At 71.4% G+C, this 57,671-nt stretch carries 51 protein-coding genes (1 of these 51 running past the window's edge); 44 read left to right on the forward strand and 7 right to left on the reverse strand.

Annotated features, from left to right (window positions below):
• Nucleotides 1-4: 4 nt before the first annotated feature.
• The 5 genes from DEJ30_RS07630 to DEJ30_RS07650 all read left to right on the forward strand — a co-directional run bounded on the left by DEJ30_RS07630 (nucleotide 5) and on the right by DEJ30_RS07650 (nucleotide 4,299).
• Nucleotides 5-949 carry an NUDIX domain-containing protein gene (locus DEJ30_RS07630; protein ID WP_110860461.1) on the forward strand — a complete coding sequence of 315 codons (945 nt, stop codon included), beginning with the start codon at nucleotides 5-7 and terminating at the stop codon, nucleotides 947-949.
• Between the two features lie 107 nt (nucleotides 950-1,056).
• Nucleotides 1,057-1,803, forward strand: coding sequence for a phosphotransferase enzyme family protein (locus tag DEJ30_RS07635; RefSeq protein ID WP_110860110.1), 747 nt, complete (start codon nucleotides 1,057-1,059; stop codon nucleotides 1,801-1,803).
• Nucleotides 1,800-2,876 carry a winged helix DNA-binding domain-containing protein gene (locus DEJ30_RS07640; protein WP_110860112.1) on the forward strand — a complete coding sequence of 359 codons (1,077 nt, stop codon included), beginning with the start codon at nucleotides 1,800-1,802 and terminating at the stop codon, nucleotides 2,874-2,876. Before DEJ30_RS07635 ends, DEJ30_RS07640 begins: the two co-directional genes overlap by 4 nt.
• Nucleotides 2,877-2,989: 113 nt before the next feature.
• Nucleotides 2,990-3,925, forward strand: coding sequence for a DnaJ domain-containing protein (locus DEJ30_RS07645; RefSeq protein WP_110860114.1), 936 nt, complete (start codon nucleotides 2,990-2,992; stop codon nucleotides 3,923-3,925).
• Nucleotides 3,925-4,299 (forward strand): hypothetical protein, encoded by a 375-nt coding sequence (locus DEJ30_RS07650; RefSeq protein WP_181420045.1) that lies wholly within the window; start codon nucleotides 3,925-3,927, stop codon nucleotides 4,297-4,299. The genes DEJ30_RS07645 and DEJ30_RS07650 overlap by 1 nt, the downstream gene beginning before the upstream one ends.
• Here the strand turns inward: DEJ30_RS07650 and DEJ30_RS07655 are convergent.
• Entirely contained in the window at nucleotides 4,293-4,655 is a 363-nt protein-coding gene (locus DEJ30_RS07655; protein ID WP_110860116.1) for an RNA-binding S4 domain-containing protein, read from the reverse strand. The two genes, DEJ30_RS07650 and DEJ30_RS07655, sit on opposite strands and share 7 nt — an antisense overlap.
• Before the next feature lie 33 nt (nucleotides 4,656-4,688).
• On the opposite strand from DEJ30_RS07655, the gene DEJ30_RS07660 reads away from it, so the two are divergent.
• Entirely contained in the window at nucleotides 4,689-4,946 is a 258-nt protein-coding gene (locus DEJ30_RS07660; RefSeq protein WP_258369864.1) for a hypothetical protein, read from the forward strand.
• Between the two features lie 114 nt (nucleotides 4,947-5,060).
• A complete protein-coding gene (locus DEJ30_RS07665; protein WP_110860118.1) occupies nucleotides 5,061-6,218 on the forward strand; it encodes a hypothetical protein in 1,158 nt (385 codons plus the stop codon).
• 19 nt (nucleotides 6,219-6,237) lie between these two features.
• Here the strand turns inward: DEJ30_RS07665 and DEJ30_RS07670 are convergent, their stop codons facing one another.
• On the reverse strand, nucleotides 6,238-7,713 hold the full coding sequence (locus tag DEJ30_RS07670) for a trypsin-like peptidase domain-containing protein (protein ID WP_258369865.1): 1,476 nt from the start codon (nucleotides 7,711-7,713) through the stop codon (nucleotides 6,238-6,240).
• 159 nt (nucleotides 7,714-7,872) lie between these two features.
• Here DEJ30_RS07670 and DEJ30_RS07675 point away from each other — a divergent pair, with 159 nt between their 5' ends.
• The 5 genes from DEJ30_RS07675 to DEJ30_RS07695 all read left to right on the forward strand — a co-directional run bounded on the left by DEJ30_RS07675 (nucleotide 7,873) and on the right by DEJ30_RS07695 (nucleotide 12,089).
• A complete protein-coding gene (locus tag DEJ30_RS07675) occupies nucleotides 7,873-8,907 on the forward strand; it encodes an iron ABC transporter permease (protein ID WP_110860120.1) in 1,035 nt (344 codons plus the stop codon).
• Nucleotides 8,904-10,025, forward strand: coding sequence for an iron chelate uptake ABC transporter family permease subunit (locus DEJ30_RS07680; protein ID WP_258369866.1), 1,122 nt, complete (start codon nucleotides 8,904-8,906; stop codon nucleotides 10,023-10,025). Before DEJ30_RS07675 ends, DEJ30_RS07680 begins: the two co-directional genes overlap by 4 nt.
• A 135-nt stretch (nucleotides 10,026-10,160) precedes the next feature.
• Nucleotides 10,161-10,640: an FHA domain-containing protein gene (locus tag DEJ30_RS07685; protein ID WP_051596676.1), complete on the forward strand. Its 480-nt coding sequence runs from the start codon at nucleotides 10,161-10,163 to the stop codon at nucleotides 10,638-10,640.
• Nucleotides 10,640-11,344, forward strand: a complete 705-nt coding sequence (locus DEJ30_RS07690; protein ID WP_110860123.1) for a MerR family transcriptional regulator — start codon at nucleotides 10,640-10,642, stop codon at nucleotides 11,342-11,344. The genes DEJ30_RS07685 and DEJ30_RS07690 overlap by 1 nt, the downstream gene beginning before the upstream one ends.
• 184 nt (nucleotides 11,345-11,528) lie before the next feature.
• The gene (locus tag DEJ30_RS07695; protein ID WP_027465231.1) at nucleotides 11,529-12,089 is read left to right on the forward strand and encodes a MerR family transcriptional regulator; all 561 of its coding nucleotides are present in this window, start codon (nucleotides 11,529-11,531) and stop codon (nucleotides 12,087-12,089) included.
• 1,060 nt (nucleotides 12,090-13,149) lie between these two features.
• Here DEJ30_RS07695 and DEJ30_RS07700 read toward each other — a convergent pair.
• Nucleotides 13,150-13,962 carry a ParA family protein gene (locus tag DEJ30_RS07700; protein WP_027465232.1) on the reverse strand — a complete coding sequence of 271 codons (813 nt, stop codon included), beginning with the start codon at nucleotides 13,960-13,962 and terminating at the stop codon, nucleotides 13,150-13,152.
• Nucleotides 13,963-14,022: 60 nt separating this feature from the next.
• On the opposite strand from DEJ30_RS07700, the gene DEJ30_RS07705 reads away from it, so the two are divergent.
• The 3 genes from DEJ30_RS07705 (at nucleotide 14,023) to DEJ30_RS18500 (ending at nucleotide 18,213) form a co-directional block, all read left to right on the forward strand.
• A complete protein-coding gene (locus DEJ30_RS07705; RefSeq protein ID WP_110860125.1) occupies nucleotides 14,023-17,433 on the forward strand; it encodes a pyruvate carboxylase in 3,411 nt (1,136 codons plus the stop codon).
• Between the two features lies 1 nt (nucleotide 17,434).
• Entirely contained in the window at nucleotides 17,435-17,938 is a 504-nt protein-coding gene (locus DEJ30_RS07710) for a peptide deformylase (protein ID WP_110860127.1), read from the forward strand.
• 143 nt (nucleotides 17,939-18,081) lie between these two features.
• Nucleotides 18,082-18,213 carry a hypothetical protein gene (locus DEJ30_RS18500; RefSeq protein ID WP_258369867.1) on the forward strand — a complete coding sequence of 44 codons (132 nt, stop codon included), beginning with the start codon at nucleotides 18,082-18,084 and terminating at the stop codon, nucleotides 18,211-18,213.
• A 187-nt stretch (nucleotides 18,214-18,400) separates the two neighbouring features.
• On the opposite strand, the gene DEJ30_RS07715 is transcribed toward DEJ30_RS18500, so the two are convergent.
• On the reverse strand, nucleotides 18,401-20,386 hold the full coding sequence (locus tag DEJ30_RS07715; RefSeq protein ID WP_110860129.1) for a long-chain fatty acid--CoA ligase: 1,986 nt from the start codon (nucleotides 20,384-20,386) through the stop codon (nucleotides 18,401-18,403).
• A 121-nt stretch (nucleotides 20,387-20,507) separates the two neighbouring features.
• On the opposite strand from DEJ30_RS07715, the gene DEJ30_RS07720 reads away from it, so the two are divergent.
• The 3 genes from DEJ30_RS07720 (at nucleotide 20,508) to DEJ30_RS07730 (ending at nucleotide 23,726) form a co-directional block, all read left to right on the forward strand.
• Nucleotides 20,508-21,461, forward strand: a complete 954-nt coding sequence (locus tag DEJ30_RS07720; protein ID WP_017886608.1) for an ROK family glucokinase — start codon at nucleotides 20,508-20,510, stop codon at nucleotides 21,459-21,461.
• A 50-nt stretch (nucleotides 21,462-21,511) separates the two neighbouring features.
• Nucleotides 21,512-22,237 carry a 1-acyl-sn-glycerol-3-phosphate acyltransferase gene (locus tag DEJ30_RS07725; protein ID WP_027465236.1) on the forward strand — a complete coding sequence of 242 codons (726 nt, stop codon included), beginning with the start codon at nucleotides 21,512-21,514 and terminating at the stop codon, nucleotides 22,235-22,237.
• Between the two features lie 103 nt (nucleotides 22,238-22,340).
• A complete protein-coding gene (locus DEJ30_RS07730) occupies nucleotides 22,341-23,726 on the forward strand; it encodes a class II 3-deoxy-7-phosphoheptulonate synthase (protein ID WP_110860131.1) in 1,386 nt (461 codons plus the stop codon).
• A 98-nt stretch (nucleotides 23,727-23,824) separates the two neighbouring features.
• Here the strand turns inward: DEJ30_RS07730 and pknB are convergent, their stop codons facing one another.
• Together pknB and DEJ30_RS07740 are read right to left on the reverse strand one after the other, a co-directional pair.
• Complete coding sequence (pknB, locus tag DEJ30_RS07735) at nucleotides 23,825-25,897, reverse strand: Stk1 family PASTA domain-containing Ser/Thr kinase (RefSeq protein ID WP_110860469.1); 2,073 nt, start codon at nucleotides 25,895-25,897, stop codon at nucleotides 23,825-23,827.
• Nucleotides 25,898-25,979: 82 nt separating this feature from the next.
• Nucleotides 25,980-27,266 carry a LysM peptidoglycan-binding domain-containing protein gene (locus tag DEJ30_RS07740; RefSeq protein WP_258369868.1) on the reverse strand — a complete coding sequence of 429 codons (1,287 nt, stop codon included), beginning with the start codon at nucleotides 27,264-27,266 and terminating at the stop codon, nucleotides 25,980-25,982.
• Between the two features lie 172 nt (nucleotides 27,267-27,438).
• On the opposite strand from DEJ30_RS07740, the gene DEJ30_RS07745 reads away from it, so the two are divergent.
• Nucleotides 27,439-27,795 (forward strand): Rv2175c family DNA-binding protein, encoded by a 357-nt coding sequence (locus DEJ30_RS07745; RefSeq protein WP_173033316.1) that lies wholly within the window; start codon nucleotides 27,439-27,441, stop codon nucleotides 27,793-27,795.
• Nucleotides 27,796-27,869: 74 nt separating this feature from the next.
• Here DEJ30_RS07745 and DEJ30_RS07750 read toward each other — a convergent pair whose 3' ends face one another.
• Nucleotides 27,870-28,988 carry a polyprenyl synthetase family protein gene (locus DEJ30_RS07750; RefSeq protein ID WP_110860133.1) on the reverse strand — a complete coding sequence of 373 codons (1,119 nt, stop codon included), beginning with the start codon at nucleotides 28,986-28,988 and terminating at the stop codon, nucleotides 27,870-27,872.
• A 96-nt stretch (nucleotides 28,989-29,084) separates the two neighbouring features.
• Between DEJ30_RS07750 and DEJ30_RS07755 the strand changes: the two genes are divergently transcribed.
• The 25 genes from DEJ30_RS07755 to nrdR form a co-directional block, all read left to right on the forward strand.
• Nucleotides 29,085-29,480, forward strand: a complete 396-nt coding sequence (locus DEJ30_RS07755) for a DUF3040 domain-containing protein (RefSeq protein ID WP_110860135.1) — start codon at nucleotides 29,085-29,087, stop codon at nucleotides 29,478-29,480.
• Nucleotides 29,481-30,235: 755 nt separating this feature from the next.
• A complete protein-coding gene (gene mraZ, locus DEJ30_RS07760) occupies nucleotides 30,236-30,667 on the forward strand; it encodes a division/cell wall cluster transcriptional repressor MraZ (RefSeq protein ID WP_017886616.1) in 432 nt (143 codons plus the stop codon).
• Between the two features lie 106 nt (nucleotides 30,668-30,773).
• A complete protein-coding gene (rsmH, locus tag DEJ30_RS07765; RefSeq protein WP_110860137.1) occupies nucleotides 30,774-31,739 on the forward strand; it encodes a 16S rRNA (cytosine(1402)-N(4))-methyltransferase RsmH in 966 nt (321 codons plus the stop codon).
• Between the two features lies 1 nt (nucleotide 31,740).
• Complete coding sequence (locus tag DEJ30_RS07770; RefSeq protein WP_110860139.1) at nucleotides 31,741-32,454, forward strand: hypothetical protein; 714 nt, start codon at nucleotides 31,741-31,743, stop codon at nucleotides 32,452-32,454.
• Between the two features lie 49 nt (nucleotides 32,455-32,503).
• On the forward strand, nucleotides 32,504-34,273 hold the full coding sequence (locus DEJ30_RS07775) for a penicillin-binding protein 2 (protein ID WP_110860141.1): 1,770 nt from the start codon (nucleotides 32,504-32,506) through the stop codon (nucleotides 34,271-34,273).
• A gap of 14 nt (nucleotides 34,274-34,287) precedes the next feature.
• Nucleotides 34,288-35,934 carry a Mur ligase family protein gene (locus tag DEJ30_RS07780; RefSeq protein WP_110860143.1) on the forward strand — a complete coding sequence of 549 codons (1,647 nt, stop codon included), beginning with the start codon at nucleotides 34,288-34,290 and terminating at the stop codon, nucleotides 35,932-35,934.
• Entirely contained in the window at nucleotides 35,931-37,439 is a 1,509-nt protein-coding gene (murF, locus tag DEJ30_RS07785) for a UDP-N-acetylmuramoyl-tripeptide--D-alanyl-D-alanine ligase (RefSeq protein WP_110860145.1), read from the forward strand. Before DEJ30_RS07780 ends, murF begins: the two co-directional genes overlap by 4 nt.
• Nucleotides 37,436-38,539: a phospho-N-acetylmuramoyl-pentapeptide-transferase gene (mraY, locus tag DEJ30_RS07790; RefSeq protein WP_110860147.1), complete on the forward strand. Its 1,104-nt coding sequence runs from the start codon at nucleotides 37,436-37,438 to the stop codon at nucleotides 38,537-38,539. The genes murF and mraY overlap by 4 nt, the downstream gene beginning before the upstream one ends.
• Nucleotides 38,540-38,543: 4 nt before the next feature.
• Nucleotides 38,544-40,079: a UDP-N-acetylmuramoyl-L-alanine--D-glutamate ligase gene (murD, locus tag DEJ30_RS07795; RefSeq protein WP_110860149.1), complete on the forward strand. Its 1,536-nt coding sequence runs from the start codon at nucleotides 38,544-38,546 to the stop codon at nucleotides 40,077-40,079.
• The gene (ftsW, locus tag DEJ30_RS07800) at nucleotides 40,042-41,307 is read left to right on the forward strand and encodes a putative lipid II flippase FtsW (RefSeq protein ID WP_027465248.1); all 1,266 of its coding nucleotides are present in this window, start codon (nucleotides 40,042-40,044) and stop codon (nucleotides 41,305-41,307) included. Before murD ends, ftsW begins: the two co-directional genes overlap by 38 nt.
• Nucleotides 41,304-42,401 (forward strand): undecaprenyldiphospho-muramoylpentapeptide beta-N-acetylglucosaminyltransferase, encoded by a 1,098-nt coding sequence (murG, locus tag DEJ30_RS07805; protein WP_110860151.1) that lies wholly within the window; start codon nucleotides 41,304-41,306, stop codon nucleotides 42,399-42,401. Before ftsW ends, murG begins: the two co-directional genes overlap by 4 nt.
• Nucleotides 42,398-43,819: a UDP-N-acetylmuramate--L-alanine ligase gene (gene murC, locus DEJ30_RS07810; protein WP_110860153.1), complete on the forward strand. Its 1,422-nt coding sequence runs from the start codon at nucleotides 42,398-42,400 to the stop codon at nucleotides 43,817-43,819. The genes murG and murC overlap by 4 nt, the downstream gene beginning before the upstream one ends.
• On the forward strand, nucleotides 43,816-45,090 hold the full coding sequence (locus tag DEJ30_RS07815; RefSeq protein WP_110860155.1) for an FtsQ-type POTRA domain-containing protein: 1,275 nt from the start codon (nucleotides 43,816-43,818) through the stop codon (nucleotides 45,088-45,090). The genes murC and DEJ30_RS07815 overlap by 4 nt, the downstream gene beginning before the upstream one ends.
• A 146-nt stretch (nucleotides 45,091-45,236) precedes the next feature.
• Nucleotides 45,237-46,397 carry a cell division protein FtsZ gene (gene ftsZ / locus DEJ30_RS07820; protein ID WP_027465251.1) on the forward strand — a complete coding sequence of 387 codons (1,161 nt, stop codon included), beginning with the start codon at nucleotides 45,237-45,239 and terminating at the stop codon, nucleotides 46,395-46,397.
• A 7-nt stretch (nucleotides 46,398-46,404) separates the two neighbouring features.
• Nucleotides 46,405-47,127: a YggS family pyridoxal phosphate-dependent enzyme gene (locus DEJ30_RS07825; protein WP_110860158.1), complete on the forward strand. Its 723-nt coding sequence runs from the start codon at nucleotides 46,405-46,407 to the stop codon at nucleotides 47,125-47,127.
• A gap of 41 nt (nucleotides 47,128-47,168) precedes the next feature.
• Nucleotides 47,169-47,753: a cell division protein SepF gene (locus DEJ30_RS07830; RefSeq protein WP_110860160.1), complete on the forward strand. Its 585-nt coding sequence runs from the start codon at nucleotides 47,169-47,171 to the stop codon at nucleotides 47,751-47,753.
• 68 nt (nucleotides 47,754-47,821) lie between these two features.
• Nucleotides 47,822-48,118 carry a YggT family protein gene (locus DEJ30_RS07835; RefSeq protein WP_017886631.1) on the forward strand — a complete coding sequence of 99 codons (297 nt, stop codon included), beginning with the start codon at nucleotides 47,822-47,824 and terminating at the stop codon, nucleotides 48,116-48,118.
• 185 nt (nucleotides 48,119-48,303) lie between these two features.
• Nucleotides 48,304-48,981: a DivIVA domain-containing protein gene (locus tag DEJ30_RS07840; RefSeq protein ID WP_181420046.1), complete on the forward strand. Its 678-nt coding sequence runs from the start codon at nucleotides 48,304-48,306 to the stop codon at nucleotides 48,979-48,981.
• Between the two features lie 2 nt (nucleotides 48,982-48,983).
• Nucleotides 48,984-49,670 carry a signal peptidase II gene (gene lspA / locus DEJ30_RS07845; RefSeq protein WP_258369873.1) on the forward strand — a complete coding sequence of 229 codons (687 nt, stop codon included), beginning with the start codon at nucleotides 48,984-48,986 and terminating at the stop codon, nucleotides 49,668-49,670.
• A complete protein-coding gene (locus tag DEJ30_RS07850) occupies nucleotides 49,667-50,596 on the forward strand; it encodes an RluA family pseudouridine synthase (RefSeq protein ID WP_110860164.1) in 930 nt (309 codons plus the stop codon). Before lspA ends, DEJ30_RS07850 begins: the two co-directional genes overlap by 4 nt.
• Nucleotides 50,597-51,656: 1,060 nt before the next feature.
• A complete protein-coding gene (gene dnaE, locus DEJ30_RS07855; RefSeq protein ID WP_375231872.1) occupies nucleotides 51,657-55,136 on the forward strand; it encodes a DNA polymerase III subunit alpha in 3,480 nt (1,159 codons plus the stop codon).
• Nucleotides 55,137-55,147: 11 nt separating this feature from the next.
• Nucleotides 55,148-55,498: a DUF2200 domain-containing protein gene (locus tag DEJ30_RS07860; protein ID WP_110860168.1), complete on the forward strand. Its 351-nt coding sequence runs from the start codon at nucleotides 55,148-55,150 to the stop codon at nucleotides 55,496-55,498.
• Nucleotides 55,495-56,349: a hypothetical protein gene (locus DEJ30_RS07865; protein WP_110860170.1), complete on the forward strand. Its 855-nt coding sequence runs from the start codon at nucleotides 55,495-55,497 to the stop codon at nucleotides 56,347-56,349. The genes DEJ30_RS07860 and DEJ30_RS07865 overlap by 4 nt, the downstream gene beginning before the upstream one ends.
• Nucleotides 56,346-57,653, forward strand: a complete 1,308-nt coding sequence (hisD, locus tag DEJ30_RS07870) for a histidinol dehydrogenase (RefSeq protein WP_110860173.1) — start codon at nucleotides 56,346-56,348, stop codon at nucleotides 57,651-57,653. The genes DEJ30_RS07865 and hisD overlap by 4 nt, the downstream gene beginning before the upstream one ends.
• Nucleotides 57,654-57,666: 13 nt before the next feature.
• On the forward strand, nucleotides 57,667-57,671 hold the 5' portion of the coding sequence (gene nrdR / locus DEJ30_RS07875; RefSeq protein ID WP_110860175.1) for a transcriptional regulator NrdR. The gene runs 496 nt beyond the window's last position; 5 of the gene's 501 nt are visible here — the first part of the coding sequence; it begins with the start codon at nucleotides 57,667-57,669; the stop codon falls past the right edge of the window.

Below are 57,671 nucleotides of genomic sequence, written 5' to 3' on the forward strand. Positions count from 1 at the left end.
AGATGTGTATAAGAGACAGCCACCCGGCCCCCGCGACCCCGGCGACGCCTGGGCGGTCGGCCCCGACGGCACCAAGGCATGGGGACGCTTCGGCGCCGCCGGCCTGCTCGTCGACGACGGCGCCGGCCGCGTGCTCCTGCAGCACCGCGTCGAGTGGAGCCACCACGGCGGCACCTGGGGCATCCCCGGCGGCGCACGGCACCAGGGCGAAGCAGCCGTGACCGCCGCCCTCCGCGAATCCGCCGAGGAAGCCGGTGTGCCCGACGACGCGATCGCCCTGCGCCACACGGCACTGCTCGACCTGGGGTTCTGGACCTACACGACCGTCGTGGGGCGCGCCTCCCGACCCTTCGAACCCGTCATCGCCGACCGCGAGAGCCTCGCCCTGTCGTGGATCCCGATCGACCAGGTCGACGACCTGCCCCTGCACCCCGGCTTCGGCAGGTCCTGGCCGGCGCTCCGTGCCACCGTCGCGACCACGCCGCACGTCGTCGTCGACGCGGCGAACGTCGTCGGCAGCGTGCCCGACGGCTGGTGGAAGGACCGAGCCGGCGCTGCGTCACGCCTGCTCGCACAGGTGTCGGCGCTCGCCGCGGGCGGGGTGTCCGCGTCGTTGCTCGACCTGCCGTTCGCGCGGTGGTGGCCGCGGTGGACCGTGGTGCTCGAGGGGGAGGCCCGGGCCGCTGCGGACGGTGGGGGCGCGAGCGTCGAGCGCGGTGCCGACGGAGACGCCGTAGCCGCCGCAGACCGCGGTGCCGCCACCGGCGCTGTCGACGTCGTCCGTGCTCCGGCCTCCGGCGACGACGCGATCGTCGAGTCCGTGCGGGCCGCGGTGCAGGCCGGCGACGGGCCGGTCGTCGTCGTGACGGCCGACCGCGAGCTCCGCGACCGCGTCGAGGCCCTCGGCGCGACCGTCTACGGGCCGTCCTGGTTGCGCGACCAGCTGTAGTCACCGCGCTGGGGCCGATCGTGTTCCGGATGGACTGGGACGCATGCCGGTCCTGATCGGTACGCTGGCCCTTCGTCAACGGAGACGCAACACGCAGGAGGTTCCCCTTGGAGCGCATCACCAGGGCCGACGACCGAGTCCACCGCCCCGCCGGGCCGTGGACCCCCACGGTGCACCGGCTGCTCGCCCACCTGCACGAGCAGGGGTTCGTCGCAGCCCCCGAACCGATCGCCCTCGGTGACACCCTCGAGACGGTCTCGTTCGTCCCGGGCGTCGCTGGGGAGTACCCCTGGACCGAGGACATCGCCAGCGAGGCAGCCCTCGTCACCAGCGCCCGCCTGCTCCGCCAGTTCCACGACGCCGGTGCCAGCTTCCCGCGCAGCGCCGCCGACGACCTCTGGTCGCAGGCCGAACGTGCTCCGGTCGAGACGATCGTGCACGGCGACTTCGCCCCGTACAACTGCGTCTACGACGGCATCGCCGCCGTCGGCCTGATCGACTTCGACACCGCACACCCCGGTCCCCGCGTCTGGGACGTCGCGAGTGCCGTCTACCGGTTCGCGCCGTTCACCACCGGCGCTGTCGAGGGATCGACCGCCCCCGACCTCGACGATCGGCTCGCACGTGCCGCCGAGTTCTGCCGCGCCTACGCGCTCGACGACCGCTCCCGCAGCGTCCTGGCCGAGACGATGATCGCGTCCCTCGTCGCGCTCGTCACGACGATCGAGCATGAGGCCGCCGCCGGCAACCCGAAGTTCGTCAGCGACCTGCAGCACGGCCACGCCGACCTGTACCGCGCCGACGTCGCCTACCTGGAGCAGCACGCCGACGCCGTCACCGCCGCCGTCGCGTGACCACCAGCCCCGCGCGGCTCCGCTCGGCGCGGTTCGCGGCGCAGGGCATCGCGGCGCCCGGGCTGCGCCCCACGGAGGTCGTCGAGCGGATGCTGGGGGTGCAGGGGCAGGACCTCGGCCAGGTGCTCTGGGCCATCGGGGTCCGCGCTCCCGGGTCGACGCGGGACGACGTCCGCGGGGCCTTCGACCGCGGGGAACTCGTCCGCTCGTGGTCGATGCGCGGCACCCTGCACGCCCTGCGCCCCGACGACCTGCGCCTGCTGCTCTCGCTCACCGCTGAGCGGACCCTCCGCACGATCGCCCGACGCGCCGCCGAGCTCGGCATCGACGACGCCCTGCTCGGCCGGGCCCGTGAGGCGACGATCGCGGCCCTCGAGGGCGGCCGTGCGCTGGTCCGGGACGACCTGTTCGCGGCGTACCGCGCTGCCGGCATCGACCCGGCCGGAGGTCGCGGCTACCACCTGGTCCTGCAGCTCGCGCAGGAACGCCTCGTCGCCTGGGGTCCCACCGCCCGCGTCGGGCAGGGGCTCGTGCTGCTCGACGAGTGGGCACCCGCCACCGCTGAGCCGCCGGACCGCGACGAGGCCCTCCGCCGGGTCCTGCTCGGGTACCTGCGCGGCCGTGGCCCCGCGACCGAGGCCGACGCCGCGAGCTGGACGAAGCTGCCGCTCAGTGACCTCCGCCGGGCCCGGGCCGTGGCGGGGGACGCGGTCGAGGACCTCGGCGACGGGCTCCTCGCCCTCGCCGACCGGCCGACGGCCGCGCGCGTCCCCACCGGGCACCTTCTCCCCGGCTTCGACGAGTACCTGCTCGGGTACGCCGACCGGTCCGCGCAGCTCGACCCCGCCCACGCCGACCGCGTCGTCCCCGGAGCCAACGGCGTGTTCCTGCCGATGGCCGTCGTGCGGGGTCGCGTCGTCGGCACCTGGAAGCGCACCGAGCGCCGGGCCGAGCACCTCGTCACCGTCGCACCCTTCGGCACCCTCGACGCGTCGTCCGTCCGTGCGCTCGAGGCTGCGGCCGCGCGGTACGCGGCGTTCCTCGGAGCGCCGGTCGTGACCACGGTGGTCTGACGCGACCACCTGCGGACCGTGTGCTGAGGCAGCCCGGCCGCACCGCTCCTCCAGAGTGCACCCAGCAACCATGCGGCGGACTCCGACACTGCCTCCGGTAATGTCGCAGGGCCATGACGGACAGCCCGGCCGACGCCACCCCCTACGAAGTCCTCGGCGTCCCCGCGACGGCTGACGACGACGCGCTCCGCCGCGCCTACCGGCGGGCGGCCCGCGAGACGCACCCCGACCTCGGCGGCGACGCCCAGCGCTTCCGCCAGGTCCAGATCGCATGGGAGCGCATCGGCACGCCGGAAGCCCGGCGCGCGTACGACGTCGGGTCCCGCGCGTCCGGTTCGTTCGGTGCTTCCGGCTCCACCGGCAGGGGTGGCACCGGTCGCGACGCCTACGCACCCCCGGCAGCGCGTCGCGACACCCGCCCCCGGGCGCGGTCCCACGGACACCCCGGTGGTCGGTCGCGCGAGGTCTTCCTGCAGGCCGAGCGCGAGTGGGTCGGCCTCGGCGACCCCATCGAGGACCCCTACGACCCCACGCTCATCCGCTCCGCGCCCCGGCACATCCGGCGGCTGCTCGCCGAGGCCTTGGCGGAAGAGGCGACCGCCCTGATCGTCTCCGACATGGGGATCGGCGTCACCGTCTGGCACGACCTCGACGCCGGGGCCGAGGGCAAGCTCGACCACGCCGTCCTGGCCCCGAGCGGACTCTGGGCCGTCGAGTCCATCGACTGGGGCGCTCCGGTCCGCGTCGAGCACGGCGAGATCGTCGGCGAGACGTTGGCGCCGGGGGAGCGACCCGTCAAGGAACTGGTCCGCGCCGCCCGTGCCGTGCAGAAGCAGACCCGGGTGCGGTTCTCCGGCCGGCTGCTCGTCGTGCCGGACGCCGCCGTCACCGAGGACGTGCAGCTCGTCGGCTCCCCGAAGAAGCCCACCGCGCTCGTCGTCCGCCGCAGTGCGCTCGCCCAGGTGCTGGGCGGAGTCTGGTCGCCGGCCGGTTCGGTCGACGTGTTCGAGATCCGCGACCGCCTGCAGCAGACCGTCCGTTTCGTCTGATGTCCGCGTCGCACGTCGTGGTCGAGATCGGGGGCTGGGAGCACGAGTGCTGCGGCCCGGCGGTGGAGATCGGCGACGTCGTCGAGTACTGGGTCGTCTCCGCGGACGGAGCACGGCGGTTCGGCGAAGTCCGACACGACTCGGCGCGGACGCAGGCGATCCGTGGACGGGTCGTCGAGCTGTACGCGGTCGGCCGTGACGGACGGGTGGCGATCGAGCGGGTGCCGAGCGGTTCGGCCCTGTGCGGCTCCGACGAGGACGACGACGGTCACCTCGAGACCCGCTGGACCGGGCAGCCGGTCACCGTCGAGTGGGACGGCGAGGCCGAGTTCGAAGTCGTCATCGACCCCTACGGCAAGCCGAAGCGTCAGTAGCCGCGGAGCTTCTCGAGGTCGCGGCGCTCCCGCTTGCTCGGCCGTCCGGCACCGCGCTCGCGCATCGGGACGAACCCGGCCTCTTCCTTCGACAGCCGCGGCGGGGTCTTGTCCTCGAAGTGCTTCGCGGCCTCGGGGGCGCTCGTCCGCTTCAGGATGATGCCGGTCACCACGACGATGCGGTCGAAGCCGTTCTGGCGCACCCGCACCTCGTCACCGGGGCCGATCGGTTGCGCCGGCTTCGCGCGCTCCCCGTTCACCCGGACGTGACCGGCCTTGCACGCGGCAGTCGCGGCCGACCGGGTCTTGGTGATCCGGACGGCCCAGATCCAGCTGTCGACCCGGGCCTTCTCCATGCCGACACTCTAGGCGGCCCGTACCCTGGGGTGGTGCATGCGGACGAACAGGCGGTGATCGCCCGGGCCCGTGCGCTCGGGGTGCTGCACGACGCCGCGCTCGGCGACCGCCTGGTGGTCCGGGCGCACCACGGGGACGGCGCGCAGGACGCCCTCGGCGACCTGGTCGCCCGGACGCACGACGCCGTGACGATCGCGACCCGCCGCGGCCCGGTCGAGGTCCGGCTCGACGACGTCGTCGCCGCGAAGCCCGTCCCGCCGCCCCCGCCCGCGCGGCCTGCTCGGCGCTGACGCACGGCGCGAGCTCAGCACCTCGCGCGGTGCGAACCCAGCACCTCGCACGGTGCGAGCCCAGCCCGGCGAGCCGCAGGCCCCGGCACCCCGCTCCCGACATACGCTCATCCCATGGCAGTCCCCGTCCCGCTCGGCACCGAGGACCGCACCGCCCGCCTCACCCTCCGCCGCCCGGACTCCTGGCGCCGCGAGGACTCAGCCCAGGCGGACCTGCGCGTCACCGGCGACGACGTCGTCCTCACCGTCCGATCCCGACCCAGCGACCGCGCGATCGGCGACGAGAACACCGGCCTGCTCGCGCGGCTGCCCGGCTCGGTCGAGGGCCTGCTGCTCGTCGGCTGCGACCCGTGGACCACCGCCGGCGCCCCGGCCCGGCTGGTCGAGTACGTCCGGCCCGACGAGCACGGCGACGTCGCCGGCACCCACCTGCTCTTCGTGACCGGTCGGCACCGCGTCGACCTGACGATCGAACGCCCGCTCGCCCGGCTGCTCGAGACCGACGACCTCGTGCTCGCCGTCCTCGAGAGCGTCCGCGCCACCGAGACGGTCCCGGTCCGCCCCGAGCGCGACCTCGAACCCCTGCCGGCCCCTGCCCCGACGGCACCGCTCGAGGGCCCCCGGCTGAGCACGGACGCGATCGGCACCCTGCAGAGCCTCGCCGGACGCCGGTGGAACCCCACGCTCCTCCGCACCGCGGCGGGTCGCGAACTCATCGAGGCGGGCCTCGTCGGTCGGCTCGGCACGCTGCCGGAGTCGACCCAGACCCTGCTCGAACCCTGGCAGGGCGATGCCCAGCCGGTCACGCTGGAACAGCACCTGCCCGACGGGGGCGAGTCGCGCCTCCAGGCCTGGTCGCAGACCGTCGTCGACGGGACCGACGCGACGGGCGCCGTGGTCGCGTCCGTCACGCCCGACCGGGCCGTCGCGTTGATGGCCGGGAGGCTCGGCATCGGTCCGACGTGGACCTTCCCGTTCCGCACGGGGTCGCTCCCAGGGCACCTGCTCGGCCGCAAGCTGGCCGGCGGTCCGGACGCACCGGACCTGCCGGAGGCCCTCGCCGAGGCGGACCCGCGCCTCGCGCGGTTCTGGGCTGCGCCGTGGACCGTCTCGTACCTGCGTCGACCGGGCAAGCCGAAGCCGATCACGATCGTGCAGGCCGAGGGACACGGATTCGCGCGCGTGGGCACGACGAAGGCCGGGGAGACCGCCTTCCGGACGGACTCCCCGGCCAATGTCTACCGGTCGGTGGTGCGGGCGCTGCTGGGCTGAGCGCGCCTGCGTTCTCCCGCTACGCGGCGGGGCCGGCGGTCAGGGTGACGGTGACGGTCTTCGCGGCGCCGGTGCTGTCGGTGTAGCGGACACTCACCTTGTCACCCACCGAGTGCGACTGGACGACCTGCGTCAGCTGGTCCGAGCTCGTCACGGCGGTGCCGTCGATGCTCGTGATCGTGTCCCCGGCGGCCAGGTCGGCGCTCGCGGCGCCGGAGCCCTCGACCGTGCCGGCGACGGCGACGCCGCCCGTGGTGCCGGTGGTGTTGCTGACCTGGACCCCGAGGAATGCGGGCAGCCCGATGGTGATCGTGCCCGACGACTCACCGTCGAGGATCTTCTCGGCGATGGTCTTCGCGGTGGTGATCGGGATGGCGTAGCCGGTGACGTCGGCCGTGCCCGAGGACGCTGCCGTGGCCATGCCGACGACCTCGCCCTCGCTGTCCAGCACCGGTCCGCCGGAGTCACCGGAGACGATGTCCGCCGAGATCTCGATCAGGCCGGTCAGGGACTCGGTGCCGGTGCCGGACTCGCTCTGCACCTGGATGTCCTGGTCGATCGCGGTGACGGTGCCCTCGGCGGCGACGAGGTTGCCGGTGCCCTCGGCGTTGCCGACGTCCTTGACGGTGTCACCGGTGCTCGGCTCACCGTCGTCGTCCAGTGTGACGGTGGACAGCCCCGAGGCGTTCTCGAGCTTCAGCACGGCGACGTCGTTGGTGGCGTCGGCCCCGACCACGTCGGCCTTGTACTCCTTGCCGGTGGTCTCGTCGGTGACGGTGATGCTCGTCGCGCCCTGGATCACGTGGTTGTTCGTCAGGATCGTGCCGTCGGAGGTCAGGACCATGCCGGTGCCGGCCGCCTGCGACGACTCGTCGTAGTTCAGGACGGTGTTGATCGTCACGACGCCCTTCTTGTCGGCAGCCGTCGCCGCGGTGGCGGGGGACTGGGTCGTCCCGGTGCCGCTGTCGCTGTCGCTGTCGCTGCCGCTGCCGGGCACCGTGAAGCCGTTCGTGCCGTCGCTGCTGCCGGTGCCGTCGGTGCCGGATCCGGTGCCGGGCAGCGTGGTGGTGCCCTGCGACTGGCTCGACGTCGTGGTCGTCCCCTGCGAGGACAGGCCGAGGGCGGTGCCGCCGGCCGCACCGACGATGGCGAGGGCGGCTATGCCGGAGCCGATCATCAGTCCCAGGCGACGCGGGCGCTTCGTCGTACCGGGGTGGTTCGCGGTCGCCGCCGAGGACGCCCAGGCGTGGTTCGCTCCGGCGAGGGCGGAGCTGCCGATCAGGTACGGGCCGCGGCCGTCCGGCGTGTAGGCGTAGGGGCCGGAGCCGTCAGGACCGTAGAGGTAGGGACCGGAGCCGTCGAACGCGTACGCCGGGCGCAGGGAGGCCGGGTCGGCGTGCGGCGCCTCCCAGTGCATGCCCGGAGCCTGCTGCTGCGCGGCGGGGGTGCCGTTCTCGTCGTGGTCGGCGGCTGCGGGGTTCGGGGTCTCGTTCATCGGTGCTCTCCGGTCGTCCCTCGACGGCCCGGTCGGGCGTCGATGGAGATCAGTACAGAGCGCTTCCCCATGACGAGCCTATGAACGAACCCTGCGCACGCTCCGGGCTTGCTCGGGGGACGCCGAGTGGGGCTCCGGCGTTAGGGTGGCCTTACTTCCATGTCTCCGTCGACGTCCACGCCCCCGGCTCCCAGCTCCGTCCCCCGACTCGTCGGTGCGACCGTGCTGGCGGTCGTCGTCCTCGCCGTGGCGTGTTCGCTGTCGATCGCGTACGGCTCGCGGCCGATCCCGCTCGGCACCGTCCTGGACACCGTCCTGCACCCCGGGCGGAGCGACGAGGTCGGGCTCATCGTGCTCGGCAACCGGGTGCCCCGCACCGTCGTCGGACTGCTCGCCGGGGCGGCGCTCGGGGTCGCCGGGGCGGTCATGCAGGGCGTGACACGGAACCCGCTCGCCGACCCGAGCGTCCTCGGCATCAACTCCGGTGCGACCCTGGCCGTGGTGGCCGGGATCGCGGTCTTCGGCGTGAGCGGCACGGCCGCCTACCTGCCCTTCGCGTTCGTCGGGGCCGCCCTCGCCGCACTGCTCGTGTACGGGATCGCGACCGTCGCCCGTCGCGGCCTCTCACCCGTCGGACTCGCCCTCGCCGGAGCCGTGGTCGCCGCAGCGCTGTCGTCGGTCACCACCGCGGTGCTCGTGACCGACCAGAGCCTGCTCGACCAGCTGCGGTTCTGGCAGGTCGGTGCCCTCGCCGGCAAGGACCTCGGCACGGCGGGGATCATCACGGCGCCGGTGCTCGTCGGGCTGGTGATCGCGTTCGGTCTCGGTCGGTCGCTGAACACCCTCGCGCTCGGGGACGAACTCGCGGCGTCGCTCGGGCAGCGGGTCGTGCTCGTCCGCGCCGTGGGCGGTCTGGTCGCGGTGCTGCTCGCCGGGTCCGCGGTGGCCGCCGCCGGGCCGATCGCCTTCGTCGGACTCGCCGTTCCGCACGCGGTCCGTCGGTTGAGCGGCCCCGACCACCGCTGGACCATCCTGCTGTCGGCGATCGTCGCCCCCGCGCTCCTGCTCGTCGCCGACGTCATCGGCCGCGTCGTGGCGTACCCGGGGGAGCTGCAGGTCGGCATCGTCACGGCGCTCATCGGAGCGCCGGTGTTCATCGCGCTCGTGCGCTCGAGGGTGGTGCGGGGACTGTGAGGCAGCTGTTCGGCTCCTCGCGTCCCCGGTCGGCCGGGCTGCGCCGGTCGGCCGGCATGCGCCGTTCGGCCGGGGTGCGCCGGTCGGCCGGGCTGGGCCGGTCGGCCGGGCTGGGCCGTTCGGCCGGGCTGGGCAGCTCGGCCGGGCTGCGCCGTGAGGTCGCGGTGCTCGTCGCCGTGGTCGTGGTCGTCGTGGTGCTCGTCCTGGTCGGGCTCGGCGCCGGTTCGATCCCGCTCACCCCGGGCCAGGTGCTCGCCTCCCTGTTCGGCCAGGGGGACCGGATCTCGGACTTCGTGATCGGGCAGCTCCGCGGGCCGCGGGTGCTCGGTGCCGTCCTCGTCGGCGCCAGCCTCGGCGTCGCCGGCGCGATCGTGCAGAGCGTCGTGCGGAACCCGATCGCGAGTCCCGACGTCATCGGGATCACCTCGGGGGCCAGTGCCGCCGGACTCACCGCCATCGTGCTGTTCGGTGCCAGCGGTGGCACGCTCTTCTCGGTCGTGCTCGTCGGCGCAGTGGTGGTCTCGCTCGTCATCGCCGGGCTCGCCTGGCGACGGGGGATCACCGGCAACCGGGTCGTCCTCGTCGGCATCGGTGTCGCGGCGATCTGCCTGAGCATCACCGGCTGGATGCTCACGAGCGGCACCGTCACCCAGGCCGGCGCCGCGCTGCTCTGGCTCTCCGGCAGCCTGAACGCCGTGGACCGCGACCTGGTCGGGGTGCTCGGCGTCGCGTTCGTCGTGCTCGGCGTGCTCGCGCTGCTGCAGTCCGCCCGCCTGCAGGTGCTGAGCCTCGGGGACGAGGTCGCCGCCGCACTCGGGCTCCGGCCGGACCGGGCGAAGGTGCTCCTGCTCCTCACCGCCGTGTGCCTGACCGCCGCAGCCGTCGCCACGGCGGGGCCGGTCTCGTTCGTGGCGCTGATGGCCGCGCCGATCGCCAGACGCCTGGTCGGCGGCGGACGGGTCGCGCTCGCGCCGGCCGCCGCCGTCGGTGCCGCGATCACGCTCGGCAGCGACCTGCTCGCCCAGTTCGCGATCCCCGGCAACGCGCTGCCGGTGGGGGTCGTGACGGGTGTCGTGGGGGCGCCGTACCTGCTCTGGTTGCTCGCGCGGGGTCGGTGACGCCGGGTCGCACGGGTCGCTGACGCCGCTCCCGCGTTCGCGGATCGCGGAAGTCCCTCCACAGTCCCAGATCGGGGCTGCCGCTCGGGCCTTCGTTTCCGATACGCTGATGGGCCAAGAGGAGGAGGTCCACCGATGCCAGATCCAGTGGTCCCGCAGCCGGGCGGTCAGAAGACCCCGGAGCAGCGGCTGGTCGACACCACGCTGACCTTCAGCATGGACATGGGCGCGGCGCTCACCGCCGAGTCCGGTGTCTCGACCGAAGAACGTGAAGCCGTCAACGCCCTGCCCTCCGGGTCGGCGTTGCTCGTGGTCCGTCGTGGCCCCAACGTGGGTGCGCGGTTCCTCCTCGACTCCGACGTCACGACGGCCGGTCGACACCCCGACGCCGACATCTTCCTCGACGACGTCACCGTGTCGCGCAAGCACGCGCAGTTCCTTCGCCACGGCACGAGCTTCAGCGTCAAGGACAACGGCTCCCTGAACGGCACGTACTTCGACGGTGTCCGCATCGACGAAGCGCTGCTCACCGACGGGGCCGAGGTCCAGGTCGGCAAGTTCCGCCTGACGTTCTACGCATCTCGGGTCGACCTGGCGCGCCTGGCGAACGCGTAGTGGCCGCACGGTCCGCTGCGGCCCGGGCGGGGTCCGCGGCACCGGACCTGCTCACCATCGGGCAGGTCCTCGCTCGCCTCAAGCCCGAGTTCCCGGACCTGTCGAGCTCCAAGCTACGGTTCCTCGAAGAGCGCGAGCTCGTCACCCCGATCCGCACGGCCAGTGGGTACCGCAAGTTCTCCGCGGCCGACGTCGAGCGGCTCCGTGTGATCCTCGGGCTGCAGCGTGACCACTACCTGCCGCTCAAGGTCATCAAGGACTACCTGGCCGACCTCGATGCCGGGCGCGAACCCGTCCTGCCCGGCGGCGGAGACGCACCGAAGCCGTCGATCCTCGGACGCGAGCGCCGGTACACCCGCGAAGAGACGGTCCGGGCAGCCGGCGCCTCACCGATGCTCCTCGCCGACGCGGTCTCGGCCTCGCTGCTGCCGGCCACCGACACCTACGGCGACGACGGCGTCTCCGTGCTGAAGGCCCTGGTCGAACTGCAGCGCACCGGTATCGAGCCGCGACACCTCCGCACGCTGCGCAGCACTGCCGAGCGCGAGGTCGGTCTCATCGAGTCCGCCCTCATGCCGGTCTCACGCCGGGGCGACGCGACCTCGCGGGCAAAGGCCACCGAGCTCGCGCGCGAGATCGCCGGGCACCTCGAGATCATCCGGTCGAACCTCATCCGCCAGGCCATCGGCCGTCTCGACGCATGACACCGTCCGGTGCTCCGACAGGGCTTGTGTGTCAGTGGCCGAGGCGTATCCTCGACACGCCGGACGCGCCGGGTCGGATGTCCCGCGCGGGAGCGGTCGGAGTCGCTACCGTGGACCTCGGAACAACTCTCAACCCGTCGTTGAAGCTTCGGGTGGGAGCTCGATCGTCGTGGAAGGCAAGCTGATGAGTGGGAACGACACCCCTGGCACCGAGTCTGATGTGACCCGGTACGACCTCGGGCTGCTCTTCACCGATGGTCTGCCCGAGCACGACGAGCAGAACGGCTACCGCGGCACCGTCGCCGCACGGGCAGCCGGGATCTCGTACCGACAGCTCGACTACTGGGCCCGCACCGAACTCGTGCAGCCGACGATCCGTGGGGCGGCCGGCTCCGGGTCGCAGCGCCTGTACGGGTTCCGCGACATCCTCGTGCTCAAGCTCGTGAAGCGGCTGCTCGACACCGGCATCTCGCTGCAGCAGATCCGCACCGCCGTCAACCAGCTCCGTGAGTCAGGCGTCTCCGACCTGGCGCAGACCACCCTGATGTCCGACGGCGCCTCGGTGTACCTCTGCACCTCCGACGACGAGGTCATCGACCTCGTGTCCCGCGGCCAGGGTGTCTTCGGCATCGCGGTCGGCAAGGTCCTGCGTGAGGTCGAGAGTTCCCTGGTCGAGCTCGACGCCACCGCGGCGGCCGACCCCTCCGACGAGCTCGCCGCTCGTCGCGCTTCCCGCGCTTCCTGACCATCCGGGTTCGGGTCCAGTGGTCGCGACCCGTCGCCTGCGCGTCGCCGAGTGGTCACGAACTGTTGCCTGCGACGTTGCCGGCCGACAGTTCGTGACCACTCAGCGGACGTGAGCGGCATGTTGTGACCGTTGGGCGAGCCGGAGCCGGGCGTGTCGAGCGGGGCGTGTCGAGCGGGGCCGGGATGAGCCTCCGGCCGGTCGCCGCGTGGTCGTGACCCGTCGCCTGCGCGTCGCCGAGTGGTCACGAACTGTTGCCTGCGACGTTGCCGGCCGACAGTTGGTGACCACTCGGCGGACGTGAGCGGCATGTTGTGACCGCTGGGCGAGCCGGAGCCGGGCGTGTCGAGCGGGGCCGGGATGAGCCTCCCGGCAGTCGCCGCGTGGTCGTGACCCGTCGCCTGCGTCTCGCCGTGTGGTCACGAACTGTCGGCTGCGACGTTGCCGGCAGACAGTTGGTGACCTCTCGGAGGACGTGAGCGGTGCGTTGTGACCGTTGGGCGGGCCGGAGCCGGGCGTGTCGAGCGGGGCCGGGATAAGCCTCCCGGCAGTCGCCGCGTGGTCACGACCTGCCGCCTGCGTCTCGCCGTGTGGTCACGAACTGTCGCATGCGACGCTGCCGGCTGACAGTTGGTGAGCACTCGGCGGATGCGCGCGGTGCGTTGTGACCGTTGGGCGAGCCGGAGCCGGGCGTGTCGAGCGAGGCCGGGGTGGGCCTCCCGGCAGTCGCCGCGTGGTCGTGACCCGTCGCCTGCGCGTCGCCGAGTGGTCACGAACTGTCGGCTGCGACGTTGTCGGCCGACAGTTGGTGAGCACTCGGCGGATGTGAGCGGTGCGTTGTGACCACTGGGCGAGCCGGAGCCGGGCGTATCGAGCGGGGCGTGTCGAGCGAGGCCGGGGTGGGCCTCTCGGCAGTCGCCGCGTAGTCACAAATCGCCGCCTGCGCGTCGCCGAGTGGTCACGAACTGTTGCCTGCGACGCTGCCGGCTGACAGTTGGCGACCTTCCGGCGACGTGAGCGGCATGTCATGCGACCGCGCCGCGACCGCACGAGCACCGACCTACGCGGCGCCACCCTCGGCGTACGGACCGATCTTGCCGGTGCGCATGATGCGCTCGAGCAGCTGGTCGAAGTTCTTCGCCATCTCCTGCGCGGACTCGCCGGGCCACACGTGCAGCGGCTTCGCCGCACCCTGCGCCTGCTGCAGCGACGTGCGCTCCGGCAGCTGTGGGGAGAGCACGAGCGGGCCGAACATGTCGCGGAGTTCCTTGATGCGGAACTGGTGCTCGAGCGACTGCACGCGGGCACGGTTGACGATGATGCCGAGGGGCTGCAGGCGCGGGGAGAGCCCGCGGCGGATCTCCTCGATGGCGCGCAGCGCACGGTCGGCGGCGGCGACGGAGAACAGGCCGGGCTCGGTGACGACGGTGACGCGATCGGACGCGGCCCACGCGGTGCGCGTCAGGGCGTTCAGCGACGGCGCACAGTCGATGAGGACGAGTTCGTAGTCCTGCTCGACGTTGGCCAGGGCCTCTTCGAGCTTCCAGATGTCGCGGATCGACGGGTGCGGCCCGTCGAAGTTGATGGCGGAGGGCGACCCGACCATGACGTCGATCTTGCCCTGCGACCCCTTCGTCCAGCCCGAGGGGGCGATCGCCTGACGGACGATCTTCTCCTTCGGGTTCTCGAGGACGTCGGCGACGTTGAGGTGGCCGGCGAGGTTGATGTCGAGGCCCGTGGAGACGTCGGACTGCGGGTCCAGATCCACCACCAGCGTGCGCAGTCCCTTGGCGAACGCGGCCGAGGTCAGGCCGAGCGTCACCGTCGTCTTGCCGACACCACCCTTGAGGGAGCTCACGCTGAGTACATGCACGTTGAGCAACGTTACCGCCACTAGGGTTGTCTCACCTCAACCCGGGCTGAAAGGGACGTCGTGTTCACGAAGATCCTCGTTGCGAACCGTGGCGAGATCGCCATCCGCGCGTTCCGTGCCGCGTACGAGTTGGGGGCCCGTACGGTCGCCGTCTACCCGTACGAAGACCGGAACTCCCTGCATCGTCTCAAGGCCGACGAGGCCTACCTGATCGGGGAGCGGGGCCATCCGGTCCGGGCGTACCTGGACGTCTCCGAGATCATCCGCGTCGCCCGCGAGTCGGGGGCCGACGCGATCTACCCGGGGTACGGGTTCCTGTCCGAGAACCCGGAGCTCGCCGCGGCAGCAGCCGCGAACGGCATCACCTTCATCGGTCCGGGCGAGCACGTGCTCGAGATGGCCGGCAACAAGGTCACCGCGAAGGAGCACGCGATCGCGGCCGGCGTCCCGGTCCTCGCGAGCACCCCGGCGAGCCGCGACATCGACGAACTGATCGCCGGCGCCGATGCGATCGGGTTCCCGGTCTTCGCCAAGGCCGTCGCCGGTGGTGGTGGCCGTGGCATGCGCCGTGTGGAGACGAAGCCCGAGCTGCGCGACGCCCTCGAAGCGGCCATGCGCGAGGCCGACAGTGCGTTCGGCGACCCGACGATGTTCCTCGAGCAGGCCGTCATCCGTCCGCGCCACATCGAGGTGCAGATCCTCGCCGACGCGACCGGCACCGACGCGGGCACGATCCACCTGTTCGAGCGGGACTGCTCGGTCCAGCGGCGCAACCAGAAGGTCGTCGAGATCGCGCCGGCGCCGAACCTCGACCCCGCGGTCGCGCAGGCACTGCACCGCGACGCCGTGGCCTTCGCCCGGTCGATCGGGTACGTCAACGCCGGCACCGTGGAGTTCCTGCTCGACACCGAGGGTGAGCGTGAGGGGCAGCACGTCTTCATCGAGATGAACCCGCGCATCCAGGTCGAGCACACGGTCACCGAAGAGGTCACCGACGTCGACCTGGTGCAGTCGCAGATGCGCATCGCCGCGGGGGAGACCCTCGCCGGCCTCGGCCTGTCGCAGGACACCGTCGCCGTGCACGGCGCCGCGCTGCAGACCCGCATCACGACCGAGGACCCGACGCAGGGCTTCCGTCCGGACACCGGCCGGATCAGCACCTACCGCAGCCCCGGCGGCGCGGGCGTCCGGCTCGACGGCGGCACGGTCGCCACCGGCGCGCAGATCAGCCCGCACTTCGACTCGATGCTCGCGAAGATGACGTGCCGCGGCCGCGACTTCCCGGCGGCGGTGTCCCGGGCCAAGCGTGCCCTCGCCGAGTTCCGCATCCGCGGCGTCAGCACGAACATCCCGTTCCTGCAGGCCGTGCTCGAGGACCCGGACTTCGCCCGCGGCGACGTCTCGACGAAGTTCATCGAGGAACGCCCGCAGCTCTTCGGCGGCCACGTCTCGAAGGACCGCGGCACGAAGGTGCTCACCTGGCTCGCCGACGTCACGGTGAACAAGCCGAACGGTGAGCGGTCGCCGCTGGTCACCGACCCGGCCGACAAGCTCCCGGCCACCGACCTGACTGCGCCGGTGCCCGAGGGGCAGCGCGACCGCCTGCTGGCGATGGGGCCGGCCGAGTGGTCGAAGGCCCTGCGCGCCCAGACGGCCCTCGCCGTGACCGAGACGACGATGCGGGACGCCCACCAGTCGCTCCTCGCCACCCGGGTCCGCACGAAGGACCTCGTCGCCGTCGCACCGCACGTCGCACGGCTCACTCCGCAGCTGCTCAGCGTCGAGGCCTGGGGTGGTGCCACCTACGACGTCGCACTCCGGTTCCTCGGTGAAGATCCTTGGGAGCGCCTGTCCTCGCTGCGCGAAGCCATGCCGAACATCCCGATCCAGATGCTGCTGCGCGGCCGTAACACCGTCGGGTACACGCCGTACCCGACCGAGGTCACCGACGCCTTCGTCGACGAGGCGGCTCGGTCGGGCGTCGACGTCTTCCGCGTGTTCGACGCGCTGAACGACGTCAGCCAGCTGCGTCCCGCCCTGGAGGCCGTGCTCGCGACCGGCACGGCCGTCGCCGAGGCGGCGCTCTGCTACACCGCCGACCTCCTCGACCCCGCCGAGGACCTCTACACGCTCGACTACTACCTCCGCCTGGCGGAGCAGATGGTCGAGGCCGGCGCGCACGTCATCGGCATCAAGGACATGGCGGGGCTGCTCCGTGCCGGTGCGGCCGAGAAGCTCGTCACCGCCCTGCGCGAGCGCTTCGACCAGCCGGTGCACGTGCACACCCACGACACCGCCGGCGGTCAGCTCGCGACCCTGCTCGCCGCCTCGCGCGCCGGGGCCGACGCCGTCGACGTGGCCGCCGCACCCATGGCCGGCACGACCAGCCAGCCGAGCATGTCCGCCCTGGTCGCAGCCCTGGCCCACACCGAGCGCGACACCGGCCTGTCCCTCGACGCCGTCGGGGACCTCGAGCCGTACTGGGAATCGGTCCGTCGCGTGTACGCCCCGTTCGAGTCCGGGCTCGCCGGGCCGACCGGGCGTGTCTACAAGCACGAGATCCCCGGTGGTCAGCTGTCGAACCTCCGGCAGCAGGCGATCGCCCTCGGGCTCGGCGACCGGTTCGAGCAGGTCGAGGACTGGTACGCCGAGGCGAACCGGATCCTCGGTCGGCCGACCAAGGTCACGCCGTCGTCGAAGGTCGTCGGCGACCTCGCGCTGCAGCTCGCCGCGGTCGGTGCCGACCCGGTCGACTTCGAGCAGAACCCCGACAAGTACGACATTCCGGACTCCGTGGTCGGGTTCATGGCCGGCGAGCTGGGCGACCTGCCCGGCGGCTGGCCCGAGCCGTTCCGCTCGAAGGTCCTGGCCGGTCGCGACGTCCGACTCGAGATCACCCCGGTGCCCGCGGACGAACGCGCGCACCTCGAGACCCCCGGACCCGAGCGCCAGCAGGCCCTCAACCGCCTGCTCTTCCCGCAGCCGACGCAGCAGTTCCAGCGCGTGCGGGAGCAGTACGGCGACCTGTCCGTCGTGCCGACCGTCGACTACCTGTACGGGCTGCGACCCGGGCAGGAGCACAGCGTCCCGCTCGGCAAGGGCGTCGACCTGTTCGTCGGGCTCGAGGCGATCGGCGAGGTGGACGCCAAGGGCATCCGCACGGTCATGGCGACGATGAACGGGCAACTCCGCCCGGTCGCCGTCCGCGACCGTTCGGTCGAGGTCGAGACGAAGGCGGCCGAGAAGGCCGACGCGTCCGACCCCAAGCACGTGGCCGCGCCGTTCTCCGGCGTGGTGACGCTCAAGGTCGCCGTCGGTGACGTCGTCGAGGCCGGTACGCCGGTGGCGAGCATCGAGGCGATGAAGATGGAAGCGGCCATCACGGCGCCCGTGGCGGGCACCGTCGGCCGACTCGCGATCCCGGTGACCCAGCAGGTGGACGCCGGCGACCTCCTGGTGGTGCTGCAGTAAATTGACCGTTCGTCCCATCCGCCTGTTCGGCGACCCCGTCCTCCGTTCGCCGGCCGACCCGATCCGCCCCGAACTGCTCGGGAGCGCCGGGGTCCGTGACCTCGTGCAGGACCTCATCGACACCGTCAAGGAACCCGGTCGTGCCGGAGTGGCCGCGCCCCAGATCGGCGTCGGGCTCCGTGCGTTCTCGTACAACGTGGACGGCGAGGTCGGCTACGTCCTCAACCCCGAGATCGTCGAGGTCTCCGGGCAGCCCGAGCTCATGGAGGAAGGGTGCCTCTCCGTCCCGGGGCTCGGCTACCCGACCCGTCGGTACCCGTACGCGAAGGTCCGCGGCGTCGACGTCGACGGCGACGAGGTCGTCCTGGAGGGCACCGGCCTGATGGCCGAGGCGCTCCAGCACGAGTGCGACCACCTCGACGGAACCGTCTACGTGATGACGCTCGACCCCGAGGTCCGCCGTCAGGCCCTGCGCGACATCCGTGCGCAGGCCTGGTTCCACTGAGCGCTTGCACAGGCCCGGGTTCGCGGGCTGTGAACAGTGGTGTGACACCCCCACGGGGGATTGTCGCTTTGTCCTGACGAGGAGGTACCGTGCTGCTGTCGGCCTCCCACCGACGACCATCCCATCCCCCCCAGGACTCCCGCATGACCAGTCAGAACGACGAGCTCAGCTCGCACCGCACCCGCACCAACCGTCGACCTGCCGAGACCACCGTCGCGACCGGTTCGACCGCCGTCCTCGACGCCCCCGCGACGGAGCAGTCGCAGGAGGCCTGAGCCCCGCAGGCGCCCCCGGCGCCCGCTGAACGGCCTGGAGGCCCGGATCGCGTCCGACGGACGTGATCCGGGCCTCCAGGCTGTTGCGTCCACACCCGCGCGCACCTGCCGGAATCGCGCGTACCTGGTCGGAAGAACCGACCCGGTACGCCCGAATCAACCCGGTACGCCCGGAACGACCAGGCGGCTACGAGCGGTTGCGCCGCCGACCCTCGATCACCGGGGTCGCCGTCGTCTGCACCTTCGACCCGGAGTAGATGTGGTCGATGTCCGCGGCGAAGTCCTTCAGGATGACCGACCGCTTGATCGTCAGCTTCGGCGTGAGGTGCCCGGAGGCCTCGGTCAGGTCGGTGTCGAGGATCGTGAACGACCGGACCGACTCGGCGCGGGAGACCCGGCCGTTGGCGGCGTCGATGGCCTCCTGGACGGCGGAGAGCACGCGCTCGTCGTACGCGGCCTCGTGCCCGCTCAGTGCCGGGGTGATCCCGCGGGACTCGCACCAGCCGGGCAGCATCTCGCGGTCGAGCGTCACGAGCGCGGCGACGAACGGCTTGCCCTCACCGACGACCACGACCTGGCCGATGAGCGGGTGCTCGCGGATGCCGTCCTCGAGCGGCGCCGGGGCGACGTTCTTGCCGCTCGCGGTGACGATGAGCTCCTTGGCGCGTCCAGTGACCGTGAGGACCCCGTCGGCGTCGAGCCGTCCGAGGTCACCGGTGCGGAACCAGCCGTCGTCGAAGGCGTGCTCGGTCGCCTCGTCGTTCCGCCAGTACCGGTCGAAGACGTCGACGCCGCGGATCAGGATCTCGCCGTCGTCGGCGATCCGGACCTCGATGCCGGGCAGCGCGCGGCCGACGGTCCCGATGCGGAGTTCGCGGGCGCGGTTGACCGTGGCGGGTGCCGTGGTCTCGGTCAGGCCGTAGCCCTCGAGGATGAGCACCCCGATCGAGCGGAAGAAGTGCGAGAGCCGCGGGGAGAGGGGCGCCGAACCACTGACGGCGTACCCGACCCGCCCGCCCAGGGCGTCCCGGAGCTTGGCGTACACGAGCCGGTCGAACAGCTTGAACTTCAGCCCGAGCAGGAACGGCACCCTGCCGGCCGCGAGGGCCTCGGAGTGGGCGACCGCGGTGTCGGCCGCCGCGCGGAAGATCCTGCCCTTGCCACCGAGGTCGGCTTTCTGCTCGGCGGAGTTGTAGATCTTCTCGAACACCCGGGGGACCGCGAGCAGGAACGTCGGCTTGAAGGTCGACACCGCGCGCATCAGGTCCTTGGTGTCCGGCTCGTGACCGACGAGGACGCCGGCGGACACCGACATCGCGGCGATGAACCGGGCGAAGACGTGGGCGAGCGGGATGAACAGCAGGGTCGAGGCGCCGTCGGCGACGACCTCGGGCATCGCCTCGCTCGCGCCCTCGACCGTGGCGGTGAAGTTGTCGTGGCGCAGGACGCAGCCCTTCGGCCGACCGGTGCTGCCCGAGGTGTAGATGATCGTGGCGTCGTCGTGGCCGTGCACGTTCGCGGTCCGGGCATCGAGTTCGTCGTCGGTGACGTCCTCGCCGAGCCGGGTCAGGTCGTCGAGGCCGCCGCCGTCGATCGTCCAGTGCTGGCCCAGGGAGGGCAGGTCGGGTGCGATGGAGGCGACGCGGCGCGCGTGCTCCTCTTGTTCGACGACGATCGCGACCGACTCGGAGTCGGACAGGATCCAGCGCACCTGGTCGGGGGAGCTCGTCTCGTACACGGGCACGGAAACCAGGCCGGCTGTCCACACGGCGAAGTCGACCAGGGTCCACTCGAGCCGCGTGCGCGACAGGATCGCGACGTGCGCGCCCGGTTCGAGCCCGGCGGCGACGAAGCCCTTCGCGATGCCGCGCACCCGGGCGAGCGTCTGGGCCGCGGTGAAGGTCGTCCAGGTGTCGCCGTGGCGCTGGGCCAGGATCGGACGGTCGGGCGTCAGCCGGACGCGGTCGCCGAGGAGCCGCGCCGCCGAGCCGTGGTCCGGGGCGACGGGACCGCCGTGGCCCGCGGAGACCGGGCGGCCCTGGGCCGGAGCGGCCGGGCCGGCGCCGGGCGGTGTGGCGTGCCTGCCGGCCGACGGCGTGGTCCCGGTGGCGGCGCTGCCAGCGGTGGACGTGTCGGTGGAGGCGCTGCTGCGTGCAGGACGCTGATCGTTCACGGTGACTCCCTTGTCTGCCGGTTCGACTCGAGTGCGCCTCAACACCGAGGCGACAGCGCCAGCATAGGACGCGTCACCGGGCGTTCCGTGACTTCGCGGCGAACCGGTAGGCTCGTTGCTCGTGCACGCCATCGGAATCGACATCGGGGGCACCAAGATCGCGGGTGCGGTCGTGACGGAACTCGGCGAGATCGTCGCCGAGGACCGCGTGGCCACCAACGCTGCGGACCCGAACGCCATGCTCGACGACGTCGTCTCGATGGTCGAGCGACTCAGCTCGCTCCACCAGGTCGGCGCCGTGGGGGTCGCCGCCCCCGGGTTCATCGACGCCTCGCAGTCGATCGTCTACTACACGCCGAACATCCGGTGGCGGAACGAACCGCTCCGGCAGAAGCTGCAGCAGCGCCTCGGCGACCTGCACATCACGGTGGACAACGACGCGAACGCCGCCGGCTGGGCCGAGTTCCGGTTCGGCGCCGGTCGGCTCGTGTCCGACATGACGATGCTCACCATCGGCACGGGCGTCGGCGGTGCCATCGTGACCGAGGACCGCCTGTTCCGCGGGGGCTTCGGAACGGGCGGCGAGATCGGCCACCTGCGCATCGTCCCGAACGGGCTGCCCTGTGGCTGCGGTGCCCGCGGCTGCATCGAGCAGTACGGCTCGGGTCGTGCCCTGCAGCGCATGGCGAACGACGTCGCCGACGCCGGTGGCATCGGCTCGGCCCTGGCCGACGCCCGCGCCGACAACGGCGGCCAGCTCGACGGCAAGATCGTCGGCGACCTGATCCTGGCCGACGACCCGGGTGCCCTCGCGGCCCTCCGTCGGCTCGGTCGGCACCTCGGCGAGGCGTGCGCGTCGCTGTCCGCGGTGCTCGACCCGCAGCTCTTCGTGTTCGGCGGCGGCGTCGCCAGTGCGGGAGACCGGCTGCTCGACCCGATCAAGCAGGCGTACCTCAACAACCTGCCGGCCCGCGGGTACCACCCCGAGCCGGACTTCGTGATCGCCGAACTCGTCAACGACGCCGGCGTCGTCGGTGCCGCCGACCTCGCCCGCATCCACGCCCGCACGGCGTAGGGTCGGGCCACCCACCCGGGCCACCACCTTCTCACCACCTGGAGTCGTCGATGACCTACTGGCTGCTGAAGAACTTCGTGCTCGGCCCGCTCATCCTCACCCTGTTCCGGCCGTGGGTCGTCGGCCGCGAGCACGTGCCCGCCAAGGGCCCGGTCATCTTCGCGTCGAATCACATCTCGTTCATCGACTCGGTGATCCTGCCGGCGGTGCTCGACCGTCGACTGTCGTTCCTGGCGAAGAGCGACTACTTCACCGGCCGCGGGCTGAAGGGCTGGGCGACGAAGACGTTCTTCAACGCCATCGGCCAGCTGCCGATCGACCGCTCCGGCGGCAAGGCGTCCGAGGCATCGCTGCGCACCGGCCTGCAGGTCCTGGCGCGCGGTGAGCAGCTCGGCATCTACCCCGAGGGCACCCGCAGCCCCGACGGCAAGCTCTACCGCGGCCGCACCGGCATCGCCCGGATGATCCTCGAGGGGCGCGTGCTCGTCGTCCCCGTCGCCATGGTCGGCACGCGCGAGGTGCAGCAGATCGGGCAGCGCTTCCCGAAGATCAAGCGCGTCGGGGTCGTGTTCGGCAAGCCGCTCGACTTCTCGCGGTTCCAGGGGTTCGAGACCGACCGCTTCATCCTGCGCAGCGTCACGGACGAGGTCATGCACGAGCTCGCCGGCCTGAGCCGACAGGAGTACGTGGACGTCTACGCCACCAGCGTGAAGGAGCGGGCGAGCTCCGCGCGCGAGGCCGTCATGCGGGAACGGAAGTCGACGCCTGCACGTTAGGCTCTGATGGTCCCGGCACCCCGCCAGGACGCCCATCGACGACGCGCGGCCTGGTGCCGGTGGCGTCGTCGGGCCGCCCGCACAGAACACCGAGGTAACGCCCTTGTTCGAGTCGACCGACTTCGTCGCCCTGCAGGATCCGGACGTCATCGAGGGGCTCGACTATTGGCGGACGCTCCCGATCAAGCAGCAGCCGACCTGGCCGGACGCCGCCGCTGCTGAGGCCGCGTCGGCCGAGATCGCCACGCTCCCGCCGCTCGTGTTCGCGGGCGAGGTGGACAAGCTGCGCGAGCGGCTCGCCGCGGCCGCCCAGGGCAAGGCCTTCCTGCTGCAGGGCGGTGACTGCGCCGAGACCTTCGCCGGTGCCACCGCCGACTCCATCCGCGACCGGGTCAAGACGATCCTGCAGATGGCCGTCGTGCTGACCTACGGCGCCTCGATGCCCGTCATCAAGATGGGGCGCATGGCCGGGCAGTTCGCCAAGCCCCGCTCGAGCGACTTCGAGACCCGGGGCGACGTCACGCTGCCCGCCTACCGCGGCGACATCGTGAACGGCTACGACTTCACGCCGGAGAGCCGGACGGCCGACCCGCGCCGCCTGGTGCAGGGGTACCACACCGCTGCTTCGACGCTGAACCTCGTCCGGGCCTTCACGCAGGGGGGCTTCGCCGACCTGCGGCAGGTGCACTCGTGGAACAAGGGCTTCGCCTCGAACCCCGCGAACGCCCGCTACGAGCACCTCGCCAAGGAGATCGACCGCGCGATCCGCTTCATGGACGCCTGCGGCGCCGACTTCGAGGCGCTCAAGCACGTCGAGTTCTACGCCTCGCACGAGGGGCTGCTCATGGACTACGAGCGCCCGATGACCCGCATCGACTCGCGCTCCGGCCTGGCGTACGACACGTCCGGTCACTTCATCTGGATCGGTGAGCGCACGCGCGACATCGACGGCGCCCACGTGGACTTCCTGTCGCGGGTGCGCAACCCGATCGGCGTGAAGCTCGGCCCGACGACGAGCGTCGACGACATGAAGGCGCTCGTCGACAAGCTCGACCCGAACCGTGAGCCGGGTCGCCTGACCTTCATCACGCGGATGGGCGCGGGCAAGATCCGCGACGAGCTGCCCAAGCTGCTCGAGGCGATCAAGGGCATGGACGCCAACCCGCTGTGGGTCACCGACCCGATGCACGGCAACGGCCTGACCACGCCGACGGGCTACAAGACCCGCCGGTTCGACGACGTCGTGGACGAGGTCCTCGGCTTCTTCGAGGCGCACCGCCAGGTCGGCACGTACCCGGGTGGCATGCACGTCGAGCTCACCGGTGACGACGTCACCGAGTGCCTCGGCGGCTCGGAGCACATCGACGAGGCCACGCTCGCCACCCGCTACGAGTCGCTGTGCGACCCGCGCCTCAACCACATGCAGTCCCTCGAGCTCGCCTTCCTGGTGGCCGAGGAACTCGGCGCGCACCAGCCCGACCGCTCGTAACGCAGGAACCCCCGGACAGGAGGCCCGGTGCCAGCTGGCACCGGGCCTCCTGTCCGTCGTGTCCACACGTTCCGGGCCGCGGGAACTGCCCGGCGGAGCTACTGGTCGTAGGACAGGGTGACCGTGTCGCCGCGGTGGACCGTGGCACCGACGCCCGGGTCGGTGCCGGTGACCGGCAGCTTCGACTTCCAGTCGTAGAAGCCGCAGAGGATGTTCGTGCAGTCGGGCACGGAGACCTTCAGCCCGAGGTCCTCGAGGGTCTTCGTCGCCTCGTTGATCGTCGCCCCGACGACGCCGTCCTCCGGCACGGTGATCGGCGTCGGACCCTTCGACACGACGACGTCCACCGCCGACCCGCGCACGGCGGGGGAGTCCTGCACGGCGGCGGAGACGATCTGGCCCGCGGGCACGCTCTCGCTGTACTCCTCGGTCCGGGCGCCGAGGATCAGTCCGACGTCGTCGAGTGCGGCGGAGGCCTCGTCGACCGTCTTGCCGACCACGTCGGGCACGGGGCCGAGCGAGACGGTCAGCGTGACCGGCCCGGTCTCGCCGTAGGCCTTCACCGTCGTGAGGTCGAGCGGCTTGCCGCCGGACACCCGACCGGTCGCCGCGACCACGGTGTCCTTCGGGGCGTCGGCGGAGAACTCGTACCGGTCGTCCTGCAGCTCGAAGTCGTCGTCGAGCGCGGCCGTCACGGTGGAGAGCGGCTGGCCGACGATCGCCGGCAGCGGGATCATCCGGGGGCCGTTCGACACGACGATCTGCACCGCCGTGCCCTTCTGCACCTCGCGCTCCGCGGCCGGCTTCGTCGTGGAGACCTGCCCCTTCGCGACGACGGCGTCGAACCGTGTCCCGGTCTTCGACGCCGCCTGCAGGCCCTGTGCTTCGAGCAGCTGCCGGGCCTGCGAGACCGACTTGCCCGTGACTTCCGGGATCCGCACGTTGCCACCCGGCCCCGGGCCGAAGTACCAGCCGAAGCCGGCTCCGATCAGCGCGAGCACGACGACCACGGACAGCAGGATCCAGCCGCGCTTCCGGCGCTTCGCCGACTGGTCGGCGAGCCGCTGTCCGGCGGGGGAGAGCACGCCCGGCTGTGCCCCGGTCCGACGGGGGCCCGGGGCATTGCCGCGCGCACGGGCGGGTGCTCGACCGCGGTCGCCGGTGTCCCGGTCGCCGGACCGGTCGATGATGGCGGTCTCGTCGGCGGCTCCTCCGGCGGCCCCGACGGATGCTGCGGCCGCTGCGGCGCCGAGCGTGCCCGCGCCACCGGAGGGCAGGATCGCGGTCCCGTTCTCGGGGCGCAGCACGGCGGTGCGGTACTGGCCGGTCGCACGCTGCTGGTTGCCCGACATGTGGTCGAGCATCTCGCGGGCGTCGCGGGGACGGTCCTCGGGATCCCGTGCGGTCGACCAGGCGACCAGCTCGTCGAGCTCCGGCGGCACCCCCGACACGGCGGCACTCGGTGCCGGCACGGAGTCGTTGGCGTGCTGGTAGGCGATCTGCATCGGCTGCTCGCCCTTGTAGGGCTGCTCGCCGGTGAGCATCTCGTAGAGCATGATGCCGAGTGCGTAGATGTCGCTGCGCGAGTCGGCGGCGCCGCGGGTCACGAGCTCGGGGGACAGGTAGGCGATCGTGCCGAGCAGGGCCGCGCCGGTCGCCGTGTTCGCGGTCGTGGCACGGGCCAGGCCGAAGTCGCCGAGCTTGATGCGGCCGTCGTCGGCGAGCAGGACGTTCTCGGGCTTCAGGTCGCGGTGCACGATGCCGGCGCGGTGGGCCGAGGCGAGTCCGGCGAGCACGGCGCGCAGGATGTCGGTCGCCTGCTCGGGCGTCAGGGCGTGGTGCTCCTGCAGCAGGTCCCGCAGCGTGATGCCGGGGATGTACTCCATGACGATGTAGGCGATCTCGCCCTCGGCACCCTGGTCGTAGACGCCCACCAGGTTCGGGTGCGACAGCCGGGCCGCCGACCGGGCCTCCTGGATGAAGCGCTCACGGAAGGCCTGGTCGTCGGCCAGGTGCCCGTGCATGATCTTGATCGCGACGCGTCGCTCGAGGCGCACGTCGGTCGCGAGGTAGACGGTCGCCATGCCCCCGCGCGCGATGCGGGAGCGGACGCGGTACCGCTGATCGATCATGCGACCGATCATCGGATCCGTGGCGGCGTTGGTGGTCATCGGCGGCATTCTACGAATCGGAACCGCACTCGGGCGCACCGGCGCACCGCCCGTGACCCAATCTCGATCTTCCGGATGAGGCTCAGAGGGTCGCCAGCCAGCCCTGGGCGGCGCTCGCCCAGTTGGCGTAGGCCTTCGGGTAGGCGGAGAGCTGCACGGCCTGGGCCGCGTCGGTGATGCTCATCGAGGACCAGCCGGGCACGTCGAGCAACCCGCGGGTCTTGCCGGCGTTCGGGTTGTTCCGCCCGCCGAAGAACAGCGCGGTGGCGTGCGCCGGGTCCTGCAGCTTCGCCGCGCTGCCCCAACCCTGGCTCGGACGCTGCTGGAACAGGCCGACCGAGTCGCGGTCGCCGTGCGGCAGGTTCCGGAGGCTCGACTCCTGCATCGCGGCGGCGAGGGCCACGACGATGCCGCGGTCGGGGACGCCCAGGGATCGACCGACGGAGACGATGGTCGCCGCGTTCTGGCGCTGCTCGGCGCTCAGGCCGACGGCACCGCTGACCGCCGCACGCGCGGGGACCGCAGGCGCGGCGGTGGCGTTCGACGACGGGATGACGAGCGTCTTGCCGGCGTAGATCGTGCTCGTGTACGACAGGCCGTTCGCCGACAGGAGCGACTTGACGGAGACGTGGTGGGCGGCGGCGATCGAGGCCACGGTGTCGCCGGCGCTGATCTTCACGCTCGTCTTCGTCGACGGGGCCGAGGCGATGGAGACCGACGGCGTCGAGGACGAGCCGTGCGGCACCCGCAGCGTCTGCCCCGGGTAGATGACGCTCCGCTGCGACAGCTTGTTCGCGCTGAGGAGCGCCGTGGTCGACACGCCGACGCGGGACGCGATGCCGGAGACGGTGTCGCCCTGCTTCACGTGGTAGCTCGAGGTGTCCGAGCCGGAGCCGCCGGTCGACCCGGAGGTCCGCACCGCGGCGGTGGTGACGGCGGGCGTCGATGCCAGGTGGAGCGTCTGCCCGGGGTGGATGATCGTGTTCCAGCCGAGGCCGTTGCGCACGAGGATCTCCTGCGCCGACAGGCCGAAGCGGGCGGCGATGCCCGAGACCGTGTCGCCATGGTGGACGGTGTAGTTCGTGGGCACAGCCGTGGTGGTGGCCGTCGTGGTGGCGGCGACCGTCCGCACGACGGTCTGCGTCGGCCGCGCGACGGCGGTGCCGAACACCGGACGGTCGGTCACGGCGCGGTCCTGGTCGACGTGGCGCTTGTGGTTCGCGTCGGCGTCGTCGTGCCGCGGCTCGGCGTGGGCGATCGGGCCGGTGAGCCCGGCGGTCACGGCGATCGTGCCCGCGAGGACGATGGGCATGGTGGCGAACCGGGCGGATCGTGCGCGCCGGGCGACTTCGTCTGCAGCGTGGTCCACGGGTTTCTCCTGATCTCGACTGAGCCGTGCGCACGCATGCGCGCACTCACAGGTGCCACAACGCTGGCACGGCCTGATTCCCAAGTCAACCAGAGAGTCGGATGGGGTGGATGTGACGAATGTGACGAACGAGGCGCATTCACTCCGGCGGTCACTCTGGCACCATGGGCGTGTGAGTGCCGCACCCGCCGACGACCTGTCCCTCTCCGAACGCTGGCTGACCGTCCCCGAGCTGGTGGACATGTTCAGCACGAGCCCCGGACGGATCCACCGACTCTTCGAGCAGAAGACCCTGCTGGCAGCCCGCGTCGGCGGTGTGCTGCGCGTGCCGGTCGAGTTCCTCGAGGACGGGGAGCCGATGCCCGAACTGCGTGGCACGCTGATCGTGCTCGGCGACAACGGCTTCACCGACGACGAGGCGGTGCGCTGGATGCTCACCGTCGACGACGCGATGGGCACCACGCCGATCGCGGCGCTGCGCGCCGGTCGCAAGGCCGAGGTGCGTCGCGTCGCCCAGTCGCTGCTCTAGACGCGTTCCGGACGGACAGGAGGCCCGTGGCGGTGTCGCCACGGGCCTCCTGTCGCGCCCCGTGTGGAACGCGTCTAGGACGACCGGCGGCTGACCGTGTCGGCCAGCGACGCGAGCTGCTCGCGGGCCGACGGTGTCAGCGGCGAGGCGTCGAGCGCCGCCTTGGCGCGCTGGACGTGCCGCTCGATCGACCGCTCCACGGCGGCCACGGCGCCCGACTCGGTGAGGGTCGCGCGGAGCATCTGCACCTGCTCCTCGTCGAGGTCGGGGTCTCCGAGGAGCTCGTCCAGGAGCTGCCGCGGGCCGCTCGCCAGCGTCTTGCGCGCCGAGGCGATGAGGACGGTCCGCTTGCCCTCGCGCAGGTCGTCGCCGGCCGGCTTGCCGGTGACCTCGGGATCGCCGAAGACCCCGAGCATGTCGTCGCGCAGCTGGTACGCCACGCCGAGGGGGAGTCCGAAGGCGCGGAGGCCCTCGAGCTGGGAGTCGCTCGCGCCGGCGACGAGGGCACCGATGACCAGCGGGGCCTCGATCGAGTACTTCGCCGACTTGAAGACGATGACGCGCTGGGCACGGAGCAGGTGCTCGGACTCGTCGATGACCGGCCAGGCGGTCTCCTCGTGCACGTCGAGGTACTGCCCCGCCGTGACGTCGAGGCGCATCGCGTGGAACTCCTGACGGACGATGCGGGCCCGCACCGGGTCGAGGAGCGCGAGGCCCTCGTCGAAGACCGAGTCGCTCAGCGAGAGCAGCAGGTCGCCGAGGAGCAGCGCGGAGTTCGTGCCGTACTGCCCGCGGTCGCCGACGAAGCCGGACTCCTCGTGCAGGGACTCGAAGCGGCGGTGCGCGGCCGGACGCCCACGGCGGGTGTCCGAGCGGTCCATGATGTCGTCGTGCACCAGGGCGGCGGCGTGGAAGACCTCGAGCGCGGCGGCGACCGTGACGATCGCCTCGGCGGTGGTCTGCCGGGACCCCTCGGCCAGCGGGTCGAACGAGCCCGAACGGCCCGCCACCGACTGCCATCCCCAGTAGCAGAACAGTGCCCGGAAGCGCTTGCCGCCGGACAGCAGGTCTCGGGCGTACCGGTCGAACGGCGCGAGGTCGGGGCTGATCGCGAGGAGTCGTTCACGCTGCTCGTCGAGTGCCCGGTCGATACGCGCCGATACGAGGTCCACTAATCGCGTACTCTCAGCCACGATCCCTACCCTAGTGGAGTGGTCGAGGCATAGAATCGGTCCACTCAACCCGCGTTTTTCAACCCCGCGTCGATCCCAGGAACAGAGGGAACCAAGATGCCGCTCTCGGAACAGGAGCAGCGCCTTCTCGAAGAGATGGAGCGCAGCCTCTACCAGAACGATTCCGATTTCGTGGCTCGTGTCACACGTCGACAGGGTCGTCCGACGTACACAGCCATCACACTCGGGGTCCTCGGCGCACTCGCCGGGGTCGCCATCGTCATCGTCGGCCTCGTCATCAAGGCGCCGCTGTTGGGCATCCTCGGCTTCGTCGTGATGCTCGCCGGTGTCCTGTTCGCGCTGCGCCCGGGTATGCGTGCCCCGAAGGCGAAGCCCGCTCGGCCGGGCAAGCCCGCATCCGGTGGGTCGGCGCGTCCGTCCACCGGTGGCGGCGGGTCCTTCATGGACCGGATGAACGAGCGCTGGGACAAGCGCAACGACCAGAGTCACTAGCTGACGGGAGTCATCAGGACTCCCTCCACACTCCTCCACGGGGTCGACCTTCGGGTCGGCCCCGTTTCGTGTTTCCGGGGGCGGGGGCTCTTGTTGCGGCGTCCGGGCGTGGTCGTGCCCGCGCGAGTGGTCACGACATGCCGCGTGCGGGTCGCCGAGGGTGCAGGAGCTGTCGGCTGGGGCCCGCGCGAGCGACGGTTCGTGACCACTCGGCGTCGCGGCGGCGGCACGTCGTCACCGTGCGCTGACGGCGGCCGGGCGTGGTGGAGCCGGCCATGCGCCCGCGTGAGGGCCGCGGCGGCGGTGGGGCGGGCCTCCAGGCCGGGGTGGCCGTCGCCGGTCGTGCCCGCGCGAGTGGTCACGACATGCCGTGCGGTTGATGCCGAGGGTGCAGGAACTGTCGGCTGGGGCCCGCGCGAGCGACGGTTCGTGACCACTCGGCGTCGCGGCGGCGGCACGTCTTGACCGTGCGCTGACCGGCGGCCGGGCGTGGTGGAGCCGACCGTGAGCCCGCGGCGCGCCCTGACGTGCTCCACCGGCTGCGAAAGTCCTCCACTTTCCTCCACGCAGCCCTCGGCGCTGTCGAACCGCATGATTCCGGGCCTGCGAGGTCATCGCTGCGCAGTGCATTCCAGTCTGCATGCCCCCAGTAGGGGTGTCGCGGGCCGAAAAGGGAGTGGAATCCTGGGCGCGGGGAGGGGAGTGGAGTAAAGTGGGGCTCGCAACGGTCCGGTGGAGCGGAGGGGAGGCCCGACGTGCTGCTCGGTACTCATGCCCCGAAGCTCGACGAGAAGGGTCGCGTGATCCTCCCCGCCAAGTTCCGGGACGAACTGTCCGGCGGGCTCGTGATGACCCGCGGCCAGGAACGCTGCGTCGTGGTCTTCAGCGCCCGGACGTTCGAGGAACTCCACGAGCGCATCCGGACCGCCCCGATGACGTCGAAGCGCACCAGGGACTACATGCGTCTGTTCCTCTCGGGGGCCAGCGCCGAACAGCCCGACAAGCAGAACCGCGTGACGATCCCGCAGAACCTCCGCGAGTACGCGGGGCTCGAGCGGGACCTCACGGTCATCGGCAGCGGTGACCGTGCCGAGATCTGGTCCACCCCCGCGTGGGAGGCCTACTACGCCGAAGCCGAAGAGGCATTCGCCGACAACGACGAGGAGGTGATCCCGGGGATCTTCTGATCCGCGGATCGGGACTCCCAGCCGTGAAGCCCTGACGCCACTTCCCCGGTGTCAGGTCGCATGGATGGGGATCCGGACCCACGGCCCAGGAGACGAGGGGCTGCACATGGCCGACAACGACAACGAGACGCCACGCTTCCCGCACACGCCGGTGATGCTCCAGCGCATCGTCGACCTGTTCACGCCGACGCTCGAGGGCCCGGGCAAGGTCGTCGTCGACGCCACGCTCGGCATGGGCGGCCACTCCGAGGGCCTGCTCGAGCGCTTCCCGGAGCTCACGCTCATCGGGCTCGACCGCGACACCGACGCACTCGGCATCGCGGGGGAGCGCCTGGCCCGCTTCGGCGACCGAGTCCGGCTCGTGCACACCGTGTACGACGGCATCGTCGACGCGATCGAGGGCGAGGGCTTCACGAAGGTCGACGGCGTGCTCTTCGACCTCGGCGTGAGCTCGCTGCAGCTCGACCGGGCCGAGCGCGGGTTCGCGTACAGCCAGGACGCCCCGCTCGACATGCGGATGGACCGGACCGAGGGGCAGACCGCCGCCGACGTCCTGGCCACCTACGACGAGGGCGAACTCCGCCGCATCTTCCAGCGCTACGGCGAGGAGAAGCTCGCCGGCCGCTACGCCCGAGCGATCGTCGAGCGGCGGGAAACGAAGCCGTTCGAGATGTCCGGCGACCTGGTCCAGGTGCTGCACGACGCGACCCCGGTCGCCATCCAGCGCCAGGGGCACCCTGCCAAGCGCGTCTTCCAGGCACTCCGCATCGAGGTCAACGCCGAACTGAGCGTGCTCGAGCGAGCCATCCCGGCGGCGCTCGACGCCATCGCGGTCGGCGGTCGGATCGTCGTCGAGTCGTACCAGTCCCTCGAGGACCGCATCGTCAAGCGGGCACTGGTGGAGCGCACGAAGTCGAGCGCTCCCGCCGGCCTGCCGGTGGAGCTGCCCGAGCACGCCCCCACCTTCTCCCTGATCGTCAAGGGCGCCGAGCTGGCCGACGAGGCCGAACGCGCCGCCAACCCCCGAGCAACCCCCGTGCGCCTGCGCGCGGCCGAGCGGATCCGGAACTGACATGAGCACGAACCTCGCACTCGTCGACCCCGCGGTCGTCCCGTCGCGGGCCCCGCGCCCCGACCGTCAGCGCCGCCCCGAGCTGGTCGAGGTCACCCCGACCGCGGCCCAGCGTCGGGCACGCCCCCGCATCGGGTACGCCGTCGTGGCCGTCGCCGCGCTCGGGATCCTGCTGCTGGCCCAGCTCGGCATCAGCATGGTGCTCAGCCAGGGCGCCTACACGCTCAACTCGCTGTCCGCCGAGCAGACGAACCTGTCCCGCACGCAGCAGTCCCTGTCCGAGCAGCTCCGGGTCCTCGACTCGCCGCAGAACCTGGCACGCAACGCCCAGTCGCTCGGCATGATCGCCAACTCGACGCCGGTGTACCTCGACCCGAAGACCGGTCGGGTGTACGGCACGCCGACCCCGGCGAAGCCCGACGAGGCCACGGCGTCCACCGAGAACCAGGTGCCGAACTCACTGCTGAACGACGTGCCGCTGGCCACGAAGCCGGGCGACACGTCGACGAGCAAGGAGACGGGCACGACGGGCACGTCGAGCGCGAAGGACACGTCGAGCACGAAGGACACGTCGGACGCCGCGGGCACCACGGGATCCACCGACGGCACGGCCACGTCTGAGAAGACGAGCGGCGCCAGCGCGTCGGACCAGGGGACGGCGAAGTCGTCCGTAGAGTCCGACGCGAACCCGCTCCAGGCGCCCTCCACCCGGTGACCGGCGGGTCCGCCGCACCCTCAGCACCGCCCGGGAAGGACCGCACCGCGTGACGAAGACGATCCGCAACCGACGCCTGCGCTACAGCATCGTGATGCTCGCCGTGATCGCCCTCGTCGGGGTGTTCGTGGTGCGGCTCGTCGACATCCAGGTCGTCCAGGCGTCGGAGCTGAACAAGGCGTCGGCCCAGAAGCGCAGCATCCCCGTGACCATCTACGGCACCCGCGGGTCGATCGTGGACCGCAACGGCACCGAACTCGCCGACAGCGTCACGCGCTACAACATCACGACCTCCCCGCGCCTGGTGAAGGGCTTCAAGGGCAAGCTCGGCGGCACCCGCATCAAGGACGTCAGTGTCGGCACCGCCCTGAGTGCGCTGGCGAAGGCGTCCGGCGGTGACGTCGCGACCATGCGGAAGAACATCGCCGCGAACCCGAAGTCCGACTTCGCGTACCTGGTCAAGGGCCTCGACGTGCAGCACTACGAGGCCGTGCGTGCACTCGGCATCCCCTGGCTGTACCCGGAGCCACAGGCGGCGCGGGTGTACCCGACGGGTGCGACGACGGGCAACCTGACCGGCTTCATGGGCACCGACGGCGCCCAGGCCGGCCTGGAGTACTCCTACAACCAGTGCCTGGCGGGCACCAACGGCTCGGAGACCTACGAGCGCGGCGAGGACGGCGTGCAGCTCCCGGGCAGCACCGTGACGACGAAGAAGGCCAAGGACGGCGGCACGCTCGAGACGACCATCGACAGCGACCTGCAGTACATGGCGCAGCAGACCATCGCGTCCGCCTCCAAGACCCTGCAGGCGGAGTCCGCGACGGCGACGGTCACGAGCGTCAAGACGGGTGAGCTGCTGGCGGTCGCCGACTACCCGACGGTCGACCCGAACGACGTCGACGCCACGACCGACAAGGGCGCCTTCGGTTCCCGTGCCCTGACGGCGTCGTACGAGCCGGGCTCCACGATCAAGGCCGCCATCGCCGCCGCGCTGCTCGACCAGGGCAAGTCGAGCCCCACCGACCAGGCCGTCGTGCCGTACTCGCGCACGTTCCCCTGGGGCGGCACGATCCACGACTCCGAGTTCCACGCCACCGAGAACCTCACGCTCACCGGCATCCTGCAGAACTCGTCGAACGTCGGCATCACCGAGCTCGGCGCGCGGCTGACATCCCAGCAGCGCTTCGACTACATGAAGAAGTTCGGGCTGTTCGAGCCGGAGACGGCCATCGACTACCCGGGCCAGCCCTCGATGGACTACGGCACCAGCCCGAACTGGGACCAGCAGACGAACATCAACTCGATGTTCGGTCAGGGCATCTCGACGACAGCGGTGCAGGTCGCGAGCGTCTTCCAGACGATCGCGAACGACGGTGTCCGGATCCCGCTGCACTTCGTCAAGGGCTGCACCACGGCGGACGGCAAGACGATCGACGCGCCCGACGTGCAGAAGCAGCGGGTCGTCTCCGCAGCCGCCGCCACGCAGGTCACCGGCATGCTGCAGAGCGTCGTCACGGGTGGCACGCTGGTGGGCATGAAGCCGATCTCCGGCTACAACATCGCCGCGAAGACGGGGACCGCCGAGGTGGCCGAGGGGTCGCAGGGATACGGCGGTCAGCGCATCACGTCGGTGGCCGGAATGGCACCCGCCGAAGACCCCCAGTATGTTGTCACGGTGACGTTCACGAAGCCGCAGACCAACAAGTGGTCCAGCGGAGCGGCTCCGGCGTTCCGCACACTCATGTCCCAGGTGCTCGAGAAGTACCGAGTAGCCCCCTCCGCGTCCGAGGCGAAGCTCTACCCGTCCACGTGGTGAGGAAGAAGGAACACTTGTCCGCACGGATCCCCCCGGTCCTCCGACCCGAACACCCGACCCCGAGGGCCGTCTCCGAACTCGCCAACGCGTTCGGTCTGCGAGTCGTCGGCTCGGTCGACAGCATCGAGACCACCGGGGTCACCCTGAGCGCCACCGAGGTGCAGCCGGGTGACCTGTTCGTCGGCGTGCACGGTGCGAACCGGCACGGCGCACAGTTCGCGACGGAGGCCGCCGAGCGCGGCGCCGTCGCCGTCCTGACCGACCAGGACGGCGTCGCACTGGTCGAGCCGTCCGGGCTGCCGGTGCTCGTGGTCGACGACCCCCGCGCCGCCCTCGGCGACGTCGCGGCGTGGGTCTACCGCACCCACCCCGACGAGGCCACCGACCTGCCGCAGCTGTTCGCCGTCACCGGCACGAACGGCAAGACGAGCACGTCGTACATCCTCGAGGGCATCCTCAAGCAGCTCGGTCTGGTCACCGGCCTGAGCTCGACCGCGGAGCGCCACATCGGTTCGCTCAGCGTGACGAGCCGCCTGACCACGCCCGAGGCCAGCGAGATGCACGCGCTCCTCGCTCGCATGCGCGAGAGCGAGGTCCGCGCGGTCGCCGTCGAGGTCAGCGCCCAGGCCCTCAGCCGGCACCGCGTCGACGGCATCGTCTTCGACGTCGCAGCCTTCACGAACCTGTCGCACGACCACCTCGACGACTACGCCGACATGGAGGAGTACTACCAGGCGAAGCTCCCGCTGTTCCAGCCCGAGCACGCCCGTCGTGGCGTCGTCTCGCTGGACACCGACTGGGGCCACCGCGTGGTGCAGGACTCCCGCATCCCGGTCACCACGATCACGGTGCACCCCGACGTCGAGGCCGAGTGGCACGTCGACATCGTCGAGGCGCACGCCGCGTACACCGAGTTCCGCCTGACCGGCCCCGAGGGCCGCGAGCTGACCACCCGTGTGCCGCTGATCGGCTGGCACATGGCGGCGAACGCGGCACTCGCGATCGTCATGCTCGTCGAGGGCGGGTTCGAGCTCGGTGCCATCGCGCACGCGCTGGAGAGCAACCACCGCCGCTACCCCGACGAGGACGACGCGAGCGAGCGCGACGGCGAGACGCACCGCGTCTCCGCCATCGAGTGCTACCTGCCCGGCCGCACCGAGCGGGTCTCCGGCGAGCAGGGCCCGAGCGTCTACGTCGACTTCGGCCACAGCGCCGACGCCTTCGAGAACACCCTCGCGGCGGTCCGGCAGTTCACCTCCGGCAAGGTCCTCATGCTGTTCGGCGCCGACGGCGACCGGGACACCACGAAGCGCGGCGACATGGCCCGTGTGGCCGCGGCGGGCAGCGACATCCTCGTCGTCACCGACCACCACCCGCGCTTCGAGGACGCCGCGTCGATCCGGAAGACCCTGGTCGACGCCGCACGTGCCGCCCACCCCGACCACGAGATCCACGAGGTCAGCCCGCCCGAGGCCGCGATCCGCACGGCCGTGGGCCTGGTCGGCGAGGGGGACTCGATCCTCTGGGCCGGTCCGGGGCACCAGGACTACCGCGACATCCAGGGCGTCCGCACCCCGTACTCCGCCCGCGACGAGGCCCGTGCGGCCCTGCGCGAGGCCGGCTGGGAGCCGAACTCCGGTCCGGCGGAGGACGTCCGATGATCGCCATGACCCTCGCCGAGATCGCCGCCGCGATCGGCGGCGAGCTGATCGGCGGCGCCCAGGCCACCGACGTCTCCGAGCCCGGCGACCTGGTCGTCGACGGCTCGGTCGAGACCGACTCGCGCCTGGTCCGCCCCGGCAGCGTCTTCTTCGCCCTGCCCGGCGAGGTCACCGACGGCCGACGCTTCGTGCCCGCGGCCGTCGACGCCGGGGCTGCCCTGGTCATCACGCCCGAGCGTGTGGACACCACCGCGCCGCAGATCGTCGTCACCGACGGGTACGAGGCCCTCGCCGCGCTCGCGCACGAGGTGGTCACGCGCGTCCGGATGAGCACCGCGGACCGCGTCGACGCCGACGGGCGCCCGGCACCCCTGCGGGTCGTCGGCATCACCGGCTCGAACGGCAAGACGAGCACGAAGAACATGCTCCGCACGATCCTCGAGCAGCACGGCGCGACCGTCGCGCCCGAGGGCTCGTTCAACAACCACGTCGGCGCACCGATCTCGATGCTCCGCGTGACGTACGACACCCGGTACCTGGTGGTCGAGATGGGCGCGAGCGGCGTCGGCCACATCGCCAAGCTCGTCTCGATCGCCGAGCCCGACGTCGGCGTCGTCCTCAAGGTGGGCCTCGCGCACGCCGGCGAGTTCGGCGGCATCGAGGCGACGCAGCGCGCGAAGTCCGAGATGGTCACCGACCTCCCCGCCTCCGCGACCGCCCTCCTCAACGTCGACGACGACCGGGTCGCGTCGATGCGCGACCTGACGGCCGCCCACGTGGTCGGCTTCGGCACGTCGGCGGACGCCGACTACCGCATCACCGGCATCGAGACGGACCGCAGCGGCACCCGCTTCACCCTCACCGCGCCTCCCGTCCGCACCGAAGGCGAGCGTCCGACGGACGCGACCCTGTCTGGAGGCCCGGATCACGTCGACGTCCGCCTCGCGATCCTGGGTGAGCACCACGCCATGAACGCGTCCGCCGCGCTCACGGTGGCCCACTTGTGGGGCGTCCCGCTCGCCGACGGCGCCGCGGCGCTCGCGTCGATGACGCGCGCCGAGCGCTGGCGCATGGAGCTGCTCCAGGGCGGCCCCGAGGGCGTCACCGTCATCAACGACGCGTACAACGCGTCGCCCGACTCCACCGCGGCGGCGCTGCGGACCCTGGCGCAGATCGTGCGCCCGGGGGAGCGGACCGTCGCGGTGCTCGGTGAGATGGCCGAGCTCGGTGAGTTCTCCGTCGAGGAGCACGACCGCATCGGTCGGCTCGTCGTCCGCCTCGGCATCGGACAGCTCGTGGTCGTCGGCCGCGGCGCGATGCCCATCCACCAGGCCGCCACCCTCGAGGGATCGTGGGACGGCGAGTCCGTGTACATCGAGGACGTCGACGACGCCGTCCGTGCCATGCAGGAGATGCTCCGCCCCGGCGACGTCGTCCTCGTCAAGTCCTCGAAGTCTGCCGAACTGCGATTCCTCGGCGACCGCCTCGGAGGTGTCACCGAATGATCGCGCTCCTCGTCGCCGGCGCCACGTCGCTGGTGTTCACGTTGCTGCTCACCCCGTTCTTCATCAAGCTGTTCCACCGTCTCGGGTGGGGGCAGTTCATCCGCGACGACGGTCCGCAGTCCCACCACACCAAGCGCGGGACCGCCACCATGGGCGGCATCGTCCTGATCATCGGTGCGGTGATCGGGTACTTCGTCGGCCACCTGGTCGGGCGTGACTCGATCACGCTGTCCGGGCTGCTCGTGCTGTTCCTGATGGTCGGACTCGGGTTCGTCGGCTTCATCGACGACTTCCTCAAGGTGCGGCGTCAGCGGAGCCTCGGGCTCGGCGGCTGGGCCAAGGTCCTCGGTCAGGTCATCGTCGGCGTCATCTTCGCCACGATCGCCCTGGTCGTGCCGACGTCGAACGGCAAGCCGCCGGCATCGACGATGATCTCGGCGATCCGCGACGTGCCGTGGCTCGACTTCATGGCGCTCGGCACGGTCATCGGCACCGTGCTGTTCCTCGCCTGGATCGTCCTGCTGACGGTGTCCACGTCGAACGGTGTGAACGTGGCCGACGGGCTCGACGGCCTGGCCACGGGGTCGAGCATCCTGGCGATCGGCTCGTACGTCATCATCGGGTTCTGGCAGTCGAACCAGATCTGCGGCGGCGCCCGGCTCGACTCGAGCACCGCACACGCCTGCTACACCGTGTCGAACCCGCTCGACCTCGCCGTGGTCGCGGCCGCGGTCTGCGGTGGACTCATCGGGTTCCTCTGGTACAACACCTCGCCCGCGCAGATCTTCCTCGGTGACACCGGTTCGCTCGGCCTCGGCGGTGCCCTGGCCGGCCTCGCGATCCTCAGCCGCACCGAGCTGCTGCTCATCCTCATCGGTGGCCTGTTCTTCATCGTCACCGGCTCCGTCATCCTGCAGCGTGCGTACTTCAAGATCACCCACGGCAAGCGCATCTTCCTGATGAGTCCGCTGCACCACCACTTCGAACTGAAGGGGTGGGCCGAGGTGACCGTCGTCGTCCGCTTCTGGATCATCGCCGGGCTCTTCGTCGCGGCGGGGGTCGGACTCTTCTACCTCGAATGGATCGCACGCGTTGGTTGACCCGGTGTCCTCGCCGTCCCGCCTGAACTCCCTCGACAGCTGGTACTCCGAGGGGTGGAAGGGGCTCAACGTCGCCGTCCTCGGCCTCGGTGCCACCGGCTTCTCGGTCGCCGACACGCTCGTGGAGCTCGGCAGCGAGGTGACGGTCTACTCGACCGACGCCCCCGCCGACAGCGTCGAGCTGCTCGACGTGATCGGTGCCCGGTTCCTGCAGACGCCGCTCGACACCGTCCCGGACGCACTCGTCCAGCAGGCACCCGACGTCGTCATCGTGTCGCCGGGGCTGCCCCCGCACAACGCCACCGTGCGGTGGTCGGCGACGAACAGCACCGTCTGGGGCGACATCGAGCTCGCCTGGCGCGTGCGCGACAAGGTCGTCCGCGGCCCGGTCGCGGCCCCCTGGATCACGATCACGGGCACGAACGGCAAGACCACGACGACACAGCTCACGACCGCGATGTACGAGGCCGGCGGCCTGCGTGCCGTCGCGTGCGGGAACATCGGCGTGCCGGTGCTCGACGTCGTCCGCGACCCGGTCGGCTACGACGTGCTCGTCGTCGAGCTCTCGAGCCACCAGCTGCACTACGCGGCGACGTCCGGCGACGGTGCCGTGGTGCCGCTCGCGAGCGCCTGCCTGAACATCGCCGACGACCACCTGGAGTGGCACGGCTCGGCCGAGGCGTACCGCGCGGCGAAGGCCAAGGTCTACGAGCGCACCGTGATGGCGTGCGTCTACAACACCTCGGACGAGGCCACTCGGCGGATGGTGCAGGAGGCCGACGTGGTGGAGGGCTGCCGTGCGGTCGGCTTCACCCCCGGCGTCCCCGCTCCCGGTGACGTCGGCATCGTCGAGGACGTCCTGTGCGACCGGGCGTTCAACGACGACCGCCGCAACAGCGCGCTCGAGCTGTCGACGCTCGCCGACCTCGAGGCCGCCGGGCTCGCCAGCCCGCACATGACCATGAACGTCCTGGCCGCCGCCGCGCTGGCCCGTGCCGGCACCGTCCAGCCGAGCGCCATCCGGTCGGCCGTCCGGGCGTTCCGCGCCGACCACCACCGCACCGAGCTCGTGGCCCGGGCGGACGGCATCACGTGGGTCGACGACTCCAAGGCCACGAACCCGCATGCCGCCACCGCGTCGCTCGCGTCGTTCGACACCGTCGTGTGGATCGTCGGCGGCCTGTTCAAGGGCGTCGACGTCGACGGTCTGGTCGAGCGCTTCGGCCCCGGCGTCCGCGCCGTCGTGGTGATCGGCACCGACCGGACACCCGTCCTCGAGGCATTCGCGCGACACGCGTCCACGGTCCCGGTGCTCCAGGTGGAGACGACGGACACTGATCAGGTCATGCGCGAGGCGGTCCGGCATGCCGCATCGGTCGCGAGGCCGGGCGACACCGTCCTCCTCGCCCCGGCGGCGGCGTCGTTCGACCAGTTCGGCTCCTACGCCGACCGGGGGCAGCGTTTCGCGGCCGCGGTCAACGAGCACCTGGGAGGAGAAGTCGATGGCGACGACACCGACGGATCTTCCGAACAGCCGTAACGGCCGGACCGCGTCGACCCCACGACGGACGAACGGCGCGATCGTCGCCGTCAAGAACGTCTTCGTCGCGGAGTCCAGCACCTTCTACACGATCCTCGGCGTCACGCTGTTCCTCGTCGTCTTCGGCGTCGTGATGGTGCTGTCCTCGTCGAGCGTCGAGGAGTACGCGGCGACCCACGACTTCTTCGGGGCGGCGTCCCGCCAGGGCCTGTACGCCGTGCTCGGTGTGCCGCTCATGCTCATCGCCAGCCGGGTCCCGACCCGGATCTGGCGGAAGTGGGCGATGCGGCTGCTCGGTGCTGCGCTCGTGCTGCAGCTGCTCGTGTTCACCCCGCTCGGCATCGACATCCAGGGCAACCGGAACTGGATCGAACTCGGGTCGTTCACCGCGCAGCCGTCCGAGGTCGTGAAGCTCGGGCTGGTGCTCGGCATCGGCGCCATCATCTACGTCAAGCGGGACAAGCTCGACGACTGGAAAGAGGTGTTCATCCCGATCGGGATCGCCTCGATGCTCTCGCTCGGGCTCGTCGTCCTCGGTGGTGACCAGGGCACCGCGATGGTCATGCTCATCCTGGTGTTCGGCGCGCTGTACATCGGCGGCGTCCGCGCTCGGCACCTGCTCGTCGGCCTCGGTGCGTTCGCCGTGATGCTGCCCTTCGTGACGATGGCCTCGGCCTCGCGCTCGACCCGCATCAGCGCCTGGCTGTCCGGGTGCACCGACACCAGCCAGTACCAGGACATCTGCTGGCAGCCCGTGCACGGCATGTGGGCGCTCGCGTCCGGCGGCGTGTTCGGCGTCGGCCTCGGCAACTCGAAGGCGAAGTGGTCGTGGCTGCCTGAGGCGGACAACGACTACATCTTCGCGATCATCGGCGAGGAGCTCGGCCTGATCGGCGCCGTCGTGGTGCTCAGCCTGTTCGTGGTGCTCGCCGTCGGCATGATCAAGATCATCCGGCAGTCCCGCGACCCCTTCGTGAAGACGGTCACCGGTGGCATCCTCGCGTGGATCATCGGCCAGGCGCTCATCAACATCGCCGTCGTGCTCGGCCTGCTGCCCGTGCTCGGTGTGCCCCTGCCGCTCATCTCGGCCGGTGGTTCTGCCCTCATCATGACCCTGGTGGCGATCGGCGTCGTGCTCTCCTTCGCGCGTGACCTGCCCGGCAAGAACGACCCCGGCCTGACGAACGCCCCACTCGGCCGGACCTCCACGAACGGATCACTGCGGTGAGCAAGTACCTCTTCGCCGGCGGCGGCACCGCCGGCCACGTCAACCCCCTGCTCGCGGTCGCCGACCGGTTGACCGAGCGGGAGCCGGGCGCCGAGGTGCTCGTGCTGGGCACCGCCGAGGGGCTGGAGTCCCGCCTCGTCCCGATGCGCGGCTACGAGCTGCTGACGATCCCGCGCCTGCCGTTCCCCCGGAAGCTCAACGGCGCGGCCCTGCGCTTCCCGCAGCGCTTCGCGGCGGCGGTCAAGCGGACCGAGCAGATCATCCGCGACCACGAGATCGAGGTGGTCCTCGGCGTTGGTGGCTACGCGGCCGCTCCGGCGTACATCGCCGCGCGCCGCACCGGCACCCCGATCGTCGTGCACGAGCAGAACGCCAAGCCCGGGCTGGCGAACCGCCTCGCCGCCTTCCTGACCGAGCACGTCGGCCTGACCTTCTCGAACACGCGCCTGCGCCACGGCCGCGTCGTCGGCATGCCGCTCCGTCGCGAGATCGAGTCACTCGACCGCCGCGCTGTCCGGGCCGAGGGGCTCACCGAGTTCGGGCTCGACCCGGACCGACCCGTGCTGCTCGTGACCGGCGGCTCCTCGGGTGCGCGGAGCATCAACCGGACGATCAACGAGTCCGCCGCCGCCATCGTGGGTGCCGGCTGGCAGGTCCTGCACGTCGTGGGTGCCGCGTCGGACATCGGCCCCAGCGACCTGGACGGCTACCACGTGCTGCCCTACTGCGACCGGATGGACCTGGCCTACGCGGCGAGTGACTTCGTCGTGTCACGCTCCGGTGCCGGCATGGTGTGCGAGCTGACCGCCGTCGGGCTGCCGAGCGTGCTCGTGCCCTACCCGGTGGGCAACGGTGAGCAGCGCCACAACGCGAAGGACGTCGTCGACGCCGGGGGAGCCGTCCTGGTGGCCGACGGGGAATTCGACCAGGACTGGGTGACGTTCCAGCTGCTGAGCATCCTGCAGGACCGCTCCCGCATCGCGGACATGACCGTGCGGGCGGGCAGCGTCGGCCACCGCGACGGCGCCGACCGGATGACCGACCTGGTCCTCGACGCCGCGAAGCAGGCCCCCAGCACCACGGAGGAACGATGACCATCAAGCCGGACCTGACCCAGCCGATCCCGGACGACCTGGGCACGGTGCACTTCGTCGGCATCGGCGGCGCGGGCATGAGCGGGATCGCCCGGATGTTCCTCGCCGCCGGGCACCGCGTGACGGGCAGCGACTCCCGCGAGACGGAGACGACCGGCACGATGCGCGACCTCGGCGCGACCGTGCAGATCGGTCACGACGCGGCAAACGTCGGCCGGGCCGACACCATCGTCGTCACGAGCGCCCTCTGGCCCGACAACCCCGAGCTCCTCGAGGCGCAGCGCCGCGGTCTGCCGGTGCTCCACCGCTCGCAGGCCCTCGCCGCCCTGATCGCCGAGCACCGCCTCGTCGCGGTCGCCGGTGCGCACGGCAAGACCACCTCGACCGGCATGATCGTCACCGCGATGGTCGAGCTCGGCCTCGACCCGAGCTTCGTCAACGGCGGCGTCATCCAGTCCCTCGGCACGAGTTCGGCCCCGGGGTCGAGCGACCTGTTCGTGGTCGAGGCCGACGAGTCCGACGGCTCGTTCCTGCTCTACGACGTCGCCGTGGCCCTGGTCACCAACGTCGACGCCGACCACCTGGACCACTACGGCAGCGAGGAGGCCTTCACCGAGGCCTTCGTCGAGTTCGCCGCGAAGGCGAGCGAGCGCGTCGTGATCTCGAGCGACGACGCCGGTGCGAAGACGGTCACGGCCGGCATCCGCCAGCGCCCGGACGCGCCCGAGATCGTCACGTTCGGCGAGGCGGTCGACGCGGACGTCCGCATCGAGGGCATCACCGAGTCGGCCGGCGTCGAGGTCGACTTCCGTGCCGATGGTGAGGCGTACCACCTGACCCTCCGCGTGCCCGGCCGGCACAACGCGATCAACGCCGTCGGCGCCTTCGCGGTCCTCACCGGTCTCGGCGTCGCCCCGGCCGACGCGATCCGCGGGCTCGAGGCGTTCGGCGGCACCCAGCGCCGCTTCGAGCTGCACGGTGTCGAGCGGGGGGTCTCGGTCTACGACGACTACGCCCACCACCCGACCGAGGTCGCCGCGGCGCTCAAGGCCGCCCGCAACGTCGTCGGCGACGGCCGCATCATCGCGATCCACCAGCCGCACCTGTACTCACGCACCCGTCTGATGGCCGGCGACTTCGCCGAGGTGTACGAGGAACTCGCCGACCACACGGTCGTGCTCGACGTCTACGGCGCCCGCGAGGACCCGGAGCCCGGCGTGACCGGCGCCCTGGTGCAGGAGCGCTTCGCCGACCAGTCGCGCGTCGAGTTCCTGCCCGACTGGGACGAGGCCGCGGCACGCGCGGCCGCGGTCGCCCGTGACGGCGACATCATCATGACGCTCAGCTGCGGCGACGTGTACCGGATCATCCCGCAGGTGCTCGGGGCCCTGGGGGCCGACGGAGCGTCGTCCCGGTGAAGCGCCCCGAGGGGTTCGACGAAGGGGATGCCCGCAGGGACGCCCCGGCCGAGGCCGCGGAAGCGCCCCGGCAGCGTCGTGGTCCCTCGAAGCCGCGGCTGCCGTTCCGCGGACGCGTCGCCGACGCCCGGGAGGCCCGTCCCACGTCCGCCTCGGAAGCCCCGGTCGACGGAACGGTCGACCCCACCCTCGCGGACCAGCCCGACGCCGACGCCTCCGGTCCCCAGCGGGACCGCGTCGGCGCCTTCGCCGGTGCGGCCGGACGCCGGTTCGGCGCCGGACTCTCCACCGTGGCTGACCGCCTGCGCGAGTACACGCCGAACGAGGACCACCGGGACCCGGAGGCCGACCACCGCGACGCGGAACGCCGAGCCGCCACGAGCGGTGGAGCCGACCACGACGCGACCGTGACCGACGTGCTCGACGCGACCGGTGCCTCCCGGACCGACCAGCACGCCGAGGCGCCCATCGGGGCGCGGGTGCGCGCTGCCGAGACCGCGCGTGAGGCACGCATCGCGAAGCGTCGACGCCGGTTGCTCGAGCGTGCCGAGGTCCGCCGGTTCACACGGCGCAGCCGGCACCGTCGCGCCGCGTGGATCACGGCGGCGAGCGTCGTCCTCGTGCTCGGGGTCTCGATCCTCGTCGCGGTGTTCTCACCGTTGATGGCGCTCCGCACGATCGAGATCAAGGGCACCAACCGCGTCGACGAGTCCGCGCTGCGCCAGGCGCTGTCCGACCAGATCGGCACGCCCCTGGCCCGGCTCGACTTCGACGCGATCAAGCGGGACGTCGCCGGCTTCCCGCTCATCGAGAGCTACGTGACCGAGGAGGCTCCGCCGCACACGCTCGTCGTCACGGTGACCGAGCGCACGCCGGTGGTCGCGGTGCAGTCCGGCAGCACGTTCGACCTCGTCGACCCCGCGGGCATCGTCGTGCAGTCGTCGCCGAAGCGTCCCGCCACGATGCCGCTCGCCGACATCGGCCGGGCGCGCCTCGGTTCGGCGAGCTTCCGCACCATGACCGAGGTCGTGCTGGCGCTGCCGTCGACCGTGCGGTCCCAGGTGACACGTGTCGCCGGGTCGACGGCCGACGACGTCACCCTGACCCTCAAGGACGGCTCGACCGTCGTGTGGGGGAGCCCGGACGACTCGGAGGCGAAGGCCGAACTGCTCGCCGCGCTGGTCAAGGACCACGCGGCGCGGAACCCCGGCGTCGTCGTCGAGTACGACGTCTCGGCACCGGACAACGGCGTGATCCGCGCCAAGGACTGAATTGCCGGACCTGATCGGCGACACGCGGCGTGGCGGGGCGACAGTGCGCCGAACGCACCCGTAGCGTCGAAGGCAGCACCACATCTACCAGCATTGCCCCTGAACTTCAAGTAGAGGTTGAGGGTTCGACCGGAGGCCTGACTGACGTGACCACGAACCACAACTACCTCGCCGTCATCAAGGTCGTCGGTGTCGGCGGCGGCGGCGTCAACGCCGTCAACCGCATGATCGAGCTCGGTCTCCGTGGCGTCGAGTTCATCGCGATCAACACCGACGCCCAGGCCCTGCTGCTCAGCGACGCCGACGTCAAGCTCGACGTCGGCCGCGAGATCACCCGCGGCCTCGGTGCCGGCGCCGACCCGGAGGTCGGCCGTCGCGCCGCCGAGGACCACGCCGAGGAGATCGAAGAGGCCCTGGCCGGCGCCGACATGGTGTTCGTCACCGCGGGCGAGGGCGGCGGCACCGGCACCGGCGGCGCACCGGTCGTCGCACGCATCGCGAAGTCCATCGGCGCGCTGACCATCGGTGTCGTCACGAAGCCCTTCAGCTTCGAGGGCAAGCGCCGCCAGTCCCAGGCCGAGAACGGCGTCGCGGGCCTCAAGGACGAGGTCGACACGCTCATCGTCGTCCCGAACGACCGCCTGCTCGAGATCAGCGACCGCGGCATCTCCATGGTCGAGGCCTTCGCCACGGCCGACCAGGTGCTCCTCGCCGGTGTGCAGGGCATCACCGACCTCATCACCACCCCGGGCCTGATCAACCTCGACTTCGCCGACGTCAAGAGCGTCATGCAGGGTGCGGGTTCCGCGCTCATGGGCATCGGGTCGTCCCGCGGCGCCGACCGTGCGATCAAGGCGGCCGAACTCGCCGTCGCGTCGCCGCTGCTCGAGGCCTCGATCGACGGTGCGCACGGCGTGCTGCTGTCGATCCAGGGTGGGTCGAACCTCGGCATCTTCGAGATCAACGACGCCGCGCGTCTGGTGCAGGAAGCCGTGCACCCCGAGGCGAACATCATCTTCGGCGCGGTCATCGACGACACCCTGGGCGACGAGGTCCGTGTGACCGTCATCGCCGCGGGCTTCGACGGCGGCGAGCCGGCGCAGCAGCAGAAGGAACGTCGCTCGAGCTACGTCGACCCGGAGTCGAGCGCCGCGGCGCCCGTCGCCGCCTCGACCGGCGCGATCGAGGACTCCACCACGTCGAGCCCGTCCTGGGCCTCGCAGGAGCACCAGCCGCCGGTGCAGCGCGCCGCCGACCCGGCGTTCGACGACGACGACGAGCTCGACGTCCCCGACTTCCTGAAGTAACCCACCCTTGGTAGCCGACACGCGCCTCCAGGCCTCGTCTCACGATGACGGACTGGAGGCGCGCGTTGCGTCCGTCAGGGGCGGCATCGCCGACGCGGCGCGCGCCGCAGGGCGGTCACCGGACGAGCTGACGCTCGTCGTCGTGACGAAGTACCACCCCGCGTCGCTCGTCCGTGAGCTCGCCGCGCTCGGCGTGACCGACGTGGGGGAGAACCGCCACCAGGAGGCGCAGGCGAAGGCCGCGGAACTGGCGGACCTCGGCCTCACCTGGCACTTCGTCGGGCAGCTGCAGTCGAAGAAGGCCCGGCAGGCCCGGCGGTACGCCGACGTCGTGCAGTCGCTCGACCGTGGCTCCGTCGTCGACGCGTTCGCCCCGACCGAGGCCGACCCGGAACCCCGGGTCATCGACGGGTTCGTGCAGGTGAACCTCACCGACGACCCCGGACGTGGCGGGGTGCAGCCGGACGACGTCGACGCCATGGTGTCGCGTGTGCTGGCCACCGGGACGATCCGGCTGCGGGGTGTCATGGCGGTCGCGCCCCTGGACGAGGAGCCCCGAGCCGCCTTCGCCCGACTCCGCTCGATCTCCGAACGGGTCGTGGCGCTCGAGCCCGCTGCGACCGACATCTCGGCCGGGATGAGCGGGGACTACGCCGAGGCGATCCTCGAGGGCGCGACACACCTGCGGATCGGCACCGCAATCACGGGAAACCGGCCGCCCGCACCCTAGCCTCGTTGCAGGGCACCACGAGCACGAACCCCGGAGGAACCATGGCCAACCCGCTGAAGAAGACGATGGTCTACCTCGGCCTCGCCGATGAGGAACTCGACTACGAGGACGAGCAGCAGCCCGAGCCCGCGCGCCAGCAGGCAGCCCCCGCCCGCCAGGCCGCAGCGGCTGCTCCGGCGCCCGCCGAACAGCAGGAGACCCCCGCCGCGGCAGCAGCCCCCGCGGCCGCTCCCGCAGCGGCACCGGCTCCCACCAAGACGCACACCCACCAGCGCGGCGCCCAGGTCACTCCGCTCCGCCGCTCGCACACGACCGCACAGAAGGCGACCCCGGTCCAGGAAATGAACGAGATCCTCACCGTCCACCCGCGCGAGTACAAGGACGCCCAGTCCATCGCCGAGAGCTTCCGCGACGGCATCCCCGTCATCATCAACCTCTCGCAGATGACCGAGGGTGACGCCCGACGCATGATCGACTTCGCCTCGGGGCTGTCGCTCGGTCTGTTCGGCAAGATCGAGCGCGTCACGAACAAGGTCTTCCTCCTGTCGCCGGCGCACGTCGCAGTGAGCGGTGAGCCTGCTGAGGTAGAGTCCGACATCGAGGCGAACTTCTTCGCCCAGTCCTGAGCCGTACCCGGCACACCCGCCCCTGAGCGTCGTCTGACGACGCTCGCCCGAGACGAGCGAGCCCCATCGTGTCCGTGATCCTAGGGATCATCTCCCTCGCGTTGCTCCTGTACTTCTTCGTGATGTGGGGGCGTTTCGCGCTCGACCTCGTGCAGAGCTTCAACCGTTCCTGGCGTCCGCGCGGGGGCATGCTCGTGGTGTCCGAGTTCGTCTACACGATCACGGATCCGCCCATCCGAGCGGTGCGACGGGTGCTCCCGCCGCTCCGCCTGGGGCCGGTCGCGCTCGACTTCGGCTGGACGATCGTGATGCTCGTCGTCATCATCGCCCGGTTCGTGGTCGCCGCTCTGGCACGCGGTATCTGAGCGGACTCCCGTCCGCGACACGCGCCACGCCAGGCGCGCGGCACGGTTCCGCCCCATCGTCGGTGTACGGTGGTCGGGATCGATGCCCGCTCCGGTGGCGCATCCGCACCGCACGGTGAGACTGGTACATTCGGTCTCACCGCACGCGGTTCCACACGTTCAGCAGTTCTATTGAGGTGACGGCAATGGCTTTGACGCCGGAAGACGTAGTCAACAAGCGGTTCCAGCCGACGAAGTTCCGCGAGGGCTACGACCAGGACGAGGTCGACGACTTCCTCGACGAGGTCGTGGTCGAGCTCCGTCGCCTGACCGCGGAGAACGACGAGCTCCGCCAGCGCCTGCAGGCGGCCGAGTCGGCCCCGCAGCCGGCGCAGGCCGAGCAGCCTGCTCCCGCAGCCGAGCCGGAGCCCACCCCGGCCCCGGTCGAGGCAGCACCGGAGCCCGCTCCGGTCGCCGCGGCGGCACCGACCACCACGGTCCCCGCCGACGAGGACACCGAGGGCACCACGAACCTCCTGACCCTGGCGCGTCGTCTCCACGAGGAGCACGTCCGCGAGGGCATCGAGAAGCGCGACGCGCTCATCGCCGAGGGCACGGCCCAGGCCGCTCGCCTGGTCTCCGAGGCCGAGGCGAAGCAGCGCCAGATCATCGCCGACACCGAGAACACGAACCGTCAGCGTGTCGCGGTGCTCGAGCAGGAGCAGCGCCAGCTCGAGGGCAAGATCGACGAGCTCCGGACCTTCGAGCGCGACTACCGTGCGCAGCTCAAGAGCTACATCCAGGGGCAGCTCTCCGAGCTCGACTCGGGCGAGCAGTCCGGTCTCACCCCGGCGCCGGCTTCGGCGCAGGGCTTCGGCAACTGACGTTGTCGCGACCAGCATCACGAGCGAAGGTCAGTGTCCGCGCGATCGCGGCACTGGCCTTCGCCGCTGTCGTGGTGGTGGCGTTCGACCAGGTCGCCAAGACGCTGGTCGTCGCGAACCTGCCGTACGGCACCCCCGTCCCGGTCCTCGGCGGGGCGTTGCAGTTCCTGTACGTCCGGAACCCCGGGGCGGCGTTCTCGTTCGCGGTGAACATGACCTGGGTGTTCTCGGTCATCTCGGCCGCGGTCGTCGTCGCGATCATCGTGTACTCGCGTCGCATCCGGTCGATGTGGTGGGCCATCGTGCTCGGCATGCTGCTCGGTGGCGCGCTGGGCAACCTGCTCGACCGGCTCTTCCGTGAGCCCGGCTTCGGTCGTGGCCACGTCGTGGACTTCATCTCGACGCCGTGGATGATGCCGGCGATCTACAACGTCGCCGACTCCTTCATCTGCATCAGCATGGTGGTCTTCGTGCTGCTGGTGATCCTCGGGGTGAACCTCGACGGCACCCGCACGCTCTCGGCCAAGCGCCAGGCGCAGCTCGACGCGGCGGAGCCGCTCGACGCGGCGCAGCCGCTCGACGGTGGGGCCGCGTTCTCGTCGGCTGACGCGGTTGTCGACGAGCCGACCCGCGCCTCCAGGCCGGAGGACCGCGACCGTCGCGACACGCTGGGCCACGACGCCACGTGACCGAATCGCGTTCTCTTCCCGTGCCCGACGGGCTCGCCGGTGAGCGCGTCGACGCCGCCATCGCGAAGCTCCTCGGCTTCAGCCGGTCGTTCGCGGCCGACGTCGTCGCCGCCGGGGGCGTCCGCGTCGACGGGGTGCCCGTCGACAAGTCGGACCGGCTCCAGGCCGACTCCTGGCTCGAGGTCGAGTGGACCCCGAAGGAGCCGCCGCGCATCGTTCCGGCGGCCGTGCCGGGCATGACGATCGTGCACGACGACGAGGACATCGTCGTCGTGGACAAGCCCGTCGGCGTCGCTGCGCACCCCTCGCCGGGGTGGGACGGGCCGACCGTGCCCGGGGGCCTCGCTGCCGCCGGCTTCACGATCGCGACGTCCGGCGCCGCTGAACGCGCCGGGATCGTGCACCGCCTCGACGTCGGGACCTCGGGACTGATGGTGGTCGCGAAGACCGAGCGTGCGTACACACACCTCAAGCGGGCGTTCAAGGAGCGCACGGTCGAGAAGGTCTACCACGCACTCGCGCAGGGCCACCCGGACCCGACCTCTGGCACGATCGACGCGCCGATCGGCCGGCACCCGTCGAGCGACTGGAAGTTCGCGGTGACGTCGGAGGGCAAGCCGAGCGTCACCCACTACGAGACGCTCGAGGCCTTCCGCGCCGCCACCCTGCTCGAGGTGCACCTGGAGACCGGGCGCACCCACCAGATCCGGGTGCACATGGCGGCGACACGCCACCCGCTCGTCGGGGACACGATGTACGGCGCCGACCCGGTATTGGCGGCCGAGCTCGGGCTCACGCGCCAGTGGCTCGACGCCGTCCGGCTGGGCTTCGACCACCCCCGCACGGGCGAGTGGGTGTCGTTCGAGGCGCAGTACCCGGACGACCTGCAGGCCGCGATGGAGCAGATCCGGAGCGCGTCGCGCTGACGCGCCCGGCCGCTTGTGCCGAGGGGTCACGAACTGTCGGCTGCGAGGCCGCCAGGCGACGGGTTCTGTACCCGCGGCGGCGCGCGTGCGGCGTGTCCTGCCCGCTCGGTGGCGCGCCCCGCGCGTGTCCCGACCCGCTGCCGGTCCGGAGGCGCGGTGCGGCCCCGCCCGTGCCTCCAGGCCGACGCGCCCCGCATGCGCCGAGAGGTCACCAACTGTTGGCTGCGAGGCCGCCAGGCGACGCTTTCCGCACCCGCGGCGGTCGGTCTGCGGGGTGTCCTGCCCCCTCGGCGGCGCGCCCCGAGCGTGTCGCGACCCGGGGCCGGTCTGGAGGCGCGGTGCGGCCCCGCCCCGCGCCTCCAGTCCGACGCGCCCAGCGGCTTGCGCCGAGGGGTCGCGAACTGTCGGCTGCGAGGCCGCCAGGCGACACTTCCCGCACCCGCGGCGGTCGGCCTGCGGGGTGTCCTGCCCCTCGGCGGCGCGCACCGCGCGTGTCGCGACCCGGTGCCGGTCTGGAGGCGCGGTGCGGCCCCCGCCACGCGCCTCCAGGCTGCCGCGCCCGGCTGCTTGTGCCGAGGGGTCGCGAACTGTCGGCTGCGAGGCCGCCAAGCGACACTTCCCGCACCCGCACCCGCGGCGGTCGGCCTGCGGGGTGTCCCGCCCCCTCGGCGGCGCGCCCCGCGCGTGTCGCGACCCGGTGCCGGTCTGGAGGCGCGGTGGGGCCCGCCCCGCGCCTCCAGGCTGCCGCGCCCGGCCGCTTGTGCCGAGGGGTCGCGAACTGTCGGCTGCGAGGCCGCCAGGCGACACTTTCCGCACCCGCTGCGGCTCGTCTGCGGCGTGTCCTGCCCCCTCCGCGACGCGCCCCGAGCGTGTCGCGACCCGGTGCCGGCCTGGAGGCGCGGTGCGGCCCCGCCACGCGCCTGGCGTCCGCCCCGACGCGCGCGGGAATGTGGGCGGCCGCGGTTAGGCTGTTCCCACCCCGCAGCACACCGTACGAACCGGAGGTTCCGTGTCGGATTCCGACTCCTTCGTCCACCTGCACGTGCACAGCGAGTACTCGATGCTCGACGGTGCCGCCAGGCTCTCCGACCTCGTGGCGGAGACCGCCGCGCAGGGGATGCCCGCCGTGGCGGTGACCGACCACGGCAACATGTTCGGCGCCTTCGAGTTCTGGAAGGCCGCGAAGGCCGGCGGCGTCAAGCCGATCATCGGGACCGAGGCGTACATCACGCCGCGCACGCACCGCTCGGACAAGACCCGTGTGCGCTGGGGTGACGGCGGTGGCGACGACGTGTCCGGTGCCGGCTCGTACACGCACATGACGATGTTCGCCGAGAACACGACGGGCATGCACAACCTGTTCCGTCTGTCGTCCAAGGCGTCGCTCGAGGGCTACTACTTCAAGCCCCGCATGGACATCGAGCTCCTGCAGGAGTACCACGAGGGCATCATCGCCACGACGGGCTGCCCCTCGGGGGAGATCCAGACGCGCCTGCGTCTCGGCCAGTACGACGAAGCAGTGCAGGCGGCCGCCGACTACCGCGACATCTTCGGCAAGGAGAACTACTTCGCCGAGGTCATGGACCACGGCCTCGAGATCGAACGCCGGATCATGAGCGACCTGATCCGCCTGGCGAAGGATCTCGACATCCCGCTGGTCGGCACGAACGACCTGCACTACACGCACGCCCACGACGCCAAGTCGCACGCGGCACTGCTCTGCGTGCAGTCCGGCTCGACCCTGAACGACCCGAACCGCTTCAAGTTCGACGCCGACGAGTTCTACCTGAAGACCCCGGCGCAGATGCGGCATGTCTTCCGCGACAACCTCGAGGCCTGCGACAACACGCTGCTCATCGCGGAACGCTGCAACGTCGAGTTCGACACCTCGGCCAACTACATGCCGAAGTTCCCGGTGCCCGAGGGCGAGACCGAGCACTCCTGGTTCGAGAAAGAGGTCGCGAAGGGGCTGGACTACCGGTACCCGGACGGCATCTCGAAAGAGGTCCAGGACCGCGCCGACTACGAGGTCGGCATCATCAACCAGATGGGGTTCCCCGGCTACTTCCTGGTGGTCGCGGACTTCATCAACTGGTCCAAGAACAACGGCATCCGCGTCGGTCCGGGGCGTGGCTCCGGTGCCGGCTCGATGGTCGCGTACGCGATGCGCATCACCGACCTCGACCCGATCCGGCACGGCCTGATCTTCGAGCGGTTCCTCAACCCGGACCGCGTCTCGATGCCCGACTTCGACGTCGACTTCGACGACCGGCGCCGCGGTGAGGCGATCAAGTACGTCACCGAGAAGTACGGGTCGGAGCGCGTCGCGCAGATCGTCACGTACGGCACGATCAAGGCGAAGCAGGCACTCAAGGACTCCTCGCGCGTCCTCGGGTTCCCGTTCGGCATGGGCGAGAAGCTCACGAAGGCGATGCCGCCGCCCGTGATGGGCAAGGACATCCCGCTCACCGGGATCTTCGACAAGGACCACCCGCGCTACAAGGAAGCCGTCGACGTCCGCACCGTGGTCGAGACCGACCCCGAGGCGAAGACCGTCTTCGACACCGCACTCGGGCTCGAGGGGCTGAAGCGCCAGTGGGGCGTGCACGCGGCCGGCGTCATCATGTCGAGCGACCCGCTCATCGACATCATCCCGATCATGAAGCGGGAGCAGGACGGCCAGATCGTCACGCAGTTCGACTACCCGGCAGCGGAGTCGCTCGGCCTGATCAAGATGGACTTCCTGGGGCTCCGCAACCTCACGATCATCAGTGACGCCCTCGACAACATCAAGACGAACCGTGGGATCGAGCTCGACCTCGAGAACATGGGTCTGGAAGACCCCGAGGCGTACGCGCTCCTGCAGCGCGGCGACACCCTCGGCGTGTTCCAGCTCGACGGCGGGCCGATGCGCGGCCTGCTGCGCCTGATGAAGCCTGACAACTTCGAGGACATCTCCGCGCTCATCGCCCTGTACCGCCCGGGGCCCATGGGAGCGAACTCGCACACGAACTACGCGCTCCGCAAGAACGGCGAGCAGCCGATCACGCCGATCCACCCGGAGCTCGAAGAGCCCCTCAAGGACATCATCGGCACGACCTACGGCCTGATCATCTACCAAGAGCAAGTGATGGCCATCGCGCAGAAGGTCGCCGGGTTCTCCCTCGGCCAGGCGGACATCCTCCGCCGCGCGATGGGCAAGAAGAAGAAGTCCGAGCTCGACAAGCAGTACGCGGGCTTCCAGCAGGGCATGAAGGACAACGGGTACTCCGACGCGGCGATCAAGACGCTGTGGGACATCCTGCTGCCCTTCTCCGACTACGCGTTCAACAAGGCGCACTCCGCCGCCTACGGTGTGGTGTCCTTCTGGACCGCCTACCTCAAGGCGCACTACCCGGCCGAGTACATGGCCGCCCTGCTGACCTCGGTCGGCGACGCCCGCGACAAGCTCGCCCTGTACCTGAACGAGTGCCGCCGGATGGGCATCAAGGTGATGCCGCCGGACGTCAACGAGTCGATCGGCTTCTTCGCCGCAGTCGGCGACGACATCCGATTCGGCATGGGTGCCATCCGCAACGTCGGGTTCAACGTCGTCGACGACATCGTCAAGGCCCGGACCGAGAAGGGCGCCTTCGAGTCGTTCCACGACTTCCTGCGCAAGATCCCGATCTCGTCGGCGAACAAGCGCACGGTGGAGTCGCTCATCAAGGCCGGTGCCTTCGACGAGTTCGGCGACACCCGACGCGCCCTGGTGGAGATCCACGAGGGCGCGGTCGAAGGTGCGGTCAAGGTCAAGCGCGACGAGGCCCACGGCAACGTCGGGTTCGACTTCGACTCGCTCTTCGCCGAGGCAGCCGAGGACGCCCCGAGCGCCGCGGTGTCGCAGGTGCCGGACCGCCCGGAGTGGTCCAAGCGCGACAAGCTCGCGTTCGAGCGGGACATGCTCGGGCTCTACGTGTCCGACCACCCGCTCGCCGGGCTCGAGATCGAGCTCGCGAAGCACCAGTCGATCACCATCGCCGACCTGCTGACCGCCGACGACTCGATCGAGGGCGAGACGGTGACCGTCGCCGGCCTGCTGACGAGCGTGCAGCACCGGGTGGCGAAGACGAGCGGCAACCCGTACGGCATCGTCGACATCGAGGACTTCGGCGGCCAGATCGGCGTGATGTTCCTGGGCAAGACGTACCAGGAGTTCGGCCCGTCGCTGGTGCCCGACTCGATCGTCGTGCTTCGTGGCCGCGTCAACGTGCGCGACGACGGCAAGGCCCTGCACGCGGTGAGCATGTTCCAGCCGAACGTCGGCGACGCGATGGGGTCCGGCCCGCTCACCCTGTCCCTGCCGGAACGACAGGCCACGACGACCACGGTGACGGAGCTCGCCGCCGTGCTCGGCCGCCACCAGGGTGACACCGAGGTCCGGCTGAAGCTGCTCAAGGACGACGTCGCGCGCACCTTCGAGTTGCCGTTCCCGGTGAACCTGACCCCCGACCTGTTCGGCGAGCTGAAGAGCCTGCTCGGACCCCGCTGCCTGGTGTAGGAGCGTCGACCATGGCCGGTCACCGGATCTTCGGGACGCCCGTCGCGGACGTCTACGGGCACTACCTGGCGAAGGTGGAGCGGAAGGGCCACACGAAGGCGGAACTCGACACCGTCATCGAGTGGCTGACCGGCTTCGACGACCTGGCGCTCGCGCAGCACCTGGCCGACCGGACCACGTTCGAGGACTTCTTCGCCAGCGCGCACCTCAACCCGAACGCCCCGCTCATCACCGGGGTGATCTGCGGGGTGCGGATCGAGGAGCTCGACGACCCGCTCATGCGGCAGATCCGGTACCTCGACAAGCTCGTCGACGAGGTCGCCACGGGCCGGCCGATGGTGAAGATCCTGCGGACCGCGTGACCGACGGCCAGCCGGCACCGCACGTCCTCCGGGCGTTCGGCGTGCACGACCGGCCGCTCGAGCGCCTGGGCGGCGGGCGCGGACTCACGTGGCGCGCCGGGGACGTCGTCCTCCGCCCGTCCGGTGACCGCCTGGAGGCCCGGTGGCGGTCCGCCACACTGGCGCGGCTGGTCCACACGGCCGGGTTCCGGACGCCGCGCCCCGTCGCCGCCACGTCCGGGGACTGGGTCGTGGACGCCCGCGCCGACGCCGGCACCGGCGTCAGCACCGGCGACGACGGTTGGGAGGCCTGGCGGTGGGTCGACGGTCGGACCGACCCGACTCGCGTGGACGACGTGATCGCCGCGGGTGCAGCGTTCCACCGCGCGATCGCCCATCTGCCACGCCCCGACTTCCTCGACCACCGCGGAGAGCCCTGGAGCCGGGCGGACCGCATGGCCTGGGGCGGAACAGCCCTGCCCGATGACCCGACGCTGGATCGCCTGGCCGCGACGTTCCGGCCGGTGACGTCCCCGTCGCAGCTCGTCCACGGCGACCTGCTCGGCAACGTGCTCTTCACGCCGGGGGAGCCGCCGACGGTGTTCGACTGGGCACCCTACTGGCGCCCGCCGGGCCTCGGCGCCGCGATCGCCGCGGTCGACGCCGTGTGCTGGCACGGGGTCGCCGTCGGTCGGCTCGGCGTGCTCGGCACCGGCGTCCCCGAGTGGCCGCAGCTGCTCGTCCGTGCGCTGGCCTTCCGGATCGCCACGCTGCACCTGCTCGACGCGTGGGACGCCGACCAGACCGCCCGCCACCGGCCCGTGGTCGACGCCGTCGTGCAGCACGCCGCCGGTACGCTGGAGGCCTCATGATGCAGCGAATCGACCTCCGCGGCGGCCTCCCCGCCCGTGCCGAACTCCTCCGACTCATGCCCCGTGCCGCGGGTGACGTGTCGCACGCCGTCGATGCCGCGCGCGAGTTGATCGAGGACGTCCGACACCGTGGGGCCGCGGCCCTGCACGACCAGGCCGAGCGCTTCGACGGCGGAGCTCCTGCGAACGTACGGGTGTCCGCTGCCGAGATCACCGCCGCCGTGGCCGGGCTCACCCCCGAGGTCCGAGCAGCACTCGACGAGGCCATCCGCCGCGTCCGGGCCGCGAGTGCCGCGCAGATCCCCGCCCCGGCCGTGACGACCCTGGCCGGCGGCGCCGAGGTCCACCAGCGCTGGCAGCCGATGCGCCGTGTGGGGCTCTACGTGCCCGGTGGCAAGGCCGTCTACCCGTCCAGCGTCGTGATGAACGTCGTCGCGGCCCAGGTCGCAGGCGTGCCCTCGATCGCCCTCGTGTCACCGCCGCAGCGCGACCACGGCGGCGCGGTGCACCCGACGATCCTCGCCGCGGCGGGGCTGCTCGGCATCGACGAGGTCTACGCGATGGGTGGCGCCGGAGCCGTCGGTGCGCTGGCGTACGGCGTCGCCGACATCGACCTCGAGCCGGTCGACCTGGTCACGGGGCCTGGCAACAACTACGTCGCCGCCGCCAAGCGTCTGGTGCGCGGGGTGGTGGGCATCGACTCCGAGGCCGGGGCGACCGAGATCCTCGTGATCGCGGACGACACCGCCGACGCCGGGTTCGTGGCCGCCGACCTCATCAGCCAGGCCGAGCACGACGAGCAGGCCGGCAGCGTGCTGGTGACGACGTCCGCGGCGTTCGCCGACGCGGTGGAGGCCGCGATCCCGGAACGCACCGCGGTGCTCGGGACGGCTGCGCGCCTCCAGGCCGCCCTGGACGGACCGCAGTCCGCGATCGTCCTGGTGGACTCGCTGACCGACGCGGCGACCGTGAGCAACGCGTACGGGCCGGAGCACCTCGAGATCCAGACGGTCGACGACGACGCGGTGCTGGCCGACATCGACGCCGCCGGTGCGGTGTTCGTCGGGCCGAGCACGCCGGTGAGTCTGGGGGACTACCTGGCCGGGTCGAACCACGTGCTGCCGACCGGCGGCCAGGCCCGGTTCGGGTCCGGGTTGTCCGCGTCGACGTTCCTGCGGCCCCAGCAGATCGTCCGGTACACGCCCGAGGCCCTGGCCGAGGTCGCGCCGCACATCGTCGCGCTGTCCACCGAGGAGCAGCTCCCCGCGCACGGGGCCGCCGTGACGGAGCGCACGAACCGATAGCCTGGGGAACGACATGTT

This window comes from Curtobacterium sp. MCPF17_003 (assembly GCF_003224385.1).
Classification (GTDB): domain Bacteria; phylum Actinomycetota; class Actinomycetes; order Actinomycetales; family Microbacteriaceae; genus Curtobacterium; species Curtobacterium flaccumfaciens.

Coding starts and splice junctions, on each gene's coding strand:
- DEJ30_RS07645 (WP_110860114.1), top strand. CDS start 2,990: ATGACGGACAGCCCGGCCGACGCCACCCCCTACGAAGTCCTCGGCGTC.
- DEJ30_RS07650 (WP_181420045.1), top strand. CDS start 3,925: ATGTCCGCGTCGCACGTCGTGGTCGAGATCGGGGGCTGGGAGCACGAG.
- DEJ30_RS07655 (WP_110860116.1), bottom strand. CDS start 4,655: ATGGAGAAGGCCCGGGTCGACAGCTGGATCTGGGCCGTCCGGATCACC.
- DEJ30_RS07665 (WP_110860118.1), top strand. CDS start 5,061: ATGGCAGTCCCCGTCCCGCTCGGCACCGAGGACCGCACCGCCCGCCTC.
- DEJ30_RS07670 (WP_258369865.1), bottom strand. CDS start 7,713: ATGAACGAGACCCCGAACCCCGCAGCCGCCGACCACGACGAGAACGGC.
- DEJ30_RS07675 (WP_110860120.1), top strand. CDS start 7,873: ATGTCTCCGTCGACGTCCACGCCCCCGGCTCCCAGCTCCGTCCCCCGA.
- DEJ30_RS07685 (WP_051596676.1), top strand. CDS start 10,161: ATGCCAGATCCAGTGGTCCCGCAGCCGGGCGGTCAGAAGACCCCGGAG.
- DEJ30_RS07695 (WP_027465231.1), top strand. CDS start 11,529: ATGAGTGGGAACGACACCCCTGGCACCGAGTCTGATGTGACCCGGTAC.
- DEJ30_RS18500 (WP_258369867.1), top strand. CDS start 18,082: ATGACCAGTCAGAACGACGAGCTCAGCTCGCACCGCACCCGCACCAAC.
- DEJ30_RS07725 (WP_027465236.1), top strand. CDS start 21,512: ATGACCTACTGGCTGCTGAAGAACTTCGTGCTCGGCCCGCTCATCCTC.
- pknB (WP_110860469.1), bottom strand. CDS start 25,897: ATGACCACCAACGCCGCCACGGATCCGATGATCGGTCGCATGATCGAT.
- DEJ30_RS07755 (WP_110860135.1), top strand. CDS start 29,085: ATGCCGCTCTCGGAACAGGAGCAGCGCCTTCTCGAAGAGATGGAGCGC.
- rsmH (WP_110860137.1), top strand. CDS start 30,774: ATGGCCGACAACGACAACGAGACGCCACGCTTCCCGCACACGCCGGTG.
- DEJ30_RS07770 (WP_110860139.1), top strand. CDS start 31,741: ATGAGCACGAACCTCGCACTCGTCGACCCCGCGGTCGTCCCGTCGCGG.
- murF (WP_110860145.1), top strand. CDS start 35,931: ATGATCGCCATGACCCTCGCCGAGATCGCCGCCGCGATCGGCGGCGAG.
- mraY (WP_110860147.1), top strand. CDS start 37,436: ATGATCGCGCTCCTCGTCGCCGGCGCCACGTCGCTGGTGTTCACGTTG.
- ftsW (WP_027465248.1), top strand. CDS start 40,042: ATGGCGACGACACCGACGGATCTTCCGAACAGCCGTAACGGCCGGACC.
- murC (WP_110860153.1), top strand. CDS start 42,398: ATGACCATCAAGCCGGACCTGACCCAGCCGATCCCGGACGACCTGGGC.
- DEJ30_RS07830 (WP_110860160.1), top strand. CDS start 47,169: ATGGCCAACCCGCTGAAGAAGACGATGGTCTACCTCGGCCTCGCCGAT.
- DEJ30_RS07840 (WP_181420046.1), top strand. CDS start 48,304: ATGGCTTTGACGCCGGAAGACGTAGTCAACAAGCGGTTCCAGCCGACG.
- dnaE (WP_375231872.1), top strand. CDS start 51,657: ATGCTCGACGGTGCCGCCAGGCTCTCCGACCTCGTGGCGGAGACCGCC.
- DEJ30_RS07860 (WP_110860168.1), top strand. CDS start 55,148: ATGGCCGGTCACCGGATCTTCGGGACGCCCGTCGCGGACGTCTACGGG.
- hisD (WP_110860173.1), top strand. CDS start 56,346: ATGATGCAGCGAATCGACCTCCGCGGCGGCCTCCCCGCCCGTGCCGAA.